Genomic DNA, 57,671 nt, shown 5'->3' on the forward strand with positions numbered 1-57,671 from the left:
TGCTTATATGAGCAGCTTTTTCTATGTAATTAAATACTTTAGCGGTTGTATTTTTATGTTTTGAGATGGGGTATCGTCATTATACATGTTTGTCTTTTTTCGTGTACTATAATACAATTATAGTAGCAAACTAACGTTCGTTATGTAAGTGAAAGGTGGGGTTACATGTCACTTCGATTTGTGATTGGTAGAGCGGGAAGTGGAAAAAGTACACTTTGTTTACACGAAGTGCAAGAAGAGTTAAAGCAGCGTCCAAGAGGGGAAACAATATTATATCTTGTGCCAGAACAGATGACATTCCAAACGCAGCAGGCGTTAATTGGTAGTGGGGATGTAAGAGGTTCTATTCGGGCACAAGTTTTTAGTTTTTCACGATTAGCGTGGAAGGTACTGCAAGAAGTTGGTGGAGCGAGTCGCCTTCACATTGATGAAGCGGGCGTACATATGTTACTTCGTAAAATTGTAGAGTCTCGTAAAGATGGATTATCGGTGTTCCAAAAAGCAGCGGAGCAAAACGGTTTCTTTGAACATCTTGGTAGTATGATTGCGGAGTTTAAACGTTACAATGTGACGCCATCTAACGTATATGAAATGTGGCAACAATTAGACGCACATAGTAGCAGTGCAGAACAAAAGCTATTAGCGAATAAAGTGTATGATTTACAACTATTATATGATGATTTTGAACGTGCTTTAATCGGAAAATATTTGGATTCAGAAGACTACCTACAATTGCTAGTCGAAAAGCTTCCACATTCTGAATATGTAAATGGGGCTGAAATTTATATAGATGGATTTCATTCATTTTCACCGCAAGAACTAGAAATTGTAAGACAGCTTATGATTTGCGGTGCGAGAGTTACGATCACGTTAACGATAGATGAAAAAACGTTAGCGCAGCCAGTAAATGAACTAGATTTATTTTATGAAACGACGTTAACGTATGAAAAAATAAAGCAAGTGGCGCGTGAAGAGAAGATAGAAATTGAAAAAACGATTCCACTTATGGAACAACCGCGTTTTCATTCGCAAGCATTAGCGCATTTAGAAACGCATTACGAAGCACGTCCAAATGAAAAGTTTCACGGAGAAGCAAGTGTAACGATTAGTACAGCAGCGAATTTACGAGCTGAAGTAGAAGGTGTTGCGCGTGAAATTCGTAGACTTGTGGCGGATGAAGACTATCGTTACCGAGATATTGCAGTCCTTCTTCGTAACGGAGAAAGTTATTACGATGTGATGCGAACGCTATTTACAGATTATAATATCCCACATTTCATCGATGAAAAACGCCCGATGTCACATCATCCGCTAGTAGAATGCATTCGTTCTGCACTCGAGATTATTAGTGGAAATTGGCGTTATGATGCAGTGTTCCGCTGCGTGAAAACAGAGCTTTTATATCCATTAGACGTAAGAAAAGAAACGATGCGCGAAGAGATGGATGAGTTTGAAAACTACTGTTTAGCGTACGGTGTACAAGGGAAGAGATGGACTTCTGAGGATCCGTGGATGTATCGCCGCTATCGTTCTCTTGACGATACGGACGAGATGATTACAGACAGTGAACGTGAAATGGAAGAGAGAATAAATCGACTGCGCGACGTTGTAAGAACGCCTGTTATTCGTATGCAAAAAAGACTGAAGCGAGCGGGAACAGTGATGCAAATGTGCGAAGCTGTTTATTTATTTTTAGAAGAGCTAGACGTTCCGAAAAAACTAGAAGCATTACGTATTCGTGCAGAAGAGAGCGGAGATTTCTTATTTGCGACAGATCATGAGCAAGTATGGGAAGAAGTAATGAGTCTTCTTGATACGTTCGTTGAGATGCTTGGCGAAGAGAAAATGTCACTTTCTATGTTCACAGATGTTATGTCGACAGGTCTTGAGGCGCTTCAATTCGCAAACATTCCGCCGTCATTAGACCAAGTGTTAATTGCTAATATTGATCGTTCAAGATTATCAAATGTGAAAGCAACATTTGTCATTGGCGTGAATGAAGGAGTTATTCCGGCAGCACCGATGGATGAAGGGATGCTTTCTGATGAGGAAAGAGATGTTCTTAGCGTTGCAGGTATCGAATTAGCACCAACGACGAGACAAACCTTATTAGAAGAACAGTTCGTTATGTACCAAATGGTAACGAGAGCAACTGAGAAATTATATATTTCATGCCCGCTTGCAGATGAGGAAGGGAAGACGTTACTTGCGTCTAGCTTTATTAAGAAAATAAAAAGAATGTTCCCTGATGTGAAAGATACATTTATTACGAATGACGTGAATGATTTATCACGTTCGGAACAAATTTCATACGTAGCAACGCCAGAAGTAACGTTGTCATATGTTATGCAGCAACTTCAAACGTGGAAGCGATATGGATTTGAAGGGAATTTAGATTTTTGGTGGGATGTATATAACTTCTACGTAACTTCAGATGAATGGAAACAAAAAAGTAGCCGCGTATTATCAAGTTTATTCTACCGAAATCGTGCGCAAAAGCTAAGTACAGTTGTAAGTAGAGATTTATATGGAGATAAAATAAAAGGAAGCGTATCTCGTATGGAACTATTTAACCGTTGCGCATATGCTCATTTCGCGCAGCACGGTTTATCGTTAAGAGAGCGTGACATTTTCAAACTGGATGCACCCGATATCGGGGAACTATTCCATGCAGCGCTGAAGAGAATTGCGGACAGGCTATTACGCGAAAACCGTACTTGGGCGGATTTATCAATAAAAGAGTGTGAGCATCTTTCTGCTGTAGTAATAGAAGAGATTGCACCGTTATTACAAAGACAAATTTTATTAAGTTCAAATCGTCATTTCTATTTAAAACAAAAACTACAACAAATCATTTTCCGTACATCAATCATTCTTCGTGAACATGCGAAGTCAAGCGGTTTCGTACCAGTTGATTTAGAAGTGCCATTTGGTATGGGCGGTATAGGATCGCTTCCGCCGATGGAATTCTCATTACCAAATGGTGTAAAGATGGAAGTAGTTGGTCGTATTGACCGTGTTGATAAGGCGGAAGATGAAAATGGGACGTTCCTACGTATTATTGATTATAAATCAAGCTCAAAAGCGTTAGACTTAACGGAAGTGTATTACGGATTAGCACTTCAAATGTTAACGTATTTAGATGTTGTTACTTCGAATGCACATACGTGGATGAAAAAGGGAGGTACTGCATCACCGGCTGGTGTACTGTACTTCCATATCCATAACCCGATCGTTGAGATGAAGGGTGACGCATCTGAAGCAGAAATTGAGAAAGAGATTTTAAAGAAATTTAAAATGAAAGGACTTGTACTAGGAGATGCTGATGTTGTTCGTTTAATGGATAACAAACTTTCGACAGGAAGCTCTGATATTATTTCTGCTGGTTTGAAAAAAGACGGCAGTTTTAGTGCGCGTTCGAGTATTGCAAGTGAACAAGAGTTTAACGTACTTCAAAAATACGTACACCATACGTTTGAAAATATTGGAAAAGACATTACAGAAGGCGTTATTGATATTGCTCCTTATAAGAAGGGGAATAAAGCGGCGTGTACGTTCTGTAACTTCAAATCTGTTTGTCAGTTCGATGAATCACTCGAAGATAACCAGTTCCGTACGCTAAAAGATATGAAAGATAGCGAAGCGATGGAGAAAATTAGAGAGGAGGTTGGCGGAGAATGATTGAAAATTGGCCTAAAAAACCAGAAGGTAGTCAGTGGACGGATGACCAGTGGAAAGCGGTTGTAGCGAACGGACGTGATATATTAGTCGCGGCAGCAGCTGGATCAGGGAAAACAGCAGTATTAGTTGAACGTATTATTAAAAAGATTATAAATGAAGAAAATCCAGTCGATGTCGACCGCCTGCTCGTTGTAACATTTACGAATGCAGCGGCGCAAGAGATGAAAAACAGAATTGGGGAAGCGTTAGAAAAGGTATTAATTGATGAGCCAGGATCGCAGCACGTAAGAAAGCAGCTTAGCTTATTAAATAAAGCTTCTATTTCAACGATCCATTCATTTTGTTTACAAGTAATTAGAGGATACTACACATGCTTGATGTTGATCCTCGTTTCCGCATTGCGAATCAAACAGAAAACGAATTATTAAAAGAAGAAGTGTTAGATGACATATTAGAAGAAGAGTATGGAATTGAAGATAATAGTATTTTCTTTGAACTCGTTGACCGTTATACGAGTGACCGTAGTGATGATGACTTACAGCGTATGATTTTAGCGCTTCATACAGAATCAAGGGCGCATCCAAATCCGGAAAAATGGCTCGATAAATTAGTAGAAGCATACGACGTGGAAGGAAAGACAATTGAAGATTTAGTGTACGCTTCTTACTTATTAGAAGATGTGAAATTCCAGCTTGAAACAGCAGAGACACATATTCGTAAAGCGACTGAACTCGCGATGCTTCCTGACGGTCCGGCGCCCCGCGTTGAAACCCTGCAAGCAGATGCAGTTTTACTTGGAATGTTGTCATCAGCTGCTTGTGAGTCATGGACAAATGTGTATGAAGCGATGCAAAATGTATCGTGGCAAACGTTAAAGCGTATTAAGAAAAGTGATTACAACGAGGATGTTGTAAAACAAGTAGACTCTCTTCGTAATAAAGCGAAAGATGAAGTGAAGAAATTACAAGAAGAGTTATTTAGCCGCAGACCTGAAAGTTTCTTACGAGATTTTCAAGATATGCATCCTGTATTAGAAAAACTCGTACAGCTTGTAAAAGTATTTACAGAGCGTTTCCAAGCGATGAAGCGTGATAAAGGGATGGTTGATTTCACAGATTTAGAGCATTTCTGTCTACAAATTTTAAGTGAACAAAGTGAAAACGGTGAAATGAAGCCGTCAGCAGTAGCGCTTCAATATCGTAATAAATTTGCTGAAGTACTAGTCGATGAATATCAAGATACGAACTTTGTACAGGAATCCATTATTAAATTCGTAACGAAAGATTCTGAGAGTGAAGGGAACTTGTTCATGGTAGGTGACGTGAAGCAGTCGATCTATCGTTTCCGACTAGCAGAACCAGGCCTGTTCCTAGGAAAGTATAAACGCTTTACGCAAGAAGGATTAGACGGCGGAATGAAAATCGATTTAGCGAAAAACTTCCGTAGCCGTCATGAAGTGTTAGTAGGTACGAACTTTATTTTCAAACAAATTATGGGCGAAGAAGTCGGAGAAATCGACTATGATGCTGACGCTGAATTAAAGTTAGGTGCTAGCTATCCAGAAGGTGAAGATGTAGCAGCTGAACTACTATGTATTCAGCAAACAGAAGAAGAAGTGCTAGACGGTGAAGAAGGTGCGGAAGTAGAAAAAGCGCAACTTGAAGCTCGCCTTATGGCGCAGCGTATTAAAGCGATGGTTGATTCAGGTTATGAAGTGTATGATCGTAAAACGGATAGTATGCGCCCTGTACAATACCGCGACTTCGTTATTTTACTTCGCTCTATGCCATGGGCGCCGCAAATTATGGAAGAATTAAAGCTGCAAGGAATTCCAGTATACGCTGATCTTGCGACTGGTTACTTTGAAGCGACAGAAGTAAATATTATGATGAACGTATTCCGCGTGATCGATAATCCGATGCAAGATATTCCGCTTGCCGCCGTACTTCGTTCACCAATCGTTGGACTAAATGATGAAGAACTTGCAACATTGCGTGCTCACGGAAAGAAAGGTTCGTTTTATGAAGTAATGAGCTCATTCTTAAAAGGGGCACCGCTTGAAGAAGAACAAGAACTACATGATAAATTAGAGTGGTTCTATAACTTACTGCAAGGATGGCGTGAATTCGCGCGTCAACAGTCACTTTCTGATTTAATTTGGAAAGTGTACGGTGAGACAGGTTATTACGACTTTGTTGGCGGTTTACCAGCCGGAAAGCAAAGGCAAGCAAACCTGCGTGTACTTTATGACCGTGCAAGACAATATGAAGCAACATCGTTTAGAGGATTATTCCGCTTCTTACGCTTTATTGAGCGTATTTTAGAACGCGGTGATGATATGGGAACGGCGAGAGCTTTAGGTGAACAAGAAGATGTCGTTCGTATTATGACGATTCATAAAAGTAAAGGACTTGAGTTCCCAGTCGTATTTGTAGCGGGACTAGGTCGTCGTTTTAATACACAAGATTTAATGAAACGTTTCTTACTGCATAAAGACTTTGGTTTCGGTTCACAATTTATCGATCCTCGTAAACGCATTAAATATACGACATTATCGCAACTAGCAATTAAGCGTAAAATGAAAATGGAATTAATCGCGGAAGAAATGCGCGTGTTATACGTAGCGTTAACGCGTGCGAAAGAGAAGTTAATTTTAATTGGAACGGTTAAGGATGCAAATAAAGAAATGGAAAAATGGCTTGATGCAAGAGAGCATAGTGAATGGTTATTACCAGACCATATACGTGCCGGAGCGTCTTGTTATTTAGACTGGATTGCACCTTCATTATATAGACATCGTGATAGTGAAATGCTTCTTGAATTAGGACAAGGAAGCATTCCGGGTGAAATCTATGGATATGACACGAGCTGGAAAGTAGAAGTTGTTGACGGCAAAACGTTACTTGCACCGGAACCGGTTCAAGAAGAGAAACAAGAATTGTTAGAAGCACTTCGTGAGAAAAAAGCTGTTCCGCTACAAAGTGAACGGAAAGAAGAAGTGTACGACAGATTAATGTGGAAGTACGGATATGAGGAAGCGACATCTCATCGTGCGAAACAGTCTGTTACAGAAATAAAGAGAAATTATCAATCTGAAGAAGGTAGCGATAATGCCTTTATTAAAAAACTACGTGCACCAATTAAAACACGCCCTCGTTTTATGGAGAAAAAAGGATTAACGTACGCTGAAAGAGGTACGGCAGTTCACGCTGTCATGCAGCATGTTGATTTGAAGAAGCCGATTACAGAAGAAGTGATTCGAGAGCAAATTAGTGGCATGGTTAATAAAGAATTATTAACATTCGAGCAAGCAGAGGAAATAGCGATTGAAAAAGTCATTTCATTCTTTGACAGTGACTTAGGTAAAAGGGTATTAGCGGCGAAAAGCGTTGAGCGTGAAGTGCCATTTACGATGATGCTTGCAGCAGAAGAAGCATATCAAGATTGGCAAGGGAAGAGCGGGGAATCAATTCTTGTCCAAGGGGTTATTGACTGCATGATTGAAGAGGAAGATGGTATCACGCTAATCGACTTTAAAACGGATACGATTGAAGGGAAGTTCCCAGGCGGATTCGATCAAGCGAAACCAATTTTAGAAGATCGATATAAAGTGCAGCTTTCTTTATATGCAAAGGCACTTGAAAAAAGCTTGCAACATCCTGTGAAAGAGAAATGCTTATACTTCTTTGATGGCAACCATGTTGTAAAAATTGAAGAATAGAGAGGCTTGAAAATGACAACGGAAAAAACGTTAAGAACATGTGAAAAAGGACATGAATATTATAAAAGTAGCGATTGTCCAACTTGCCCAACCTGTGAGAAAGAAAAGAAACCAAAAACAGGATTTCTTTCACTTCTTTCATCACCAGCACGAAATGCGCTGCAACACCATGGAATTCACACGATAGAAGAACTCTCAAAGTATAGTGAAAAAGAAATTTTAAAACTACATGGTATGGGACCTGCGTCTATGCCGAAGCTTAGAAATGCTTTGAAGGAGAAGGGGTTATCATTTAAATAAAATGAAACAGTAAACAGTGGAGTTTTTGATAATATTGAATGAGGTAAAAGAAAAAAGTAGGAGATATTCTCCTACTTTTTTTACGCTGTTCCAATTTGATCTTGATCAGCCACATCAGAATCAAACGTATTTGTTGCACTAACACCGTTAAACGTATTCACGACAAATCCAACATTGGAAGCTCCGGAACCATTATAAGCTTTCGTATTTTCTTTCGGAGACACGTTATAAAAATCCCCTAAATTAAAAGAACCATTACTGTTTTGAACGACGAGATTTCCAACAACAGAAGGCATACCATCCACCTACTTTACTAAGCTTTTTAATTACTATATGAATTATTGTGCGGAAGGTTCATCCGTAATATATTGGCGGATTTGCATAATACGAGAGTTATTAAAAACATAATCAACATTTCCAATTTGAAAGCAACCAGAATTTAAAAGTGTTCGCAATTCAACATTGTTTACTTCAATAAAAGGGCATTCATTTACAATGTTTAATTTTACATCTGTCGTTCGTTTTGGGATTGTGATGTGTTCATCTGTAAAGATTTCAAATGCGTCTAAGCGGCCTTCGTCTTTTATATAACAAGGAATTTCCCTATGGACGGCAAGAGCTCTACTTTTTAATTCCATTTGATTGGCATCTCCAACTTGAAATACGGCACTAATCCCTAAAGAAATAATAGAAACATTTTGGACAACAGACACATGATGTAACATAGTTTCTCAGTCTCCTTAACCTGGAGTAGGAGGGACATCTGTGACTAATGGTACAAATGGACCCTCTGTAACAGTTTCAAATGGTGTATCAAGAATAGAAGATAGTATGAGGAAATTTGCATCCCCAATTAAAAAGAGTGCGGACGACGATACACCGTTCATTTTAATTTGGCCGACTTTTAATTCGCGATTTACAACGTTAAGATTCATACATACTTACTCCTTTCGGAAATTGCCCGGTATGTGTTGAATAAAAGAGAGGAAAGCTTTGTCGATATCATGTTTCATTGCTTGAATAATGATATCTCGTAAATAATCTGGATCTGTTGAAATCCCTTCATAGGATTGCGTTTGTGATAAATAATAAGGAAGTCTATGCTCCATCTGTTTTTTTATGTCATCAACCATCATTTGTCGATACATTTCATCGAGCGGCGTTCTCTCTTCTTGTTCAAAATGGAGAATTCGATTATATGCTTCTTCATCTAAGTAACGATGCATTTCTTGAAGGATGCCTTGGTAAAAATCTGGGTTTGTATCTGTTTCAGGATTTACTTTTAATGTTTCTGTATCCACTTGGAAATCTTCAATTTGCTGTCCTTTTGCTGAAAACGGATTTAAACCGATATTTAAAGTACCATTTAAATTTTCTACTTTTAATTGATCGAATTTGTATTCCACTTTTCCTACAGAAGAGGAGGGGCGATTTTTTAATTCGTTAAGCTCTTCTTGGAGTTGGCGAACTTGATCTTCTAGGTTAAGGATGGCTGCTTGTTGTGCTTGAAGAGCTTGTTGAAGTTGGTGTAAGTAAGTATATATATCTTGATTCATTTTGTGAAACCTCCTTTTCAGTAGGGAGGGTAAAAATATTCCTGCTATATATTTATGACAAGGATGTCTTAAGAAGAACTAGTTGATGGTTTGATAGAAATAATTTGTCCTTTCGCCTGCAATGGGCGAAGGGGCTCTGTAAATCCACCGCTATTTGAGAATTTAGATAGAGCTTTAATACTTCCTGCAGTACCAATTTGGAATACAGAAGAGGTTGTAATGCTATCAATTCTAATGCTATTAATGATGATGCTTTGGTTTACATAAAAATTCAATGCAATCGCCTCCTCTAAGTTGAACCAATTATCGCTTGATCAATTACATCTGAATCATTGACAGTCGTTGCGCTTTGATAATTGTAGACAGAAACGTTATCTCCAACATTAAAAGAGCCGGCCCCAGCAAAAGCGCGTGAATAACTAATAGGCCTAATCGCAAATACATCTCCAATATGAAAAATACCACTTGATCCAATATTGACGATACGAATATGTCCGACCATAGCTGGCATACAAAACACCTTTCGTTTTTTAAATTTTCTTTTCTACTATTGTATGGGCGTTTTCAATAAAATGTGTTTTTTTTTATAAAAGAAACACACACGTTATTGCGTGTGTGTATTGAGTGTTTGATTAGGGTAAAAATCCGTATGTACATGCCAAATTACATTTAAGAGCCTGTCCAGTTCTTGGCTACAATCCACTGTTTTTTGAGAAGTCATTCCGTAGCGTTCAGCAAAATAAATCATTTTTTCACGTTTTTTTTCAATCGCTTGCTCAAACATTGAAATCGGCTCCATCTCTAAATGAAATTTTTAGTATATATGTAGTACATATTATACAAAAAACCAATAAAAAAGAAACACCTTCGCTAAAAAAAGTAAAATTTCTACATTTTATGCCAAATATAAAGGAGTAACGAATAGAATATGAGAAGAATATTGTAAAAATTAGCGTGCATGAGAAGGTTTTTTTCTGACGGATGCGAATACAATTAAAGGTCATGAGTTTTAGGATGGAGAGTGGAAATATTGCGTTTGGTAACGGCGAAAAAAGATGAAAAGGTATTTGTAGGTATTGTGGATGAAGAGGAAGAGAAGGTATTGCATGTAAGAGAAGCGCAAAGACAAAAAGGGGAAAAGGTTACGATTCCGATTACAATGTTAGAGTGTATTGAAAGAGGAACCGAATGCTTTGAAAAAATATGTGATATTGTAAATTGGGCGAAGGAAAATGAAGGGGCGGCGTATTATCCGTTAACTGAGGTGAAAATATTAGCACCAATTCCAAGGCCAAGGAAGAATATTCTTTGCGTTGGAAAGAACTATCGTGAGCATGCGATAGAAATGGGCGGAGTAGAGTCAATTCCGGAAAATATAATGATCTTTACGAAAGCGCCAACGACAGTTATTGGAATGAATGAAAAAATTAATAGTCATCCCCACGCAACGAATGAACTAGACTATGAAGGAGAACTAGCTATCATCATTGGTAAGCGAGGGAAACAAATAAAAAAAGAAAAAGCGCTTGAGCATGTTTTTGGTTATACCATTATAAATGATATAACTGCTCGCGACATTCAAAGGAAGCATAAACAATTTTTTCTTGGAAAAAGTTTCGATACATTTTGTCCGATGGGACCGTATCTAATTCATAAATCAATGGTTGAAACGCCAAATGCGTTACACATTGAAACAATAGTAAATGGGGAAGTAAGACAAACTTCAAATACAAATAAAATGATTTTTTCAATAGAAGAAATCATTTCAACGATAAGTAAAGGAATGACGTTAGAGCCAGGCGATATTATCGCAACAGGAACGCCGGCTGGTGTCGGAAAAGGTTTCACACCACCGAAGTTTTTGCATGCGGGTGATGAAGTGGTCATTACAGTAGAAGGAATTGGTACTTTGCGAAATGTAGTGAAATGAAGAAAAGGGCTATCTTATTAATAGATAGCTCTTTTTTATGGCCATGGGTTATTGAAAAAATCTAAAATAGCAAAAATATATAATCCGATGAGTATTAACGTACAAATCCCGATTAGCATAACGGCAAGAGAACTTCTTTCGCGGCCAAAACCGATAGCTGTAAGGAAAACAGCAGCCCAAAATGAGATTTTAAGTAGCATGAATGTATGAGGTGTTGAGTAGTACCTGAGTAACGTTATAGATAATAGGAATCCGATGAATGTAATGGAAATGAGAATAGTAGCTAAATAGTTAATATGTTTGCCGTATTTCAAAAGCATACAATTACCCCCTGTAAAATAAACTGAATATTCAATCTAACTTTACAGTAAACTACTAAAAAAATAAAGAGGTTGTCCCAACATGTAGGATAACCTCTTTATTATTATGATAATACCGCTTTAATTTTTTGGAACGCCCACTCTAAATCTTCTTCAGAGATTACTAGCGGTGGTGCGATACGAATTACATTTTCGTGTGTTTCTTTACATAATAGACCAGCTGCTTTTAATTGTTCGCAGTAAGGACGAGCTGGCTCGTTTAATTCGATACCGATGAATAAGCCTTTACCACGAATGTCAGTAATCATTGGGTTATCAATTTCTTTTAATTGCCCAACTAATTTTTCGCCTAATTGAAGAGAACGCTCTGTTAATTTTTCTTCTTCTAACACTTCAAGAGCCGCGATAGAAACAGCACATGCAAGTGGGTTACCACCGAATGTAGAACCGTGAGAACCTGGCTCGAATACGCCTAAAATGTCGCGGTTTGCTGCTACGCAAGAGATTGGGAATACGCCGCCGCCAAGTGCTTTACCAAGTATGTACATGTCAGGAGTTACACCGTCCCAGTCACAAGCAAATACTTTACCAGTACGGCCTAAGCCAGTTTGGATTTCATCTGCTACGAATAAAACGTTTTCTTTTTTACATACTTCAAGAGCTTCTTTTAAGAAACCAGCTGGTGGGATGTTAATTCCTGCCTCACCTTGGATAGGCTCTAAAATGAATGCAGCTGTGTTTGGTGTAATAGCAGCTTTTAACGCTTCTAAATCACCGTAAGGAATTACGATAATGCCAGGAAGCATTGGACCGAATCCACGCTTGTACTCTTCGTTCGAAGACATAGAAACAGCACCCATTGTACGGCCGTGGAAGTTATCTTCACAAACGATAATTTCAGCACGGTTTGCTTCTACTTTCTTCACATCATAAGCCCAGCGGCGAGCTGTTTTAATTGCAGTTTCAACAGCTTCTGCACCTGTATTCATTGGAAGTACCATTTCTTTATTAGTTAGTTTCGCAACTTTTTCGTACCAAGGACCTAATTGATCGCTATGGAAAGCACGAGAAGTTAACGTAACACGATTAGCTTGGTCAATTAAAGCGTTAATAATTTTTGGGTGACGATGACCTTGGTTTACTGCAGAATATGCACTTAATAAGTCCATATAGCGATTTCCTTCAGGATCTTCTACCCAAACGCCTTCTGCTTTAGAGATAACGATCGGAAGTGGGTGATAGTTATTTGCTCCGTATGTGTCTGTAAGTTCGATAATATCCTTAGTTTGAATCATGATTGTTCCCCCTTTTGTTATTACAAGAAGTTTGTAAATACTCTAAATATTATATCATTTAAATGTAAAAAAGCGAAACATTTCCTGAAAATAAATGAACATGTTATCATATAGAGTGAAAAAGTGTGAAAAGAGGAGGTAGGGGATACGATGGTACATATGCATATTACAGCATGGGCGTTAGGTTTAATTTTATTCTTCGTTGCGTATTCACTTTATTCAGCAGGAAGAAAAGGTAAAGGTGTACATATGGGGCTTCGTCTTATGTACATTATCATTATTGTGACAGGTTTCATGTTGTACATGGGTATTATGAAGACTGCAACAAGTAACGTGCACATGTGGTATGGTTTAAAAATGGTAGCTGGTATTTTAGTTATCGCTGGAATGGAAATGGTTCTTGTGAAAATGAGCAAGAACAAGGCAACAGGGGCATTTTGGGGATTATTTGTTATCGCGCTTGTAGCGGTATTTTACCTTGGACTGAAATTACCGATTGGCTGGCAAGTATTCTAATAAAAAATAAAACCACCTAATAATCTCAAAGACTTGGGAGATAAGGTGGTTTTTTTACTTTATGTTGCATCGATATGCAACTCTTCTCCGTTTACTTTCGTAAAACGAAACATGTTTTTATTTGACGTAGCGTGACGAACAAAATGGTGCTGCAATGTACAAATCATCTCTTCGTTATCAAACAAAAGAATATTTACTCCTTCGCATGCTTCCTCTTTCGGTAAGAAAGATAAATAATTATGACAATACATGCAATCATATAAAGAGTAATGAAGGGATTGCAATGATTCGGTTAATAATGTAAAGACAGAGTCAGGTAATTCCTCGAGCCATTCCGTATAGCTAAGAAGTAATTTTTTTCGAATTCGTATCATTTCTCCGTTTTGTAAATGGTGCTGTTCGTTGGCGATTTGTAATACATCTTGTTCATAGAAACGAGCTGGTAGCCAGTTGTTGTTATATAAAATCTCAAAGCCATCTTCGGCAATATCTTCTAATAAAAATGCTTCATCATTTTCATCATCAAAGAATACCCATTCATTGTTTATATATTCTACATTACCGACTGTATGAGCGCGAGGCTGGTTATATAAAATATGGTTACGTTGTATCATACACGATTTCTCCTTTATAAAAAGTAGTTATTTCTGTTATAGACAGTTCGTGCATTCTTTATAACTAGACACATCTAGACATAGGTGGGCATACAATAAAACACGTTTTACTGAGTGAAAAAGCTATTCCGTATGTGGATAGTAGATTATCGTCAAGTTTGTCATTTTTTTGATCCGCACCTCTAAGGTGTGGATTACTGCTTGTTTAGGAAAAGAAATAAGATGGAAGGATGATTCGTATGTGCGGGATTACAGGATGGGTGGATTATAAACGCTCATTAGAAGGAGAACGGGACGTCGTTACGAAGATGGCTGAGACGTTAGCAAAGCGTGGCCCGGATGATAATAAAGTTTGGATTAAAGGCAATGTCGCATTTGGGCATAAACGGTTAATCGTTGTTGATCCTGAGGGTGGTAAACAACCGATGACTTGTTTAAAAGATGAAACGAATTATGCAATTTGCTATAACGGTGAATTGTATAATACAGAAGATATTCGAAAGGAATTATTAAGAAGAGGATATACGTTCAAAGGTCATTCTGATACGGAGGTGCTATTAGCGTCGTATATTGAATGGAAAGAAGAATGTGTCGATCATTTAAACGGTATATATGCGTTTGCTGTATGGGATGAACAGAAAGAACAAGTATTTATTGCGCGAGATCGACTAGGTGTAAAACCGCTATTTTATAAATATGATAGTGGGCGATTACTATTTGGTTCAGAGTTAAAAGCGATATTAGCGCATCCAGATGTGAAAGCGGAAGTAACGTTAGAAGGGTTATCCGAAATATTCGGTCTTGGACCATCTAGAACACCTGGTCATGGCATTTATGCTGGTATAAAAGAATTACGTCCAGGGCATGCGATGACATTTTCAAAGAACGGTTTATGTATATGGAGATATTGGAATGTGGAAAGCAAAAAACATGAAGACTCCTTTGAAGAAACAGTAGAGAAAACACGCTTTTTATTACAAGATGCGATTACAAGGCAGCTCGTTTCTGATGTACCACTATGTACTTTTCTATCAGGTGGTGTAGATTCGAGCGCCATTACAGCGATTGCTGCGAAAGAATACGCAAGGTCAGGAAAAGGGCAATTACACACATACTCTGTTGATTATGAAGATAATGAAAAATACTTTAAAGCGAATGCGTTTCAGCCGAATTCAGATGCGCCATTTATTCATTTGATGACTGAGACGTTTCAAACAATCCATCATCGCTGCGTCATTTCAAATGAACAATTAGCACAGTATTTAACAGAAGCGGTACTCGTTCGTGATTTGCCTGGTATGGCAGATATCGATTCGTCATTATTATGGTTTTGCCGTGAAATTAAACAAGATTTTGTCGTCGGTTTATCTGGGGAATGTGCAGACGAAATATTTGGTGGTTATCCGTGGTTTTATAGAGAAGATGATTTGCAATCGAGTGCATTTCCGTGGATGCGCTCTACAGAAGCACGTGAACAACTGCTAAAGAAAGAATGGAGAAATAAATTAAACTTACAACAATATGTACAGCAGCGTTATGAAGAATCCATTCAAGAAGTTCCTGTTTTAGAGGGAGAAAGCCCAATTGAAGCAAAGAGACGACAATTATTTTACTTGAACATGGTATGGTTTATGACAACATTATTAGACAGAAAAGACCGTATGAGTATGGGGGCAAGCTTAGAAGTACGTGTTCCATTTGCGGATCACCGACTTGTCGAATATGCGTGGAATATTCCTTGGGAAATGAAAATGTATAAAAACCGCGAAAAAGGTCTATTGCGTAAGGCGTTAGAAGGATTACTTCCAAATGATATCTTATATAGAAAGAAGAGCCCGTATCCGAAAACCCATAATCCGCATTATACAAAAGCGGTAACAGTATGGCTACAAGATTTATTAACAGATAAAGGCTCAATTTTGCATGAACTATTTGATAAAGAACAGCTGAGTGGATTAATTGAGTCAGGTGGCAGTGCATTTCAATCCCCTTGGTTCGGTCAATTAATGACTGGTCCGCAGCTTTTAGCTCATTTAGCGCAAATTCATGTTTGGTTTAAAGAGTATGGGATAAATATTAAAGAATAGAAGAAAAGCGACTTGCATAAAAGTAAGTCGCTTTTCTATTAAATAAATTGTCATATAAAATTCAAAATCATATTAGAAATAATACTTATTTAGAATAATTATTTTGACGTACTTATTATTAGTTGTTATAATTGGAAACAAATGTTCTTGAAAAAGATTCTCATTTATAAAATTGAGGTGTTATATAGATGACAAAGAAAAAAATAGGTTTACTCGTAATGGCGTATGGAACGCCAGAATCATTAGATGATGTAGAAGCGTACTATACACATATTCGCCACGGGCATAAACCTTCAGAAGAAGCACTCCAAGACTTAATCAGACGCTATAAAGCGATTGGCGGAATTTCACCACTTGCAAAAATTACGAAAGAGCAAGCGCATAAATTAACAGATTCAATGAATAAAATATTTAAAGAGTATGAATTTACTTGTTACTTAGGATTAAAACATATAGCTCCATTTATAGAGGATGCAGTAGAAGAGATGAAGAAAGATGGAATTGAGCAGGCGATTAGTATCGTATTAGCACCGCATTATTCTACATTTAGCATTAAAGCATATAATGACCGTGCTATTCGTCTTTCGGAAGAAATTGGTGGTCCTGTTATTGAACCGATTGAACAATGGTACGATGAACCGAAATTTATTTCGTATTGGACAGAGCAACTAAAAGAAACATTTACAAAGATTGAAGATAAAGAGAAAGCTGTCGTGATTTTTTCAGCACATAGTTTACCAGAGAAAATTATTGCAGCAGGAGACCCTTATGTGGAGCAATTGCAACATACAGCGGATTTAATTGCGGAGGCTGCCGATATTCCAAACTATACAACGGGTTGGCAAAGTGCTGGAAATACGCCTGACCCATGGATTGGTCCGGATGTGCAAGATTTAACGAGAGATTTATTTGAAAAGCATGGCTATGAATCTTTCGTATACTGTCCGGTTGGGTTTGTGGCAGAGCATTTAGAAGTTTTATATGACAATGATTACGAATGTAAAGTTGTAACTGATGAATTAAACGTGGCATATTTTAGACCGAATATGCCAAATTCACAATCTGTATTTATTGATTGCTTAGCTGAAATTGTTTCCAAAAAAATGAAGGAAATAGTTGACAAGAATCTAGTTTTAAATAATAATTAGTTTATAATAATTTTAAATAAACAATGATTACTAAAAGAGAAAGAGGAGGATCCCCTAGATGAATCCAAATAATCGCTTAACAACAAACCAAGGTGCTCCGGTTGGAGATAACCAAAATTCTCGTACAGCTGGTCGCCGTGGACCGGTATTATTAGAAGACTATCATTTAGTAGAAAAACTAGCTCACTTTGATCGTGAACGTATTCCAGAGCGTGTTGTGCATGCACGTGGTGCAGGTGCTCATGGTGTATTCGTAACGAAAAACAGCATGAAGCAATATACGAAGGCAGCATTTTTACAAAATGAAGGAACTGAAACGCCTGTATTTGTTCGTTTCTCAACGGTTATTCATGGTCAAGGTTCTCCGGAAACAGCTCGTGACCCACGTGGGTTCGCTGTTAAATTTTATACAGAAGAAGGAAATTACGATATCGTAGGTAACCATTTACCGGTCTTCTTCATTCGTGATGCAATTAAATTTCCTGATATGGTGCATTCTTTAAAACCAGCACCTGATACAAACATTCAAACGCCAGATCGTTACTGGGATTTCATGACGTTAAGCCCGGAATCTACACATATGATGACGTGGGTATTTTCTGATTACGGTACACCAGCAAGCTATCGTGAAATGGAAGGTTTCGGTGTTCACTCATTTAAATGGATTAATGCAGAAGGTAAAATCGTCTACATTAAATATCACTGGAAACCACAGCAAAGTGTACGTAACTTAAGTGCAAAAGAGGTGCAAGAAGTACAAGGAAAAGACTTCAACCATGCAACTCGTGACTTGTTCGATGCAATCGAAAAAGGAAATTATCCGAAGTGGGATTTACACGTACAAGTGATGCAACTAGATGAAACGGATTCTTTAGATTTCGATCCATTAGATCCGACGAAAGTATGGCCAGAAGATCGCTTCCCATTAATTGAAGTGGGGACGATGACGTTAAATCGTAATCCGAAAAATTTCTTTGCGGAAGTAGAGCAAGTGGCGTTCTCTCCAAGTGCAACTGTAAATGGTATTGAACCATCTGAAGATAAATTATTACAAGGTCGTTTATTCTCTTATCCAGATACACAGCGTTACCGTCTTGGTGCAAACTACTTACAAATTCCTGTAAACTGCCCATACGCAGCTGTTCACAACCAACAACGTGATGGTGCGATGCAAATCAATCAAAACCCATCTACAATTAACTACGAACCGAGCCGTCATGCTGAAAATCCAGTTGAAGACCCAACTTACCGCGATTCAACTATGAAAGTAGAAGGCTACGTATCTCGTGAAAAAATTGACAAACCAAATGATTTCAAACAAGCAGGTGAGCGTTACCGTTCATTCTCTAAAGAAGAGCAAGACAACTTAATTGCAAACTTAACAAATGACTTAAAAGACGTAAATGAGCGCACGAAATTACTAGCTGTTTGTAACTTCTTCCGTGCAGATCAAGAGTACGGTATGCGTTTAGCACAAGCGCTAAATGTTGATATTACGCAATATGTGGGGAATTCTCCGAAATAAGTAGGAAAAGACGACTGTTAAACGGTCGTCTTTTTTGTATGTATGTAAAGTTACGCCGGGGTATTTTTCAGTTTCGTCATGTCGGAATTTGTTGGTAAATGGATATATCGTGTCGAAACGTCGATATATTGAAATAATCGCTGATATATTTAAAAAATCGTCGATATATCCGAAGAATCGCTGATGTATTCACCGGAATACTAGGTGGGGTATACTGCGCCGACAAGTACAATAAAAAGAGATGCAATCTACTACCAATAGATTGCATCTCTTTTTTTAGTTCACTCGCTCTGTGTACTCATAAGCTTTCTCTCCGTGCATCGAAATATCAAGTCCCATATGTTCTTCGTGTTCATCTACCCGAACAGGGAGAAAGAAGTTAATTGCTTTAATAATGGCGTACGTCATTATGATTGTGAATGCATATGTTGCGCCGATTGCTATCAGTTGTTTAAACAGTAAAGCAGCGTTTCCGTAAAATAATCCGTTAGCGCCATCAGCATTTACAGTAGTAGTTGCAAATAGTCCTGTTGCAATACCGCCCCAAGTTCCGCCGATACCGTGGCATCCGAATGCATCGAGTGTATCGTCGTATCCGAATTTTGTTTTTAAGAAAAAGACTGCTCCGAAGCATAATACGCCGCCGATTGCTCCGATAAGAAGAGCGGAGAAAGGAGTAACGAACCCGCAAGCTGGTGTAATAGCGACTAGACCGGAAACTACACCACAAGCAGCTCCCATCGCAGTCGGTTTTGATTGGAAGAACCATTCTGAAAGCATCCAAGTTAATGCAGAGGCAGCAGCGGCTATATTTGTATTAATAAATGCAGTTAAAGCTACGTCGTTTAAAGATAATGCACTTCCGACGTTAAAACCGAACCAGCCGAACCATAGTAAGCCTGCGCCTAACATTGTGAATGGTAAATGGTGAGGAGAAGTACCGTTTATGTTTTTTCGTTTTCCAAGGAAAATAGCTAATACAAGGCCGGCGACCCCAGATGTAATATGAACGACGTTACCGCCAGCGAAGTCTAACGCGCCGAGTTCTCTTAGCCATCCGCCAACGCCCCATACCCAATGAGCGACAGGGTTGTAAACGATTGTTGTCCATAGAAGGATGAAAATAAGGAAAGCAGAAAATCGCATTCTTTCGGCGAATGCACCTGAAATTAAAGCGGGAGTTAAAATGGCGAACATGAGTTGGAACATCATAAATAAATTGTGAGGAATAGTAGATGAGTAGTCTGGATTTGGTGCGTAGGTAACTCCGTTTAAACCGAACCAATCGAATGTACCGATAAGTCCGTGCCAATCTGGTCCGAATGATAAAGAATAGCCGATCGCAATCCACTGAATCGAAACGATAGCCATTGCACTATAACTATGCATTGTCGTACTGAGTACGTTTTTACTGCGAACCATACCCCCATAAAAAAGTGCCAATCCTGGTGTCATTAACATGACCATTACTGTCGTTACAAACATAAAAACCGTATCTCCTGTATTCATTCTCTCTCCTCCTATGATGTTAGAAAAAATAACATCGATTCGTTATGTTTCATATCATATTCGAAATGAAATGAAAAATCAACTAAAAATTCAGAAAACTTTATACTTCATGTTAGGTAATCTAACATGAAGTATTTTTGGGGGAATGAAATCAACGTATGTGATTCGTCCTGAAAATTGGTATAATATTCTTACAATTAAAAAACATGGGGGATGCGTGTGAGGAAAATACGGACTAGGAAATTATTTATTTGTTTTTGTTTAGCTGTCGTTTTGTTTGTGCCAATACATACGTTTGCAGATGAAAAAAGAGAGTGGCGAGACGAAGTCGTATATTCCATTATGATTGATCGCTTCAATAATGGAGAACCGAAAAATGACAAACAGTTAGAAGTTGGAAATTTAGAAGGATATCAGGGTGGAGATATAAGAGGGATTACAAAAAGACTGGATTACATAAAAGAAATGGGTTTTACCACTGTTATGCTTTCACCGTTTTTTGAAAGTGGAAAGTACGATGGGTTAGATGTGCAAAATTTTCAAAAGGTAAATGAACATTTCGGAACAGAAAATGATGTGAAAGAACTTGTACAAGAAGCGCATGCAAAAGGGATGAAAGTTATATTCCAATTTCCGCTTGGAGAAAACGAACAACAAGTTATCGACGCGATGAAATGGTGGATCAAAGAAGTCGATTTAGATGGAAGTTATGTGATACATAGTGAAAAAAAGTCGCGTTCTTTCTGGGATGACGTGCAAAAAGATATGCAAGTGATAAAGAAAGATTTTCGTATTATGACAAAGGAAGATAGTGGATATAACGAAAAAATAGTAGAATCGTTTTCTAAAGCGGATGTATCGGTGAAACCTTTATATGATGTGAGTAAAAAAGAAGGGGAATCCGTTACATTTTTAGATAATCAAGATACAAAAAGGTTTGCCCGTATTGCAAAAGAGAATATGAATTATCCACCATCTCGTTTGAAACTAGCCCTTACCTATTTATTAACATCACCAGGTATTCCGAATTTTTATTACGGGACTGAAATTGCATTAGATGGAGGGGATACCCCGGATAATAGACGATTAATGGATTTCAAATCAGATGAAAAATTTGTGCAGCACATAACGAAACTCGGTGAGCTTAGACAAGCGAGACCATCTTTACGCCATGGAACGTTGGAGCTTTTATACGATAAAGATGGAATGAGTGTACTGAAACGAAAGTATAAAGATGAAGTAACATTAGTAGCGATTAATAATACGAAAGAAACACAAAAAGTTGCTTTACCTGTAAGTGCAATTGGCGAAAAACAAGAGTTAAGAGGATTGTTAGAAGATGAAATTATAAGAGAAGAAAACGGAAAGTTTTATCTTGTTTTAAAGCGTGAAGAATCAAATGTATATAAAGTTAACGGGGAAACAGGTGTGAATTGGCTATTTATCTCTTTAATCGTCGGTGTGAACGTATTGTTTATTGCTTTTTTAATTGCGGTTAAAAAGAGACGGAAATGAGTAGCGTTTTTTAGTAGTTCTTCAGTTTAAGGTGGTGAGGTATTTGCGGAAAAAGAAGTGGTTCGCTCTATGCTTATGTGTTTTTATCGTATTCGTAAGTTTTTATTTTTGGGAAAAGCGTGATGAAGGGGAATTTGTTCGGTGGGGCGATAGTGTTCATTCTGTTGATACGGCAGTTCTGAAGAGAAACGATATAAAATACAAAATCGAAAATGATAAAGTATACATACCTAAAAAATCATTTGATAAAGCAATATGGTGTTGCTCTTAATAAATGCGAAATCTCGGTGGGACAGGCTAAGGAGAAAACTTTCTCCCTAGTCTGTTTTTCTGTGAAGTAAGACTCTCGCTTCGAAATGCAGCTGAGAAAAGAAATGAAAAGACCTTTAGAAAAACAATAATTGCAACTATATTGATTTTACATTACATTAAAGGGTGAAAAATATTCTGTTACTCATTGAGGGCTATATTTGAGGAGGAAAAATGGAATTTTACGATTTGGGTATTACCATTAAAGAACTTAGAATGAAAAAGAATATATCACAATCTGAATTGTGTCATGGAATATGTTCGCAAAGTCAAATTAGCAAAATAGAAAAAGGTATGATTTATCCATCTAGCATATTGTTATATCAGTTATCTGAAAGACTTGGTATTGATCCAAATAATATTTTCGCACTAACGCAAAATAAAAAACTAAAATATGTAGAAAATGTAAAATATGTAATGAGAGATTGTACAAAACAAAAACAATATAATGAACTTTACGAAATAGTGAAACAAGAGAAAAACGAAAATAATTTCCAGTTAAAAGAAGATAAACAATTTCTAATATGGCATGAAGCCATTGCTATATTTCATGTAAATAAATCAATAAAAACTGCTTTAAATCTTTTAAATAGTGCACTAAAACTAACTGTAACGAATGTTGATTTTTTATCAGAAAGAGAAATAGATATTATGCAGTCGATGGCTATATTTCATTGGGCAAATAAAGAGTATGAAAAGAGTATTACTATATTAAGAAGGTGTTTAACTAATTTTAATAAGTTAGATTTTCCTAGAGATAAAGAGATTAAATTAAAAATCATTTTTAATTTGGCGAAAATTTTAGGTCTTGCAAATCAACATGAAGAGGCAATAAAATACAATGATATGGGGATTAAATTAGCTATTAATCTAAATACTTTATATTTATTAGGTGAATTATATTATGGAAAAGCTTGGAACTTGCTAAAGCTAGAACAATATAATGAAGAAGATGTGGCTGACAACATGAAAAAAGCATTATTTATCTTTGAACTAACAGAAAAAGAAAATCTAATAAAAATGGTTAAAGAAAAATATTTTGAAAAACAAAATAAAAAATGATTCATAATTTCTGATGAATATCTTATTAATTTCTATAAAAAAAGGCACCTTACGGTGTCTTTTTTATAACTTATATCATCAATTATTACATTTTATAGGTTTCTTATACCAAGCTTTGTTGATGTGTTTACACTTCGCAGGTGTTGAAGTTTTATATGTATCCTCGGGTGTAGTTATATTATTAGAACACCCTGCAATATATATACAGAATGTAGTTAATAAAAAACATAGTATTAATTTCTTCAAATAACCACTTCTAACTCTTGTTTAATTAACATTTTTTCATAAAATAAATTCTTTACTAATTTTACATTACATGAAAGGATGGAAAATATTCTTATACTCATAATTTGTTACATTTGAGTAGGGAGGGAGGTTTTGCGCCGAGTATTAAAAGGACCTTCTTCATTTATGCATAATAATTAAATACTTATTCTAACTATCCGATTGCTCGTAATCTTAGACTTTGTAATATTTTCTCTACACGCTAAAAAGAAAAACACCCTCTACACAGAGGGTGTTTTTCTTTTTAGCGGTAGTTAATAAATTGTACGTCAATCGGTAAGTCAGCACTGCGAACTGCTGCGATAACTGCTTGTAAGTCATCACGGCTTTTCGCTGTAACACGTACTTGGTCATCTTGTACTTGTGTTTTTACTTTTAATTTCATTTCTTTAATGATGTTGTTAATTTTTTTCGCGTTATCTTTATCGATACCTTGTTGAAGTGTTGCGCGTTGGCGAACAGTGTTACCAGTCGCAGCTTCAACTTTTCCGTAATCCAAGTTTTTAATTGGAACGTTACGTTTTACAAGTTTAGAAATTAGAACGTCTTTTACTTGGTCTAATTTGAACTCATCATCAGAAGTTAAAACAAGTACTTCTTTTTCTAATTTAATATCACTTTTACTTCCTTTAAAGTCATATCGGTTTTGGATTTCTTTTAATGCGATGTTAATTGCGTTTGTTACTTCAGGTAATTCTACTTTCGAAACGATGTCAAAAGAACTATCTTTTGCCATAGTTAGCACCTCCAAATAAATTTCTAATCTTTTTATGTACTGTACATACTAAAGTATAGCTGAAAACGAGCCTAGACTTAAGTGTTTTCATACTTATATTTATGTAACCTCATTTTATTATAGTGAATTTTGGGCAGTTGGACAAATAAAGGAAAAATCGTGTTATAATTAACTTTTGTTTGGAATGATAAAAAATATAAAAAAGTTAATTTTATATATATAGAAGGGAATTAAAAAATATGTATTTACAATTAGGATCGATTGAACAGGTAACTGTTTTACGCGAAACGGAAATCGGCTATATGGTTGGGAATGAAGAAGAAGAAATCTTCTTACATAAAAACGAATTAGTTGGAGAAATTGCAGAAGGCGATACGATTGATGTATTCTTATACCTTGATCACCAAAATCGTATTTCAGCAACAATGAAGGAGCCGCTTATTACAACTTTTGATTGGAACTGGGTAAAGGTTGTAGAAGTTATTCCTAGTTTAGGTGTGTTTGTTAATATTGGTGTATCAAAAGATATACTAATCCCAGCTGATGAGTTCCCGATTTATATGCCAGTATGGCCAGAGGTTGGAGACGAATTATATTGTACGTTAAAATTAACGAATCGTGATCGCCTTATCGCTCTTCCCGCAAGAGACAGTGATATGCAAGAAATTATCGTAGATGCGACGCCATCTATGCGTAATAAAAACGTAAATGGACGTGTGTATCGTTCACTTCAAGTTGGTTCATTCATACTAACTGATGAGCATTTCCGTGCTTTCTTACACCATACTGAAAGAAAAGAACAAGTCCGCATTGGTGAACGTGTAACGGGCCGTATTATTGACGTGAAAGATGACGGTACAATTAACATTTCACTTCTTCCTCGTAAAGAAGAAGGAATGGAAGATGATGCTACTGTAATTTATGCATATATGGAAGAACGAGGTGGAGCAATGCCGTTTTGGGATAAGAGCCACCCAGAAGATATTAAAGAACGTTTCAACATGAGTAAAGCTGCGTTTAAGCGTGCGCTTGGTAAGTTGATGAAAGAAGAAAAGATTTACCAAGAAGAAGGTTGGACGTATTTTAAGAAGTAAATTAAATAAAAAGCACTGCCTTATTTTGCTGTAAAAATAAGGCGGTGCTTTTTTAATTCCCTTGCTCATGCGCAAGAGTGAACGTATCTTCCAAGTCACTATCATTTATTTTAATATTTGCCTTTTTTAATTCCTTTTGTATTAACTTATGACTGAATGTAGGGTCGGCAATACGTTCTGCTTCTAAGTTTTTACGGATGGAGTCTTTCACTTCATCGTAAGGTTGTAAATCTTTTTTATCAGTTAATTTAATAATATGATAACCGTTTGGTGATTTAACGGGATTGCTAATTTGTCCGACTTTTAGTTTATAGGCAGCTGTTTCAAATTCAGGCGCCATTCTGCCTGAATTGAAGTATCCAAGGTCTCCACCTTTATCTTTTGATAGTAGATCTTGCGATTCTTGTTTTGCTAATTCTTCAAATGAAGCGCCAGCATCTAATTTTTTCTTTATTTCTTTCGCTTCATTTTCGTCACTTACTAAAATATGACTCGCTTTAATTTCTGGTTTATAGTGGTCTTTCACGTCTTTTTCTGTAACACTTTTCTTAATTGCTTCATTCATAGCAAGTTTGAACTTAATTTGATTTTTGAAATCAGCTTCATCTTTTAAACGATTGTTTTCGAGTACTGCTGTGAATTGATCTCCATATTGATTTTTCGCTTTTTGTACTTCTTTATCTACATCATCGTCAGATACTTTATATTTTTTCGTGATAACGTCTTGTGCCATCATTTCGTATAGCATGTCTTTTCCGTAACGATCTTTCAACTGTTTTTCGAAGTCGCTCTTCTTAATGGTTGAATCTGTTGCTGTAGCGACTGTAGCTGAGCTGTTTTTTTGTCCACAAGCAGCTAGCATTAATATACTTATTAGTGCAGTAATAATGAAAATGTGTTTCCCTCTCATGCCAACACCTCATCCGAATATGTTATCGCTATTGTAGAATATAGAAGTGAACATGAAGTGAATTTTTAATGTTTTTTCCCTGTAAAATGTAAAAAAAGTACATCAACAATATTGTTGATGTACGATGGGATCAAAGGTGATCAGTCTTTTTAGAATAGGCACGCTTACCTTGCTGAATATTTTTTTGTTCTTGCTCATTTTTTTGTGTACGCTTTGCATTATTATCGCGTGCTTTTTTGTCGTTATCACTCGTATGTGGCATATGTATCAACTCCATTTCTAACCGTTGTACGTTTATCATTTCCTTTTTCGTAAAGACTATGTATAGCAGTGCATTCATGAATAATAAAGGTGGATTAGAAATGGATTTGAAGTTGAATTATACCGAACTTATAAAGAAGTTAATCGTTGTAATTGTCGCAGGTTTGTTAAACGCGATTGGAATGAATTTATTTTTAACGCCAGCGAAAGTGTACGCGAGTGGCTTTGCTGGATTGTCTCAATTGTTATCACAAATATTAGGGGACTTTTTATCTATTCACATATCAACGGGGGTATTGTTTAGTTTGTTTAATATTCCCGTCGTTATTTTAGCATGGAAAAAGGTTGGAAAGGCCTTTACTTTCTTTAGTTTTCTTTGCGTGATATTTATGACTTTGTTTCTAGAAATTATCCCGGTTAGAGCGGTTTCGAACGATATTATATTAAATGCGATTTTTGGTGGGATTATTTCAGCGATTGGGGTAGGGATTGCGTTGAAGTGGGGGGCTTCTACAGGTGGTTTAGATATTATCGCCATGATTTTATCAAAGATTAAAGATAAGCCTGTCGGTACGTATTTTTTCTTCTTTAATGCACTTATCATTATTGCGGCTGGCTATGTGTATGGATGGGAAAAAGCATTATATACTTTGGTGACTTTGTATGTGTCAACGCGAATTATTGATGCGATTCATACGCGTCATGTGAAAATTACAGCACTAATCGTTACGAAGAATGGGACAGATGTACGAAAGGCGATTCATTCACGCTTAGTGAGGGGGATTACAACTATACCAGCAACAGGCGCTTATACAAATGAAAATAAGGAAATGTTAATGATTGTTATTACGCGTTATGAGTTATATGAATTAGAAAGGGTTATTAGGCAAGTGGACCCAGGTGCATTTACAAACGTATTACAGACGGTCGGAGTGTTTGGTTTGTTTCGAAAAGATTAAAGAGGACCAAAGCTGGTCCTCTTTTTTAATGTAAATTCGTAATATTTTGCAACTGCTCCTGCATTTCACGTAGCTGAACTTTTTCAGCTGTTGAAGAGTTTGCATAAGCAGAGTGCAAAGCGTTTTTTGCTCTATATACGAGATCTTGTTGCTCAGTACCGCTTGAACAAGTGACGGCATTTGCAACGGCATCTCTAGCTTGTTGGAATAGTAAGTTCCCCATTTAAACCCCTCCAAAAGAAGAGTTACTTCTCGCTTTTTCTGCCTCAGCTAATGTACCACGGTACGGGAATCTTGCATCATGCTTCATAACAGCATCGGCTCCTTGTTGGATAAAACGTTTTGATTTGTTCTTTTTACCCATTCGAAAAACCCCCTTTATTTAGCTGAAAACAATCGACGCGCTGACTTTTGCGTCTAATAATAGTATGAGCGTTTGGCGAGAAACTATAAGCAGGGAATTTTTAGATTATAATCCAAGAACCTCTTCTAAATATAGCGCAATACCATCTTCTTCATTCGTTAATGTCGTATGATTTGCGAGTGATTTTAATTCAGGAATTGCATTACCCATTGCGATGCCGTGACCAGCAAATTCAATCATTTCAAAGTCGTTATCTTCATCACCGAAAGCGATAATTCGCTCTTGTGGAATGTTGTAATGACTAGAAATTTTTTGTAATCCGACAGCTTTATTTAACCCACTTTTCACGATTTCAATAATCGGCCAAGGTGCGCCCCATTTTCTATGGTCGATTACTTCAGCATGCATATCAGTTAAATGTTGACGAATTGCACTGGAATGCTCGTCGTGTGCGTCAATTAATAAGCAGGTTGGATGATCGTTTAAAATATTTAATAAGTCTCCTGTAAAAATCTTTGGAGAACCGAATTCGAAAATATGTTTTTTATCTTCATCAATTTCACGAACATACACATCGTCCATTACTTCAGCATATATATTTTTTACACCAAAATCAAAGCAAGCTCGGACAATTTCTTGGGCTGTTGCTAGCTCAAGAGGAGAGTGGTGTGTTCCCCACTTTGAATCAAGAGGATGATGTACGTAAGCACCATTAAAGTTTACGATTGGTGTATTAAGACCGAGTTCTTTGTAGTAATCAAAACTAGCACGGAAGGGACGTCCCGTTGAAATAACGACAATATGTCCTTGCTCCTTTGCTTTTGCAATTGTATGTTTTGTTCGAGTGGAAATTATTTTGTTGTCTGTTAATAAAGTGCCGTCTAAGTCTAATGCGATTAAATGCTGTTTATTCATAATTTCACCTCTTATAATATTTTTTTATTTCTATCTGTATTTCCGTTTTTAATATGCAGAAATAAGAGGTTAAACTGGGTGAGAACACCAAAGATGGAAAGTTCACTATATATCCATCTTACGTCGCAAAGTGCTGCGGTGTCTACTATTTCTCGCTGGAAATTAAGAAAAGTCAACGTCTTTTTAGAAAGTTCAAACAATGTTTCTTTCATTATGTACAAATTGTGAAAAGGGTTACATTGCTCGTATGATGAGGCTTATAATGAACATGTAATCTTCTCGTATATGTTTGACTCTCCTTTGAAGCTAGCCTATAGTAGGTTGGTTTCTTTTTTTTCTACAAATAGGAAAGAAATCCCTTCCTAAGCTTGTGTCATTCATGTATATGTACAAGAACGAAATGTAGTACTTGTTTCCTAAACATGACAGAAAAGCTTTCTTTTAAAATGGATATACTAATGAGGCAAAGACGTCATGGAAGGAGAATGGAAATGGGACAAAATCGCAGGTTTCGTTCTGGACAAAAAGCGCCAAACGATGGTATTTACGTAGAAATTGGTGAAACAGGAAGTATGGTAAAAGATCCGCAAATGGTGAAATTAACTGCGGGTGAAAAGTTTCCAGATAACGCGAATCATAACCGTCAATGGACATATAAAAGAAAACCGTAACAGGAGCCGCAATCATTATTGCGGCTTTTTTGTCGTTACGCATTGCGTATATTTTTTCAGTTGTATAATGAATGTTCCCTTTTTCTTTTTCCAATAATAAGTTTGAAAATACATAGGCAAAATTATTGTATAAAAAAGTCAGTTGGCGTATAATCAAATCAAAGGTCAAAGAAAGTCAAACATTTGGAGGACTGTAAAGATGGACTTAAATCAAATGACAACAAAAACACAAGAGGCGATTATGAGTGCCCAATCTTTAGCGGTATCTCATCATCATCAAGAAGTAGATACTGTTCATCTCTTGTTTACATTATTAGAAGAGCAAGATGGATTAGCAGTGCGTATTTTTCAAAAAATGAATGTCGATATAGAAGCGTTAAAGCAAGGCGCCGAAAGTTTAATTAAGAAAAAACCTTCTGTAACGGGAAGCGGTGCAGAAGTAGGAAAATTATATATAACGGGTGCTCTGCAACAACTACTTGTAAGAGCAGGAAAAGAAGCAGAGAAATTGCAAGATGACTACATTTCAGTTGAACATGTATTGCTTGCTTTTTCAGAAGAAAAAGGCGATATAAATCAATTACTTACAAGATTTCACATTACAAAAGATAACTTATTACAGTCTTTAATGACAGTTCGGGGGAATCAAAGAGTGACTAGTCAAAATCCAGAAGCAACTTATGAAGCGTTAGAAAAATATGGTCGTGATTTAGTGGCGGAAGTGAGAGCAGGGAAAATTGATCCTGTTATCGGTCGCGATAGTGAAATTCGACGTGTAATCCGCATTCTTTCACGTAAAACGAAAAACAACCCGGTTTTAATTGGTGAACCCGGTGTTGGTAAAACAGCAATCGTTGAAGGATTAGCACAGCGTATTGTGAAGAAGGATGTACCAGAAGGATTAAAAGATAGAACAATCTTCGCATTAGATATGAGTGCGCTTGTAGCTGGAGCGAAATTCCGTGGTGAGTTTGAAGAGCGTCTGCAAGCTGTATTAAACGAAATTAAAAAGAGTGAAGGTCGCATTTTATTATTCATTGATGAACTTCACACAATCGTCGGCGCTGGTAAAACAGAAGGTGCGATGGACGCAGGAAATATGTTAAAACCGATGCTTGCGCGTGGTGAACTGCATTGTATCGGGGCGACAACGTTAGATGAGTATCGTAAATATATTGAGAAAGATCCAGCGCTAGAAAGACGTTTCCAACAAGTATTAGCAGAAGAACCAACTGTTGAAGATACAATTTCCATTTTACGTGGTTTAAAAGAGCGTTTTGAAATTTATCATGGTGTAAATATTCATGACCGCGCGATTGTAGCAGCATCCGTTTTATCAGATCGATATATTTCGGATCGTTTCTTACCAGATAAAGCGATCGATCTTGTTGACGAAGCGTGTGCAACAATTCGAACAGAGATTGATTCTATGCCAACAGAATTAGATGAAGTAACGCGCCGTATTATGCAGCTGGAAATTGAAGAAGCGGCTCTTGGAAAAGAGAAGGACTTTGGTAGCCAAGAACGCCTGAAAACGTTGCAACGTGAATTATCGGATTTAAAAGAAGTTGCAAGTGGTATGAGAGCGAAATGGGAAAAAGAAAAAGAAGATATTCACAAAGTGCGTAACTTACGTGAACATTTAGAGCGTCTGCGCCGTGAATTAGAAGAAGCAGAAGGTAATTACGATTTAAATAAAGCAGCGGAACTTCGTCACGGGAAAATTCCTGCAATTGAAAAAGAGTTAAAAGAAGCAGAAGAAATGGGTGCACATAATAAACAAGAGAATCGCTTATTACGTGAGGAAGTAAGTGAAGAAGAGATTGCTGATATTGTTTCACGCTGGACTGGTATTCCTGTCGCAAAACTCGTTGAAGGTGAACGCGAGAAATTACTACGCTTAGAGCAAATTTTATCAGAGCGTGTCATCGGACAAGAGGAAGCGGTAAGCTTAGTATCAGACGCAGTTCTTCGTGCACGCGCTGGTATTAAAGACCCGAACCGTCCAATTGGTTCCTTCATCTTCTTAGGACCGACAGGTGTTGGTAAAACAGAACTTGCAAAAACGTTAGCGCAGTCTTTATTCGATAGTGAAGAGCAAATGATTCGTATCGACATGTCTGAGTATATGGAGAAACATGCTGTGTCACGCTTAATTGGTGCGCCTCCTGGATATGTTGGATATGAAGAGGGCGGTCAATTAACAGAAGCGGTAAGACGTAAACCGTATTCAGTTATTTTGTTAGACGAAATCGAAAAAGCACATCCAGAAGTATTCAACATTTTATTACAAATGTTAGATGATGGACGCATTACAGATTCTCAAGGACGTACAGTAGACTTTAAAAACACGGTTATTATTATGACTTCAAATATTGGATCTGCTCATTTGTTAGATGGATTAGAAGCAGATGGCTCAATTAAAGAGGAATCAAGAGAACTTGTAATGGGGCAATTAAGAGGACATTTCCGACCAGAGTTTTTAAACCGTGTCGATGAAATTATTTTATTCAAACCTCTTACAACGAATGAAATTAAAGGTATTGTTGATAAAATTGTAAAAGAATTACAAGGTCGTTTAGCTGACCGTCATATTACAGTAGAATTAACAGACGCAGCGAGAGAATTTGTTGTAGAAGCTGGCTTTGATCCGATGTACGGAGCTCGTCCATTAAAACGATATGTACAGCGTCAAGTTGAGACGAAATTAGCGAGAGAATTAATTGCAGGAACAATTACTGATAACAGTCACGTAGTTGTTGATGTAGAAAATAACGAATTAGTCGTTCATGTAAAGTAAAATAAAAAAGAGTTCGGATAAAATCCGGACTCTTTTTTTAGTGTTGTTCTACTGGCTCGTTTGGAATTGTAGCTGAAATTGCTAGTACTAACACCGCAAGAACAACCGAGAAAATAGACGCTTGGTTAAAATCGTATGTACCGCCAGTCATAGAGCCGATTACGTAGCTCATCATATGTACAAGCGCGAACGACCAAATTAATGCCCAAATGAAACGCATATTTTACACCTCTATTCGTTCAATCTGTCCTTATTGTAACACAATTGAAAAAAGAATATAGAAAAATATTTGTAGATTTTTCAACGCAAATTTGCATTCCGCTCATACATTATAGAAGAGTACTTTTATACGTTTAGAAAATAAGGCGGGGGAAAAATGAGTATTACGGAACGTTTTTTTTATTTAGAAAAAGAACCATGTGTCATTTATTTACCGGAGAAGCCAAATGGATTTTCTGTTATGCTTCTCGGTGATTATAACTACTTTATTGAGAATGGTACAAGTTTATGGACACAGCATGCAGGTAGATCTTATTTTTTACATGGCCTTATTGAGGAAGGCTACACGGTCTTTTCTTCTAATTTATACGGAAGACATTGGGGAAACGACCAATCTGTTCGTCTAGCAAAACGTTTATATGACGTTGTTTTGAGAAAAGAGACATTAAATGCGAAAATGCACATTATGGCAGATGGTATGGGTGCACTTGTAGCACTTGAAATGATGAACAAATACCCTGAATGTATACGCTCTGTCATTATGTTAAATCCGTGTTTAGATTTACCAGAATATGTGGAGTTTGAAAAAGAGCATAAGTTTTTTTACAAAAGATTAGTGAAGGAATTAAGTTTGGCGTATGATTCCAAAGAAGAAGAATTAGAATCCAAAATAAATAAGAAATCATTTACGCTTCTTCCGTCTTGTGTACCTGTTAAAGTTTTCGTATCAACACAAGAAAAAAGAGGAAGAAAACAGTTGTTACGTAAATATGAGAAAATGAGGCAATTCAATCAATGCGATACTTCTGTCTTATTCCATCTGCAAGATGTGAAATATAAAATGGTTAGGCAAACGACTGATTTCTTTAAAAAATATGAAGAAGAATTGTGAAGCTCCCATATACATAAATGAGGAGCTATTTGTTTCAAGGAGAAAGGATTGGTGGTATGGAGCGCGTGCTAATTATAGGTGCACTTACGTTTGTAGGTTATCACCTTGTGAATAAAATGATTGCAGAAGAAGTAGAAGTGCACGGTCTTGATTTTGATGAATTCGAGAATATGAAAAAAATTAATGAAGAGAAGTTATTGTTGATTGGACGAAATGCGTTATTTACGTATTATTCGATAAGAGATGAAGATGGATGGAGATCAGTAGAAGGAGAGAAGTTCGATACTGTTTACTTTTGCTTGTATGAGCCAAATCAACAAAGTGGTTTTCGGAATGAAAGAGTTATATTACAGTATTTAAAGCGGATTATAAGACTGTGTGCAGAGCAGAAAGTGAAGTTAAATCTAATTTCTTCTATTGAAGTAGGAAACGCAGATGAATCTGAAAATAAACGTTTATTTTTGAAAGTGGAAGAAGGATTGAAAAAAGGAGAGGCACCATATAGTGTATTTCGAGTTCCTACATTATATGGGCCATGGCAACCATCTTTTATGATGTATCATCAGCTCATTTTATCAGAACTGGATGAGAAAGAGTGCCATTATGCGAGCGAGGAAAATGGAAGTGATCTATTGTACGTGGAAGATGTATGTGAATACTTATGGGACAATGGAATGAACGCGGAGCATCTCGGCATATACAATTTACTTAGTGGTAAAAAGTCATTATGGAAAAAAGGTATGAACCTTTTACGTGCAGCGGATAAAGTGAATAAAAAGAATGAGGAAGAACGAAATGATGCTGTCGAGGTTATTTCGATAAAAAGAAATACCCCGTTAGAATACGGTTTAAATAAACAATTGGCACATATGAAAAAATATAAAGAGTTATACGAAGGATAGCGAGCGTGTTACACTATGTATGTGAAAGTTTTAATGGAAAGGAAGAACATAATATGAATGAGAAAAGCATGCAATTTTTACAAATCGCAATGAAGCATTTACCAGAAGCAAAGGCCATCTTAGATTCGAATGGAATTGCGCTTGATATGGAGAAAGCACAACCAGTATTAGAGTTATTGATGAAAGTTATGAACGAAGCATATGAGCTTGGGAAAGCAGATAAAGAATAAAACCTTCTTTTTTGGAAGGGAAGAGAGGCTCGAACCGTGGATAGAAGCGGTTCGGGCCTTTTTATATTTCAAAAGAAACAGGAAAGGTATGTTTCTGTTTCTTTTAATAAACAATAAAGTGAATAATGCTGGATTTATGTTTTAACTGAAATATATTCTAGACAAAAATACATTTATGTTTTAAAATTAGTACCAAGTCATAATAATTGATATAAAACGGAGGGCTGCGATGTGAACGTGGGCATTTTAGGGATCGGAAGATATGTGCCAGAAAAAGTAGTCACAAATCACGATTTAGAGAAAATCGTAGATACATCTGATGAATGGATTCGTACGAGAACGGGAATTGCAGAAAGACGCATTGCCGATGATACAATAGATACTTCATATATGGGGTAGAGGCTTCTAAAAAAGCACTTGAAGATGCCGGGATTAGCGGAGAGGATATCGACCTGATTTTAGTGGCAACAGTAACACCAGATCGTGCATTCCCAGCAGTAGCTTGTGTCATTCAAGAAGCCATTGGCGCAAAACACGCAGCCGCAATGGATTTAAGTGCAGCGTGTGCTGGTTTTATGTACGGAATGATTACAGCGCAGCAATTTATTCAAACGGGAACTTATAAAAATGTATTAGTAGTTGGTAGTGATAAACTATCTAAAATTGTAGACTGGAATGATAGAAATACAGCAGTACTATTTGGAGACGGAGCCGGTGCTATCGTAATGGGGGCTGTTTCAGAAGGAAGAGGCGTTCTATCTTTCGAATTAGGAGCAGACGGAAGCGGCGGTAAGCATCTTTATCAAGACGAGTATGTTATGATGAACGGCAGAGAAGTCTTTAAATTTGCTGTTCGCCAACTTGGTGATTCCTGTCTTCGCGTGTTAGAAAAAGCGGGACTTACGAAAGAGGATGTGGATTTTTTAGTACCACATCAAGCGAATATTCGTATTATGGAATCTGCAAGAGAGAGATTAAATTTACCACAAGAAAAAATGAGTATGACAATTGAAAAGTTTGGTAATACATCAGCTTCTTCAATTCCAATTGCAATGGTAGAGGAATTGCAAAATGGACGTATTCAAGACGGTGATTTAATTATACTTGTTGGTTTCGGCGGCGGATTAACATGGGGAGCAGTTGCTCTTCGTTGGGGTAAATAAGGACTGAGAGAAAAAAAGGAGTGTATTTTGTATGGAGAAAAAGAGGGTCGTAATTACAGGACTAGGAGCTGTTACACCGATCGGAACAGATGTTGAAACAGCGTGGGAAAACATTAAAAAGGGTGTATCTGGAATCGGACGACTTACAAGAATTGATCCGGAACTGTTTCCAGCAAAAGTAGCAGCAGAAATTAACGACTTTGAAGTCGAGAAATATATTGATAAAAAAGAAGCGCGCCGTATGGATCGCTTTACACAATATGCAGTAGCAGCAGCGAAAATGGCAGTTGCAGATGCAAAGCTTGAAATTACAGAAGAAAACGGACCTCGAATTGGTGTATGGATTGGTTCTGGTATTGGCGGTATGGAAACATACGAAGAACAATTTAAGATTTTTACTGAGAAAGGTCCGCGCCGCGTGAGCCCATTCTTCGTACCAATGATGATCCCAGATATGGCAGCAGGTCAAGTATCGATCGCAACAGGAGCAAAAGGAATTAACACTTGTTCTGTAACGGCTTGTGCATCTGGTGCAAACTCAATTGGTGATGCATTTAAAGCAATTCAACGCGGTGATGCTGATGCAATGATAACAGGCGGAGCAGAAGCGCCGTTAACAAGTATGGCATTTGCAGGATTTAGTTCAGCGAAAGCATTAACATTTAATGAAGATCCAGCAACAGCTTGCCGTCCATTTGATAAAAACCGTAGCGGTTTCGTAATGGGTGAAGGTTCAGGTATTTTAATTCTTGAAGAATTAGAGCACGCATTAGCTCGTGGTGCTCACATTTATGCGGAAATCGCTGGTTACGGTGCAACTGGTGATGCATTCCATATTACAATGCCGGCTCCTGGCGGTGAAGGCGGCGTGCGTGCAATGCGTCAAGCTTTAGCAGATGCAGGTCTACAGCCAGAAGATATTGATTACATTAATGCGCATGGTACAAGTACGGATGCGAATGAAAAGTATGAAACGATGGCAATTAAAGAAACGTTCGGTGAGCATGCGTACAAAGTAGCAATTAGCTCAACGAAATCAATGACAGGTCACTTATTAGGAGCAGCTGGTGCTGTTGAAGCGATCTTCTCAATTAAATCAATTACAGATGGAGTAATTCCTCCAACAATTAACTATGAAACACCAGATCCAGAATGTGACTTAGATTACGTACCAAATAATGCGAGACATCAAGAAGTAAACGCGGTGTTAAGTAATTCATTAGGATTCGGTGGTCATAACGCAGTATTAGTATTTAAATCGTATAAATAATAGATGAGATAAGGAGTTTTTTCGCACTATATTGCGAAAAAACTCCTTATTTATTTTTACGCCTTTTTCTCCTTTTGCATATACATAAGAAAAAGGAGGGATAAAGATGGGGATTGTTGAAACTGCTGAGTGGTTACATCTATATTATGGACGGCCAGAAAAGCTGTGTGAAAAGTTTACGAAGTATATCCCGCTGCCAAAAGAAAGATTGTATCGCTTTTTAATTTCTAAAGGTATGTACCGCCCAGTTATACGGGGAGAACAAGAAGTTAAAGAGTTAGAGAAAAAGGAAGTTTGGAAAGAGTTACGTACGGAGTATGAGAAACTAAAAAATTGGTTAAAAGGTCCGGATGTCCCTGTCTTTATTTTATTATCAGATTCCTATAATCGAACTGTACAAGAAGAGTATAACGGTAGGGCTGGATTATCTATGCGTCATGTTATTTTCTTATTCGTATGTGGACGGAATTCGGTGGAAGAATTAAAGGTGTTATTGGCGCATGAATATCATCACATATGCAGGTTACATCAAATTGAGACGAAAGAAACAGAATATACATTACTTGATACGATGATTATGGAAGGGCTAGCTGAGCAAGCGGTAACGGAAAGATATTCAGAAAAAAACAATGCACCGTGGACGACGTATCTTTCAAAAGAAGAGGCTATTTATTATTGGAAAAATGTTGTACATGAAAGAATAAGTATAAAACGAGGAACAAGGGAGCACGACATCTTATTAAATGGATTTCACTCTTATCCAAAGATGCTGGGCTATGCGCTTGGATTTCATATTGTCAAAGATTGCGTAACATTGGAAGGAGAAGATACACTTTCTTTATTATCTATAGATGCAAAAGAAATATTGAATAAAGCAAATACATTTCATATATAAAAAACAGGAGCTCTATTTCCTGTTTTTTTTAGTATTAATAGAAGAAAAAATAATAATTAGAATATATTTCCTTAGGTGGAATAAAGTTAAGAAAAATTGAACATAATGATTGATACAAACAGTAGTGAAGTGAGGGGTAGTGAATGTTATATCTACATGATGTATGGGTAAATTGGTTTGAAGGTGAAGAGAATGGGTATAACGTTTGTCATTTTTACGAATGGCGGAAAGATGATACGATTGAGCTATTAGATCAAGTGCCATTATTAAAAGTAGATGCCACATTATATCATTACATCGAGGACGAATTGTTAGAGCTTCCGCAAAAATTGTTGGAAGACGTACATCATAAGGCATATATTCGTAAAAATCATGAACGTTTGCAGCAAGAGTATTGCTTTGTTGTTACAGATGGAAAAGGAATTATTGCGATTGACACAATTGGTTACAATGTACCAATTCGAAAAAGCAGACTTATACCGCGCCAAGAGCAGATGGTATATGAGATGGTAGAAAACGTACAAGCAGAAAAGTATGAGTTCCAAGTAGAAGAAATGGAAAAAGAACATCATATTTTATCACCATCACCTTTCATTATGAATGGCTTAACTCGTAAAGAAAGACAGCTTAAACAATTATTATTTATGGCGTTAGATCAATTACATACAACGAAAAACACAGCAGAAATTCGCTATTGGTTCACAGAGTGGGATCCATCAGCATACGGAATGGTTCAACATATGGAATTTGAAGATATTTGGGCTAAACTGTATGATGAAGCGAAAACAGGCTGGTCTGAGAAGCACGAACAATTATGCGAGCGTCTCGTAAAAGGACAGCCATTTTTTGAAAAGTTATGGGAAATGGAAAACGAGCAAAAGGTAAATTAAAAAAAACCGCCAATTGGCGGTTTTTTTATTTGTTGTAACTTAGCTCCAGCGGCAAGAATGTTCGGTGGCTTCGCGCCTTCCTGCGAGGCAAAAAGCGCCTCTACGTCAGGAGCTCCATCCCTCTCACATTCTAAGCGGGCCGCTTCCGCTTTATAAGAAATCCAGCTCCGGCTTCTAGCCCTTCGCGTCTAAGAACCTTCCCCACGAGAAGGTAAAAAGCACCTTCTGTGGGAAAAAACCTTAGCCGTCAGGGCTAAACAGTCGCCTCCGCTTTATATAGAAATCCATCCCCCTCACATTCTAAGCGAGCTGCCTCCGCTTTATAAGTTACCTACGTTTTCTGCTTAGTCCCATTGCGTTTTCTACTTTGCGTAGTTGTTTGAATGCAACGCGGTTTGCTTTTTCGGCACCTTTGTCTAGAATTTCGTCTAGTTCTGGTGAGTTGATTAGTTCGTTATATTTGTCTTGGATTGGACGAATTGCTTCTACGACTACTGCTGCTAGGTCGCCTTTGAAGTCTCCGTATCCTTTTCCTTCGTACATTGCTTCTATTTCTTCAACTGTTTTTCCAGAGAATGAAGAGTAGATTGTTAATAAGTTAGAGATTCCAGGTTTGTTTTCTTTATCAAATTTCACGATACCTTCAGAATCAGTTACAGCACTTTTAATTTTCTTTTCAATTGTTTTTGGTTCATCAAGCATACTGATCATTGCTTTTGGATTCGGATCAGATTTACTCATTTTTTTCGTAGGTTCTGTTAATGACATAACGCGAGCTCCTACTTTTGGAATACGAATTTCAGGAACAGTGAACACTTCACGGAAGCGTTTGTTGAAACGCTCTGCTAGGTCGCGTGTTAATTCCATATGTTGTTTTTGATCATCACCAACAGGTACGATTTCAGTGTTGTAAAGTAAAATATCAGCCGCCATTAATGGTGGATACGTTAGTAATCCAGCTGGAACTGAATCTCTACCAGAAGATTTATCTTTATATTGAGTCATACGCTCTAATTCTCCAACGTAAGCAACTGATTGCATAATCCATCCTAGTTGAGCGTGTGCTGGTACTTCTGATTGTACAAATAAAGTAGCTTTTTCAGGATCGATGCCGCATGCTACATAAAGTGCAGCAAGACTGCGAATGTTTTTACGAAGTTGTACGGGATCTTGAGGTACTGTAATCGCATGTTGGTTTACAATACAGAAATAACAGTCGTGTTCATTTTGAAGCTCTGTAAATTGCTTCATAGCTCCTAAATAGTTTCCAAGTGTAATCGTTCCACTCGGCTGAATACCAGAAAAGATAACTGACATAAGTAATTCCTCCTAAATTTGAATGCGTGATGGGGAAGAGAAGGCAAACAAAAAAGCCCATTCATCCCAAAAACTATAGGGACGAATGGACCGCGGTACCACCCTAATTATTTCACTACTGTGAAATCTCTCTAATCCATAATAACGTTTGGATATAACGCCAAAGCCTACTACTTTCGGTTCGGTTTGGTGCTCAAAAGCCCATTCCATACTGCGCAATTACTTGTTCACACCAGCCACAAGCTCTCTGAAATTGCCTCAATATGTACTCTTCTTTATCATCGCATACATATAAATTTATTTATTGTTACCTAAGCTCTTTTAATATGAAAGAACTAAAGTTTTATAACAAAATGTTTTGCTGATTATTATATCATATGGGATAGTGTTTGCAAACTACATCAAAATAGTAAAGCTAATGAGGGTCGAGAACAACCCAAGAACGATACCTGTAATGCAAATTGGATACGTCCATTTGAATGAATATGTTTTATAAATACGTTCTTTCTTATCGGCAGGTTCCTCTACTTCTTCAATTAAAGACTCAATTTTTTTGTTCGTACCAAATACTCTTTGGAAGGCGTAAATTGTTACGTTAAAAAATCCATTTTGAAATATGAATAAAAAACCGCCTATAAGAATAAAAAATAGTGCAACATAAAACGATATATTGACAAAATTCAACAAAAATTGCGATGAAACGAGGAATGCGCCAATACTAGAAGCGATTATCGCTATGAAAATTAGTATACAAGTATGAAAAAAAACTTTATTCAAAATGTTCCCCTCCGTCAAAATATTACTAGAATTATTATACTATAAAAGCTATAATATGTACTAGAATTAATTTTTTGAAAATTATACGCAATTAAAGGTCTGATTTTAAGATGATGGTAGCAATGTTAACGTATCCCTTTACAAAAAAATAAAAAAATAAACATTTTATTAAAAATTTTAACAAAAAAACAAAAAACTATATTCACAATTGTTATATTATATGTATAATGAAAATTGTAGAAACTTGGAGATTATTCTTTCAATTCTACTTTTTTACAAGTGAGGGTACAGGAAGTGCAATTAGGGGAGGCAACACAACATGAAGAAAAAGATACCGTTATTACTTGCATCGACGTTGACTGTCAGTATGTTAGGAGCTTGTAGTTACCAAAAAGAGGATAATAAAGCAGGCGCAAAAGAAAAATCCTCAAACAAGCAAGTGTTAAATCTAACCGAGACAGCTGAAATCCCAACTATGGATACGACGTTATCAACAGATGCAGCATCTTCTAACATCATGAATAACACAATGGAAGGATTATATCGTCTGGGGAAAGACGATAAGCTTGTTCCAGGTGTCGCTAAATCTTATGAGAAATCAGAAGATGGCAAAAAGTATGTATTTAAGTTACGTGAAGATGCGAAATGGTCTAATGGTGAACCTGTAACAGCGAAAGACTTCGTTTATTCTTGGCGAAGAGCTGTAGATTCAAACACGGGTGCCAAGTTTGCTTACATACTATTTGATGTTAAAAATGCGGAGAAAGTTAACAAAAAAGAATTACCAGTTGAAGAACTTGGTGTAAAGGCAATTGATGATCATACACTTGAAGTGGAATTAGATAACCCTGTTCCTTATTTTGTAAGTTTAACAGTCTATCCAACATTGTATCCTTTGAATGAGAAGTTTGTAACAGAACAAGGAGCAAAATTTGGATTAGAATCCAATACGACACTTTATAATGGTCCATTCGTATTAAATGAATGGAAGCATGAACAAAGCTTCAAACTTACGAAGAATCCAACGTATTGGGAAAATAAAGAAGTAAAACTTGAGGAAATAAACTTCAATATTGTTAAGGATCGTTCAACTGCTATAAATTTATATGAAACGAAAGCAATTGATCGTGTAGTCTTAACATCAGAGTTTGTAGACAAATACAAATCAGATGCTGACTTTAAAACGATTAAGAGACCATCTACACAATTTATTCGCTTAAATGAAAAGAATAAATTTTTAGCAAATAAAAATATCCGAAAAGCAATTGCAATGTCCTTTGAGCGTGAAAATATCGGGAAAGTTATCTTAAACGATGGTTCAGAGGGGATATATGGTTTTGTTCCGAAAGGCTTAGCAAAAGGTCCGAATGGAAAAGACTTCCGTGAAGAAAACGGAAAGCTTATAAAAGAGGATATTAAAGAAGCTCAAAAATACTGGGAAGCTGGTAAAAAAGAACTTGGTGTAGACAAAGTAGAGTTAGAGCTATTAAACTTTGATACTGATGATGCTAAAAAAATCGGAGAGTATTTAAAAGGCCAATTTGAAAAGAACTTACCAGGTTTAACAGTTTCAACAAAAATGCAGCCATTTGCACAAAAATTAAAACTTGAAGCAAGTGGAGATTACGCAATGTCATACGCGGGATGGAGTCCAGATTATATGGATCCAATGTCATTCCTTGAAATGTATACGACAGGTAATGCGCAAAACAAAGTAAATTACGCAAATGCAGCGTATGATGATTTAATTAAAAAAGCGAAAACAGAAGTTGATGTACAAGCTCGCTGGGATGCATTATTACAAGCAGAAAAACAACTGCTTGAAGATGCAGCGATTGCTCCAGTATATCAACCAGGAAAAGCTTATTTACAACGTGGCTCAATTACTGGCCTATTAGAACATAAATATGGCGGAGAATTTAGCTATAAGTGGGTTGAACTAAAAAACTAAAAATGGTTTCCATCATGAATAAGGGTATATGCCTATGATGGGCGTATGCTCTTATTTTAAAAAAATAAAAGTAAGAATATTTTAAACTATCTTATTGCTTTTGAGAAAAACGGGGAGGTGCTTGACTATGGGACGTTATGTATTAAAACGTTTCGTGTACATGGCTTTGACATTATTTTTAATTACTACACTGACTTTCTTTTTGATGAAATTACTTCCGGGTTCTCCGCTTAAAAACCAGGAGAAACTATCACCGGCACAAAAAGAAATCATTCTTGAAAAATATGGCTTAAATGATCCAGTACCAGTTCAATATGCACGTTACTTAGGTAACTTAGCAAAAGGTGATTTAGGGGTATCATTCCAATATGATAACCGTCCAGTAACAGATATGATTGTGGATCGCATTGGACCATCAGCACAACTTGGTTTACAAGCGATTATATTAGGAACATTTATCGGTTTAATTTTAGGAATCGTTGCGGCACTTCGTAACAATACGTGGGTCGATTATGGGGCGACAATTATTTCCGTACTCGGGATGTCGGTACCATCGTTCGTATTCGCCGCATTACTACAATATTTCGTAGGGGTAAAACTTGGGTGGTTCCCAGTAGCATTCTGGAAAGGACCAGAGTTTACCGTAATGCCTACAATCGCTTTATCGATGGCAGTTATTGCAACAATCGCACGTTTTGCTCGTGCAGAGTTAATTGAAGTTATGCAAGCTGATTACATTTTAACAGCGAAAGCGAAAGGAATTAGCCAAGGCGTTATCATTATTAAACACGCACTTCGTAACGCGTTAATTCCAGTAGTAACAATTTTAGGACCAATGGTTGCAGGTTTAATTACAGGGACATTAGTTATTGAGCAAATTTATGCTGTACCAGGACTAGGGGAACAGTTCGTTAAATCTATTACAGTGAATGACTATACAGTTATTATGGGAACTACAATTTTCTATAGTGCGATTTTCATCTTAGTTATTTTCATTGTCGATATTTTATACGGAATTATTGATCCTCGTATTCGTTTAGCGGGAGGGAAAAAATGATGAAAGATGTACAAAAATTATCTCCAGATTTATTTCAGCAAGCCAATCAAAATAATGTTGATAATGAAGTCATTGCCCGTCCAAGCTTAACGTTTTGGCAAGATGTAAGAAGACGTTTGTTCCAACATAAAGGAGCAATGTTCGGTTTCGTTTTATTAGCGCTTATTATATTACTAGCAATCTTAGGACCGATGGTAAGTAAGCATTCTTATAAAGAGCAAGACTTAGGTCGTGCGAAATTACCACCGAAAATTCCTGTTATTGAAAATGTTCATTGGCTACCATTTGACGGTACGGATCAATATGGTGTTGACCAATATGAAAAACGTGATATTAAAGAGTATTTCTGGTTTGGTACAGATGATCTTGGCCGCGATTTATGGACAAGAACATGGGAAGGTACGCGTGTATCATTATATATCGCTCTTTTAGCAGCGGCGATTGACTTAGTAATTGGGGTTGCTTATGGAGGTATTTCAGCGTTCTATGGCGGTAGAGTAGATAATATTATGCAACGTGTTATGGAGATTATTAACGGTATTCCATACTTAATCATCGTTATTTTAATGGTAATCATTATGGGATCTGGTATATGGTCAATTACACTAGCAATGGCGATTACAGGTTGGATAGGGATGTCACGTATCGTTCGTGGACAAATCCTGAAATTAAAAAATCAAGAATATGTATTAGCATCTCGTACATTAGGTGCAACAAATACACAATTAATTGTAAAACACTTAATCCCGAACGTAATGGGACCAATTATCGTAATGACAATGTTTACAATTCCAACAGCAGTGTTTGGTGAGGCGTTCTTAAGCTTCATCGGTTTAGGTATTCAGCCACCATTCGCATCACTTGGTTCTCTTGTAAATGACGGCTATAAATCAATTCAAACGTATCCACATATGATGTTCATCCCAGCGGTTGTCATCAGTATGTTAATCTTAGCATTCAACTTAATGGCAGACGGATTACGCGACGCGTTAGATCCAAAAATGCGTAAGTAAAAGAGGGGAGAAGTAAAAATGAAAACATTGCTAGAGGTAAAAGATTTGCAAGTCTCCTTTGATACACATGCAGGTGAAGTACAAGCTGTACGCGGTGTTACTTTTGATTTAAAAAAAGGAGAAACATTAGCGATTGTAGGAGAATCTGGTTCTGGTAAATCAGTTACTTCTAAAGCGTTAATGGGATTAATTCCGAATCCTCCAGGGCGTATTAAAAACGGTGAAATCGTATTTGAAGGTCGTGACTTAACGAAACTGACAGAAAAAGAAATGCAGCAAGTGCGCGGGAAAGATATCGCGATGATTTTCCAAGATCCAATGACATCATTAAATCCAACGATGACAATTGGGAATCAAATTATGGAAGGTCTTATTAAACACCAAGGGATGAGTAAAGCAGACGCACGTAAAGTTGCGTTAGAATTAATCGACCTTGTAGGTATTCCGAATCCAGAAGCGCGTTTAAAACAATATCCTCACCAATTCTCAGGTGGTATGAGACAGCGTGTAGTTATTGCGATGGCATTAGCTTGTAACCCGAAATTATTAATTGCCGATGAGCCGACAACAGCCCTAGACGTTACAATTCAGGCGCAAATTTTAGAGCTTATGAAGGACATTCAGCAAAAAACAGAAGCGGCAATCATTTTCATTACACATGACTTAGGTGTAGTGGCAAACGTTGCGGACCGCGTAGCAGTTATGTACGCAGGTAAAGTTGTTGAAATTGGAACGGTTGATGAAATTTTCTACAATCCAAAACATCCATACACTTGGGGCTTAATCGCATCTATGCCAAGTTTAGATGGTTCAGAAGAAGAGTTATACGCAATCCCTGGAACGCCTCCAGATTTATTAAAGCCGCCAAAGGGAGATGCTTTTGCACCACGTAATCCACAGGCATTGAAAATTGATTTTGAAATGGACCCACCTTTATTTAAAGTAAGTGATACACACTATGCGGCAACTTGGTTACTTCACGAGCAAGCTCCAGAAGTAAAACCACCGGCAGTCGTTGAAAAACGCATTCTTCAAATGAAAGCAGGTGAACAACATGACTAAACAACGTGAGAAATTAATTGAAGTAAAAAATGTAAAACAGCACTTCGACGTGAGTGGTGGTGTTGTCAAAGCGGTTAATGATATTTCATTTGATATTTATCGCGGAGAAACATTTGGTCTTGTAGGAGAATCAGGTTGTGGTAAATCGACAACTGGAAGAACGATTATTCGTTTATATGATGCAACTGCTGGTGAAGTGTTGTTCGATGGTGAAAATGTACATGGTAAAAAATCACGTGCAGAGCTGAAGAAATTCAACCGTAAAATGCAAATGATTTTCCAAGATCCATATGCATCATTAAACCCTCGTATGACAGTAGGGGATATTATTGCAGAAGGTATTGATATTCACGGACTAGCAAAAGGCAAAAAAGAGCGTATGGACCGTGTTCATGAATTATTAATCACAGTTGGTTTAAATAAAGAGCACGCAAACCGTTTCCCGCATGAATTCTCAGGTGGACAACGTCAACGTATCGGTATCGCTCGCGCACTTGCTGTAGAGCCTGAATTTATCATTGCCGATGAGCCAATCTCAGCACTTGACGTATCAATCCAGGCGCAAGTTGTAAACTTACTGAAAAAGTTACAAAAGGAAAAAGGTTTAACATACTTATTCATTGCCCATGATTTATCAATGGTAAAATACATTAGTGATCGCATCGGCGTAATGTACCGTGGTCAAATCGTTGAGCTAACAACAAGTGAAGAGTTATATGCGAATCCAATTCATCCATATACGAAATCACTATTATCAGCAATTCCGCTTCCAGATCCAGATTATGAGCGCAATCGTAAACGTATCGTATACGATCCATCTCAGCATGATTATGCTAGTGAAGCACCAACAATGCGTGAAATTCGCCCAGGACATTTCGTATTATGTTCTGAAGCAGAGTATAAGAAATATAAAGAGATTTATCAATAATAAAAAAGCCAATCTTCCGTTAAGAAGATTGGCTTTTTTCTACTATATAATAGATTTGTCAACATTTCTCGGTAAGTCGATATATTTAAAGAATCGCAGATATAAGTTTCCTTTACGAATGACTACACCTTAATTAAACGAGTGTTACTGTGCTTGAACAGAAACAATTTCCTCTTGTTCTTCAGGTTTAACGAGTGCATAACGTTCCCACGCCCTACTTTTCCAGCGGAAGAACATAATAATGGCACGTGTCCATTCATCAATAGCAATCGCTAACCAAATACCAACGAGCCCCATATCTAAATGGAAGGCGAAAAAGTAACCGAGTGGTAAACTCATTAACACCATAGAGAATGCTCCGATTAAAACTGGGTACTTTGCATCACCAGCTGCGCGAAGTGAATTGATAATGACGATATTCATCGTACGTCCCGTTTCAAGTAGCACACTTAGTAAAAGAACTGACGCACCTAACGTAATAATGTGCGGATTATCTGTAAATAGCCCCATTAATTGTGTACGGAATGTAACGACGAGAGCGACCATACATAAAGTGACGCCAATTGCCCATTTTACACTTTTCCATACGCGTTCATACGCTTCATCTTTTTCACCACCGCCAACGAGGCGTCCGATAATAATGGCTGTTCCCATACCGATCGCAATCGCGAATAAATAAGTGAACATAGAAATGTTCGTAGCGTATTGTCTAGCCGCTAATGATTCCGTTCCTAAGTATGTTGCATAGTATAAGAAGACAATTTGGCAAGCTTGATACATAACCTGCTCAAATGCAGATGGAATCCCGATTTTTAAAATTTTTCCGATGTATTCCTTTGATAAGGTGAAGTAATATTGTAATTTCACACGGTATTCCATAACGCGGTACAGTAACCAGAAGAAAACGATAAGTGCGATAAGTCGGCTGACAGCAGAAGAAATGGCAGCCCCTTGTACACCGAGTTCTGGGAAACCAAATTTCCCGAAAATGAGTACGTAGTTTCCAGCGATATGAATAATATTCATTCCAAGTGAAATAAACATCGCTTGCTTTGTGAAGCCGTGTACGCGGATAATTGCGGCTAATGAATTAATAATAGCTTGAAGGAAAATAGCGCCTCCGACGATGGATAAATAGTTTTGCGCATACATGAGTACATCGCCTTGTAAGTTCATTGCCATCATCATATGTTTTGAAAATAAAAGAAAACCAGCGCTTATAATGAGTCCGACCACTAAATTTAATGTGACGGCTAAAGCTGATATTTTAGATGCTTCCATAAAACGTTTGGAACCGAGGTATTGAGATACGACGATAGCTGCGCCGTTCCCGATGACTTCTAGTACCAAAATAGCGATATGGAGATATTGATTCGCTGCACCAACCCCAGATACAGCATCGTCTGATAATGCACTTAACATGAAAGTATCAGCGATCCCCATTAACATAAATAGAAAAACTTCTAGAAAAATAGGCCATGTTAATAAGAATAAACTTAATTTCTCTGTCGGCCCGTTTTTTGCCTGAATTGCTGCCATGTCCGTCCCCTCTTTACCGATATCTATTTTTAGCAAGGTGTATCGTAACATACTTTCTTATCCTTTGCACTCATTTTAACCTACATATCTTTATTATGAAGGGAGCGCTATTTTATGATAAAAAGAGAAGGATAATTATGCACAAAGTATTATAGGATATAAAAATTATTTTTCTCTGATAATTTAGAAAAATATAAAAACATTCATTTTCAACACTTTAGTAAGGATAATCAGCAATATGAAACGTTTACAAAGGTTTATTTTTTAACAGAAAATTTTAATAAAATAGAAATATAAATATACAAAAAATATATTTGTGTGTATAATATGAATTGTTAGAACATATATATATTTCTTTTTGTTTGAAAATGAAAGGGCTAACATTTTTGTGGAGGGTGGAAGTATGAAAAAAAAGATGCCAGTTTTTGTAGTATCAACAGTAGCGATGAGCATGATGTTAGGGGCATGTAGCTACCAAAAAGATGAACCGCAAGCGAACGCAAAAGGGGATAGCGGGAAAAGCGGTGCGAAGCAAGTTATTAATCTAATTGAAACGCAAGAAATTCCAACGATGGATCCAGCGTTATCAGCTGATGCGGTTTCTTCAAGAGTAATGACTAATACGATGGAAGGCTTATACAGTTTAGGAAAAGATGATAAGCTAGTTCCTGGTGTAGCGAAGGAATTCCAAAAGTCAGAAGACGGTAAAAAATATACATTTAAATTACGTGAAGACGCAAAATGGTCAAATGGTGAGCCTGTGACGGCGAAAGATTTCGTATACGCATGGCAAAGAGCAATTAACCCAGATACAGCTGCGAAATCAGCGTACATTATGTATGATATAAAAAATGCAGAGAAAATTAATAAAAAAGAGATGAGTCCGGATCAATTAGGTGTAAAAGCGATTGATGATCATACATTAGAAGTGGAATTAGACAATTCAATTCCATACCTTGTAGATTTAATGGTATATCCAATCTTCTATCCTGTGAATGAAAAGTTTGTAAAAGAACAAGGTACGAAGTTTGGTTTGGAAGCGAATACAACACTTTATAACGGACCATTTACATTAAGTGATTGGCAACATGAACGTAGCTTTAAAATGACAAAGAGCGCGTCATATTGGGACAATAAAGAAGTGAAGATTGAGGAAGTAAACTTTAATATTGTTAAAGATACGTCTACACCAATTAATTTATATGAAACAAACGCAGTCGATCGAGCGACGTTATTAGCGGAGTTCATCGATAAATATAAAGGAAAACCAGATTTCCAAACAGTAGAAGATACATCTGTATTCTTCCTTCGTTTAAATCAAAAAGATCCAGCGTTAGCAAATAAAAATATTCGTAAAGCAATTTCACTTGCTTTTGAACGTAAACCGTTCGTTGATACATTATTAAATAACGGTTCTAAGCCAGCGACAGGATTAATTCCTGATAATTTCATTAAAGGGCCGGATAAAAAAGACTTCCGTGCTGTAAATGGAGATATTGTAAAACCAAACGTGAAAGAAGCGAAGAAATATTGGGAAGCTGGTAAAAAAGAGCTTGGTAAAAATGAAATTGAATTAGAGCTATTAAATGAAGATGTTGAATTATCGAAGAAAACAGGTGAATATTTAAAAGGTGAGTTAGAAAAGAATTTACCAGGTTTAACAGTGAAAATTAAACAACAACCATTTGCGCAAAAACTAAAACTAGAAGATGCAGGCGATTTTGTCATGTCATTCTCTGGATGGAGTGCAGACTTCCCAGATCCAGTTACATACCTTGATATGTTTGTGACGGACGGATCGCAAAATAAAATGAAATACTCTAATCCGAAATATGATGAAATTATCATGAAAGCGAAGAAAGATGGAAGTGATGTAAATGCCCGTTGGAAAAACTTACTAGAAGCAGAGAAAATGTTACTTGATGACGCTGCGATTGTTCCAGTATATCAACGTGGTAGAGCATATATACAAAGAGAATCAATTAAAAATATGTACAACCATAAATATGGCGGTGATTTAAGCTTTAAATGGGCGTCAGTAGAGAAATAAGAAAAAAGCAGGTGATTGCCTGCTTTTTTTTTAATACGTACGTTTCTTATAAATACCTTTCCCGCCAACTTGGTTCCAGCCGGATTGTACATCCAAACTTTTATTAACAAACTTCATCTTTTCTTTACCGCCAAAGAGTTTTTCACCAATGCTATTTGTAATGACACCAATCAATGCTGTGATTCCGATGATGAGGGCAGCAACAGTGACAAAATCAATAAAAAAAGCAATCATTTGCAAATTCCCCCTTTGCCTGTCTGTATGTTTATTGTATGAGATAAAAGATAAAAAAGAAAGAAATGTCAGAAAAATAATTGATTTATTTTAGAAATCGTATAGACATGGATGAGGATGTTTGTTAAAATGAGAACAAACGTTCCTTTTTATTCTCACTTGTATAGTCTTACATTTCTTAATTGATTTATGAAGAAAAGGTAAGAAAACGTTCTCTTTTTCATAGAGAAGATTATGGGGAAATAACTGTATATTACATGAAAAATCTATGACAAGCCAGTATTAAGAGGGTTGAAGGTTATTGTTAAATTACAGCTGAAGTGAGTGTGATCATGTTACATAGCAGTGGAATACACGGAAGAGTTTTCTCAATTAGAAGGAAATTTACTGTATATTTCTTGCAAAATCTATTGTATAATGATTATAGAAGTTACTTATTAAAAGTAATTGTTGTTTGCTCAAAGTTGTTGCTTACATGAAATGAGATTTTTTGCACTTTGTTATAAGACAAGGTATCGTAAAAAATTGCTGAATTTAGAAATTTAAACTGTAATTAGTACAGAATTTGTACTCTTTAAGGAGAGTGAGCTTTGTATGGTAACATTATATAGTTCTCCAAGCTGTACGTCTTGTAGAAAGGCGAAATTATGGCTAGAGGAAAATCATATTCCTTATACAGAACGTAATATTTTCTCAGATCCATTAACGATTGAGGAAATTAAAGAGATTTTACGTATGACAGAAAGCGGAACGGATGAGATTATTTCTACTCGTTCGAAAGTTTTCCAAGAATTAAATGTAAACTTAGAGTCTTTACCACTTCAAGATTTATATAAGATGATTCGTGACTATCCAGGGATTTTACGTCGTCCAATTATGATTGATGAGAAGCGCCTTCAAGTAGGTTACAATGAAGACGAAATCCGCCGTTTCTTACCACGTACAGTAAGAACGTTTCAATTACGTGAAGCACAGCGTCTTGTAAATTAATTATAATAATATGAAAACCTTCTACCTATTATATAGTAGAAGGTTTTTTTTAATGTTTCACATTTCGTAATCGAACTTGTTGCACGATAATACCGATGCATAGAACAGTGAAAATGAATAAGAAAGGCATGTTTGTGGTGAAATTTGGATTATTATGAAAGAACGTTGCAAGCCTGTCTTCATGTGTAACCATTTTTCCTGCTGTATAGGCGAGAATCGCTGCTCCGCAATAAATGAGGAATGGAAAGCGTTCCATAAGTATTAAAATAAGTTTGCTGCCCCAAATAATAATCGGGATAGAAATGAGTAAGCCGATTATTACGAGTAAAAATCTTCCGTGAGCTGCACCTGCAATGGCAATAACGTTGTCAAACCCCATAACGAGATCTGCGAATACAATTGTACGCACAGCTTGAAATAAAGTTGTTTTCCCCTGAATAGCAGAAAGATCGTTGCTATTATCAGTTAGTAAATTTACTGCAATTAATGTAAGTAAAACGCCCCCGATAAGTTGTAGAAATGGAATGTCGAGTAAATAGACAGCTAGTATAGTAAGGATAATTCTTAGAACGATTGCTAAAAGAGTACCAATCAAAATGGCTTTATTTCGTTTCGATTCAGGTAAATTTCGGCTAGCTAGTGCGATGACGATTGCGTTGTCACCACCTAATACAACATCGATACCGACAATCATTAGTACAGATGTTAAAAACTCTAAGTCCATTCGTCTGCCTCCATTTATAATGTTTTAATAAGCGAACTGTATGTATGTGGTGAAGAGAGAGACTAAATCACCTTCTCTAATAAAAGTTTCACTTTATTACAGTGTACGGGGGAGGGTGGAAATGTATGTCCAAATTTTTCATGAGTGAGAAATCGCTATAATGATATATTTGTGTAGATGGTCGAATAAAGATAGGCATATAACTATTTTTGTAAAATAAATCGATTTTATTTCCATTCTGGAGAATCTTATCATAAAATGAGAGTACAAGAATCTATTGATTTGTCATATGAGTGGGGAATCCCTTCATAACAATTCTAAGCAGGAAGGGAGAGTTGTATTTTGGATATTGAAAGAATTAATGACCATACGATGAAATTTTTTATTACGTACATTGATATAGAGGATAGAGGGTTTAATCGTGAAGAAATTTGGTATGACCGCGAACGAAGTGAAGAGCTTTTTTGGGAGATGATGGACGAAGCTCGTGATCATGATGATTTCTTTATTGATGGACCGTTATGGATTCAAGTGCAAGCAGTCGATAAAGGGATTGAAGTACTTGTAACGAAAGCAGAGCTTTCAAAGGATGGACAAAAGCTAGAACTACCAATAGGTGTAGATAAAATTATAGACATTCCTCTAGATGAAGGCATTGAATCATTATTCCAGCAAGAATTAGTGGAAGAGGTAGAGGAACAAGCAGGAACAAACTTTAACGAAGATGGTACGTTTGGATTTTTAATTAAATTTAATGATTTTGAAGATGTCATTTCATTAAGCCACCGTCTTATCTTTGAAGATATAAAAGATGAGCTGTATTCATTTGAGAACCGCTATTATGTATATGTGGAATTCGATGAAGTGCTACATGATGAAGAAGAAATTGATCGTATTTTAAGTATTGTTTTAGAATACGGAGAAGAATCAACTTTAACAATTCATCGTGTAAGTGAGTATGGGAAACAAATTGTGAAAGAGCATGCGCTTGAAACAATTCGCAATAATTTTCCTGCTAAAACGTAGGCCGATTTCTGTAGTATGAAATCGGCTTTTTATATGAAGAATAGGAAAGCTTTCTTAGTAAGGAGGTAAGAGATGAAAAATACGTTAAAGTTGATTTTCTTTGTTTTACTATTGTTCGCGTTATTTGTTTCGTTACGTATGTTTATTGATGTAGCATTTTATTCGGATGTAATTGGTATAAAAGATGTTTCGATTTTAGGTATTATTAGTATTTTATTTACGGTATCTGCATTTTTAATTGGCTGCGTTATTTTCTTAGAGAACCGTCATCCGTCTAAAACACTTACATGGCTCATTGTGTTAGGCATTTTTCCGGTATTTGGATTCTTCGCTTATTTATTATTTGGACAGAACTTTCGGAGGAAGAGAATGTTCCAAAAGAAGGCGTTGCTCGATGAACAAGCATTTTTACAATATAAAGGGCATGAAGATTACGAAGAACGGATTTTGCGCAATCATAAGCACCAAGAGCTGTTATTTCGTTTAGCGGACCGCTTAGGCGCTTTAAATATTTCATTTCAAACTGAAACGAGAACATTAACAAATGGAGATGAAACGTTTCAGGCTATTTTAGATGGATTAAAACGAGCGAAACACCACATTCATATGGAATATTACATTGTGCGTGATGATAAGCTTGGAACAGAAATTAAAGATATTTTAATACAGAAATCAAAAGAAGGTGTTGTCGTTCGTTTTTTATATGATGCGGTTGGAAGTTTTAGATTATCGAATTCATATATTGAAGAATTGAATGATGCAGGAGTAGAAATGATTCCGTTTTTCCCTGTGCGCTTTCCGATTTTAAACGATAAGATTAATTATCGAAACCACCGGAAAATCGTTATTATTGATGGAAATGAAGGATTTGTCGGTGGATTAAATATTGGTGATGAATATTTAGGGAAGGATAAATATTTCGGTTTTTGGCGAGACACGCATTTATATTTGCGTGGTGAAGCTGTTCAAAGCTTGCAACTTATTTTCCTTCAAGATTGGTTTTATATGACTGGTGAGGCTGTGCTGGCCCCTGAATATTTACAAGCGAAAGCAGTTGAGGGTGATCATTGGGGAGGCGTACAACTCGTTGCAGGTGGACCGGATAATAAATGGGAAACAATTAAACATTTATATTTTGCCATGATTTCTTCTGCACGGAAATCAATTTGGATTGCGACGCCGTATTTCATTCCAGATGATGATATTTTATCCGCATTAAAGGTAGCTGCACTTGCTGGTATTGATGTCCGTTTGTTAATGCCGAGTAAGCCTGATAAGCGCACCGTCTTTTACGCATCGAGATCGTACTTCCCAGAACTTTTAGATGCAGGGGTAAAGATATATGAATACGAAAAAGGCTTTCTTCATAGTAAAGTTGTCATTGTCGATTCTGATTTAGCTTCAATTGGGACTGCTAATATGGATATGAGAAGTTTTCATTTGAACTTTGAAGTAAATGCCTTTTTATATGATACAGACAGCATTCGAAAACTTGTTCAAGATTATAAAGAGGATATAGAAGAATCAAGTGAAATTCATGTCGATCGTTTTCATAAAAGGCGTCTTCATAGACGAATTGTTGAATCGACGTATCGATTATTATCACCTTTATTATAAAAAGAGATGTCCGAAATTGGGACATCTCTTTTTTAAAAGGAATTTGTAATAAATTGTAGAATATAAGGAGCTGAAAGGGTGTGATTCCGATGTTTATCGCCAAAAGAGAAAACGGAGAAAAAATCCATCTACTCTATCATCATGATGAAGAGCTTTTACATCGTATGCGTAAAAAGGAAAGCTTCTTTTGCATAGCTTGCGGGAAGGAAGTGCAAATGAAATTAGGGAAACAAAAAAGTTGGCATTTTGCTCATAAGAAAATGGACGCGTGTCTTGCCTTTTATGAAGCAGAATCTATGTATCATATGCACGGTAAAGAATTGTTATATAGGTGGTTCAAACGTCAAAACTTTCCTGTGTATATAGAGCACTATCTTCCAGAAATTCAGCAACGACCAGATATTTTCATAGAGAGAGCAGGGAGAACAATTGCGATTGAATACCAATGCGCCAATCTCTCTATAGAGCAGCTGTACAAACGAACCTATTCGTATTGGCGAGCTGGTATACAGGTCATTTGGATCATTGGTGGAAATCAATTGAAAAGGCAATCAGCATATTGGATGAAATTCTCCTCACTTATGGCTTTCTCCTTACAACCTTATCCTCAGCCATTTCTTATTTTCTTCTGTTCGAAACAAAAATCATTTATGAAATGCGCGTTTCTCACTTCATTTTCTACAAGCGTCTCTTTCACACATATTATCTATTTACCAACTGAAACGACTACTTTTGAAATGCTCTTTTCTCCCGTCTCTTTCCGAAAAGAAACATTAGGTGAGGAATGGAAAAAGCGAAAGAGCAATTTTCGGCAAAATGCTCTGCCGATTTGGAATTACAATCATAAGTCACTATTACGCCTCTTATATCAATGTAAATGTACCCCAGCAAATTTTCCTTCTGAAATCGGTGTGCCACTCCCGTCCTCATTTGCTTTTCAAACAAATCCATTTATATGGCAAGCTTTTCTATATATAAAATGTATAGGTGAGCTTACGGTAGGGGAATGTATTTCCCTTCAATATGTATGTAGTTATGTGAAACCGTATACGAAAAGGCGCATGCTCCCGTACTTTTCACGGCATATATGGAAAGTAGCAGTTGCTGAATATATGACATTTTTATGTTATGCAGGTGTATTGCAGAAAATAGGGACTTATAAGTACCGGAAAAAAAGAGAAGTAGTTATGTTAAAAACAGAGGAGGAAGTTATAAAATATGATGAAATTTGCTTAACGTATGCCTTATCTTTATTTGAGGCAAAGTACAACATGAGAGAAGGAAAAGGGGATATAATAAAGACTGATCGTGAAGGAATTACATAAGAAAAATCGAATTGTATGTAAGTAGAGATATTTAAAGGAGGGCTTAAAGGATGTCTGAACAAAACACAGCAAAAACATTACCAGATCGCAAAGAGATTGAAGAATCAAGTACGTGGCGACTAGAAGATATTTTCCAAACAGATGCAGAATGGGAAAAAGAATTCCAAGCCATTAAAGAGCTATTACCGAAGTTAACTGAATTTAAAGGGAAACTTGGTGACTCTGCGAACAATTTACTTGAAGCATTGCAATATGAAGACGAAATTTCAATGCGATTAGGTAAGCTATATACATATGCACATATGCGTTACGATCAAGATACAACAAACTCTGTGTATCAAGCATTAAATGACCGTGCAACAAATTTATATTCACAAGTATCTAGTAGCACAGCATATATTGTGCCTGAAATTTTATCGATTTCAGAAGATACACTGCAAACATTCTTGACAGAAAATAGAGACTTAAGTGTATATGAACATGCATTAGAAGAAATTACGCGTCAACGCCCGCATGTATTATCTGAAGCGGAAGAGGCTCTATTAGCAGAAGCATCTGAAGTAATGAGTGCATCAAGTAATACATTTGGTATGTTGAATAATGCAGATTTGAAATTCCCATCTATTAAAGGTGAGGATGGAGAAGAAGTGGAAATTACACATGGTCGTTACATTCAGTTTTTAGAAAGTGATGATCGTCGTGTGCGCGAAGATGCATTCAAAGCTGTATATGAAACGTACGGGAAATATAAGAACACATTTGCAAGCACGTTAAGCGGAGCTGTGAAACGTAATAATTTCAATGCGCGTGTTCGTAAATACGATTCTGCACGTCAAGCGGCATTAAGTAATAATAATATTCCTGAAGCGGTGTATGATCAACTTGTTGAATCTGTAAATGATAATTTACACTTGCTACATCGTTACATTGATATTCGTAAGCGTGCACTAGGACTTGATGAGCTTCATATGTATGATTTATATACACCACTTGTACCAGAAGTGAAAATGAACGTGAAGTATGAAGAAGCACAAGACATGTTATTAAAGTCTTTAAACGTACTTGGTGATGAGTATGTTGACATTTTAAAAGAAGCATATGAAAATCGCTGGGTAGATGTGTATGAGAATAAAGGAAAGCGAAGCGGAGCATATTCATCTGGTGCATATGGAACAAATCCGTATATTTTAATGAACTGGCATGATAATGTAAATAATTTATATACACTTGCTCATGAGTTCGGTCATTCCGTGCATAGTTACTATACAAGAAAGACGCAGCCGCACGTATACGGTGATTATTCAATCTTCGTTGCGGAAGTAGCATCAACTTGTAATGAAGCACTTCTAAACGATTATTTATTAAAAACGACAGAAGATAAGAAAGAGCGTCTATACTTATTAAATCATTATTTAGAAGGATTCCGTGGTACTGTATTCCGTCAAACGATGTTCGCAGAGTTTGAGCATATTATTCATAAGAAAGTACAAGAAGGACATGCGGTTACACCAGACATG

Annotated in this window: 54 protein-coding genes, 2 pseudogenes and 1 other annotated feature (1 of these 57 running past the window's edge); of the genes and pseudogenes, 33 read left to right on the forward strand and 23 right to left on the reverse strand. The window is 36.8% G+C overall.

Going from position 1 to position 57,671, the window contains the following annotated elements; translation table 11 throughout:
- Positions 1–165 precede the first annotated feature (165 nt).
- The 3 genes and pseudogenes from addB to GFJ36_RS05175 all read left to right on the forward strand — a co-directional run bounded on the left by addB (position 166) and on the right by GFJ36_RS05175 (position 7,702).
- Positions 166–3,681 carry a helicase-exonuclease AddAB subunit AddB gene (gene addB, locus GFJ36_RS05165; RefSeq protein ID WP_157349512.1) on the forward strand — a complete coding sequence of 1,172 codons (3,516 nt, stop codon included), beginning with the start codon at positions 166–168 and terminating at the stop codon, positions 3,679–3,681.
- A pseudogene (gene addA / locus GFJ36_RS05170) lies at positions 3,678–7,402 on the forward strand (helicase-exonuclease AddAB subunit AddA). Before addB ends, addA begins: the two are co-directional and overlap by 4 nt.
- A 12-nt stretch (positions 7,403–7,414) precedes the next feature.
- Positions 7,415–7,702, forward strand: coding sequence for an RNA polymerase alpha subunit C-terminal domain-containing protein (locus GFJ36_RS05175; RefSeq protein WP_097890475.1), 288 nt, complete (start codon positions 7,415–7,417; stop codon positions 7,700–7,702).
- Positions 7,703–7,782: 80 nt separating this feature from the next.
- Here GFJ36_RS05175 and gerPF read toward each other — a convergent pair whose 3' ends face one another.
- The 7 genes from gerPF to GFJ36_RS05210 all read right to left on the reverse strand — a co-directional run bounded on the left by gerPF (position 7,783) and on the right by GFJ36_RS05210 (position 10,042).
- On the reverse strand, positions 7,783–7,998 hold the full coding sequence (gene gerPF, locus GFJ36_RS05180; protein ID WP_001141566.1) for a spore germination protein GerPF: 216 nt from the start codon (positions 7,996–7,998) through the stop codon (positions 7,783–7,785).
- A gap of 42 nt (positions 7,999–8,040) precedes the next feature.
- Positions 8,041–8,427: a spore germination protein GerPE gene (locus tag GFJ36_RS05185; protein ID WP_000902337.1), complete on the reverse strand. Its 387-nt coding sequence runs from the start codon at positions 8,425–8,427 to the stop codon at positions 8,041–8,043.
- 15 nt (positions 8,428–8,442) lie between these two features.
- Entirely contained in the window at positions 8,443–8,637 is a 195-nt protein-coding gene (gene gerPD, locus GFJ36_RS05190) for a spore germination protein GerPD (protein ID WP_001052804.1), read from the reverse strand.
- Between the two features lie 6 nt (positions 8,638–8,643).
- Positions 8,644–9,258: a spore germination protein GerPC gene (gerPC, locus tag GFJ36_RS05195; RefSeq protein WP_088608382.1), complete on the reverse strand. Its 615-nt coding sequence runs from the start codon at positions 9,256–9,258 to the stop codon at positions 8,644–8,646.
- A gap of 68 nt (positions 9,259–9,326) precedes the next feature.
- Complete coding sequence (gene gerPB, locus GFJ36_RS05200; protein WP_001012513.1) at positions 9,327–9,533, reverse strand: spore germination protein GerPB; 207 nt, start codon at positions 9,531–9,533, stop codon at positions 9,327–9,329.
- A 14-nt stretch (positions 9,534–9,547) separates the two neighbouring features.
- Positions 9,548–9,769 (reverse strand): spore germination protein GerPA, encoded by a 222-nt coding sequence (gene gerPA, locus GFJ36_RS05205; RefSeq protein WP_001111187.1) that lies wholly within the window; start codon positions 9,767–9,769, stop codon positions 9,548–9,550.
- Positions 9,770–9,862: 93 nt separating this feature from the next.
- Positions 9,863–10,042, reverse strand: coding sequence for an aspartyl-phosphate phosphatase Spo0E family protein (locus GFJ36_RS05210; RefSeq protein ID WP_046958324.1), 180 nt, complete (start codon positions 10,040–10,042; stop codon positions 9,863–9,865).
- A 246-nt stretch (positions 10,043–10,288) separates the two neighbouring features.
- On the opposite strand from GFJ36_RS05210, the gene GFJ36_RS05215 reads away from it, so the two are divergent.
- Positions 10,289–11,188, forward strand: a complete 900-nt coding sequence (locus GFJ36_RS05215) for a fumarylacetoacetate hydrolase family protein (RefSeq protein WP_001241717.1) — start codon at positions 10,289–10,291, stop codon at positions 11,186–11,188.
- Positions 11,189–11,223: 35 nt separating this feature from the next.
- Here GFJ36_RS05215 and GFJ36_RS05220 read toward each other — a convergent pair whose 3' ends face one another.
- Positions 11,224–11,508: a hypothetical protein gene (locus GFJ36_RS05220; protein ID WP_046958323.1), complete on the reverse strand. Its 285-nt coding sequence runs from the start codon at positions 11,506–11,508 to the stop codon at positions 11,224–11,226.
- A 104-nt stretch (positions 11,509–11,612) separates the two neighbouring features.
- Positions 11,613–12,803, reverse strand: a complete 1,191-nt coding sequence (rocD, locus tag GFJ36_RS05225) for an ornithine aminotransferase (protein WP_087984724.1) — start codon at positions 12,801–12,803, stop codon at positions 11,613–11,615.
- 150 nt (positions 12,804–12,953) lie between these two features.
- Here rocD and GFJ36_RS05230 point away from each other — a divergent pair, with 150 nt between their 5' ends.
- On the forward strand, positions 12,954–13,319 hold the full coding sequence (locus tag GFJ36_RS05230) for a YisL family protein (RefSeq protein WP_087984725.1): 366 nt from the start codon (positions 12,954–12,956) through the stop codon (positions 13,317–13,319).
- 59 nt (positions 13,320–13,378) lie between these two features.
- On the opposite strand, the gene GFJ36_RS05235 is transcribed toward GFJ36_RS05230, so the two are convergent.
- On the reverse strand, positions 13,379–13,933 hold the full coding sequence (locus GFJ36_RS05235; RefSeq protein ID WP_048559584.1) for a DUF2777 domain-containing protein: 555 nt from the start codon (positions 13,931–13,933) through the stop codon (positions 13,379–13,381).
- Positions 13,934–14,172: 239 nt separating this feature from the next.
- Here GFJ36_RS05235 and asnB point away from each other — a divergent pair, with 239 nt between their 5' ends.
- The 3 genes from asnB (at position 14,173) to katB (ending at position 18,693) form a co-directional block, all read left to right on the forward strand.
- Positions 14,173–16,020, forward strand: coding sequence for an asparagine synthase (glutamine-hydrolyzing) (gene asnB, locus GFJ36_RS05240; RefSeq protein ID WP_097890473.1), 1,848 nt, complete (start codon positions 14,173–14,175; stop codon positions 16,018–16,020).
- Between the two features lie 188 nt (positions 16,021–16,208).
- Positions 16,209–17,168 (forward strand): ferrochelatase, encoded by a 960-nt coding sequence (gene hemH / locus GFJ36_RS05245; RefSeq protein ID WP_097890471.1) that lies wholly within the window; start codon positions 16,209–16,211, stop codon positions 17,166–17,168.
- 58 nt (positions 17,169–17,226) lie between these two features.
- The gene (gene katB, locus GFJ36_RS05250; RefSeq protein WP_088062447.1) at positions 17,227–18,693 is read left to right on the forward strand and encodes a catalase KatB; all 1,467 of its coding nucleotides are present in this window, start codon (positions 17,227–17,229) and stop codon (positions 18,691–18,693) included.
- A 276-nt stretch (positions 18,694–18,969) separates the two neighbouring features.
- On the opposite strand, the gene GFJ36_RS05255 is transcribed toward katB, so the two are convergent.
- Complete coding sequence (locus GFJ36_RS05255) at positions 18,970–20,202, reverse strand: ammonium transporter (protein WP_087984728.1); 1,233 nt, start codon at positions 20,200–20,202, stop codon at positions 18,970–18,972.
- 213 nt (positions 20,203–20,415) lie between these two features.
- Between GFJ36_RS05255 and GFJ36_RS05260 the strand changes: the two genes are divergently transcribed.
- The 3 genes from GFJ36_RS05260 to GFJ36_RS05270 all read left to right on the forward strand — a co-directional run bounded on the left by GFJ36_RS05260 (position 20,416) and on the right by GFJ36_RS05270 (position 23,088).
- Positions 20,416–21,717 (forward strand): alpha-amylase family glycosyl hydrolase, encoded by a 1,302-nt coding sequence (locus tag GFJ36_RS05260; RefSeq protein WP_087984730.1) that lies wholly within the window; start codon positions 20,416–20,418, stop codon positions 21,715–21,717.
- Between the two features lie 43 nt (positions 21,718–21,760).
- Positions 21,761–21,988, forward strand: a complete 228-nt coding sequence (locus GFJ36_RS05265) for a hypothetical protein (protein ID WP_060490094.1) — start codon at positions 21,761–21,763, stop codon at positions 21,986–21,988.
- 212 nt (positions 21,989–22,200) lie between these two features.
- A complete protein-coding gene (locus tag GFJ36_RS05270) occupies positions 22,201–23,088 on the forward strand; it encodes a helix-turn-helix domain-containing protein (protein WP_060489311.1) in 888 nt (295 codons plus the stop codon).
- Between the two features lie 529 nt (positions 23,089–23,617).
- On the opposite strand, the gene GFJ36_RS05275 is transcribed toward GFJ36_RS05270, so the two are convergent.
- On the reverse strand, positions 23,618–24,109 hold the full coding sequence (locus GFJ36_RS05275) for a YajQ family cyclic di-GMP-binding protein (protein ID WP_001040146.1): 492 nt from the start codon (positions 24,107–24,109) through the stop codon (positions 23,618–23,620).
- 239 nt (positions 24,110–24,348) lie between these two features.
- Here GFJ36_RS05275 and GFJ36_RS05280 point away from each other — a divergent pair, with 239 nt between their 5' ends.
- Positions 24,349–25,203, forward strand: a complete 855-nt coding sequence (locus GFJ36_RS05280; RefSeq protein WP_064056836.1) for a CvfB family protein — start codon at positions 24,349–24,351, stop codon at positions 25,201–25,203.
- Positions 25,204–25,255: 52 nt separating this feature from the next.
- Here the strand turns inward: GFJ36_RS05280 and prsA are convergent, their stop codons facing one another.
- Positions 25,256–26,113 carry a peptidylprolyl isomerase PrsA gene (prsA, locus tag GFJ36_RS05285; RefSeq protein WP_060489315.1) on the reverse strand — a complete coding sequence of 286 codons (858 nt, stop codon included), beginning with the start codon at positions 26,111–26,113 and terminating at the stop codon, positions 25,256–25,258.
- A 130-nt stretch (positions 26,114–26,243) separates the two neighbouring features.
- Positions 26,244–26,375, reverse strand: coding sequence for a DUF3941 domain-containing protein (locus GFJ36_RS05290; protein ID WP_001120851.1), 132 nt, complete (start codon positions 26,373–26,375; stop codon positions 26,244–26,246).
- Positions 26,376–26,475: 100 nt separating this feature from the next.
- Between GFJ36_RS05290 and GFJ36_RS05295 the strand changes: the two genes are divergently transcribed.
- Positions 26,476–27,333, forward strand: coding sequence for a YitT family protein (locus GFJ36_RS05295; protein WP_060489317.1), 858 nt, complete (start codon positions 26,476–26,478; stop codon positions 27,331–27,333).
- A 25-nt stretch (positions 27,334–27,358) separates the two neighbouring features.
- On the opposite strand, the gene GFJ36_RS05300 is transcribed toward GFJ36_RS05295, so the two are convergent.
- The 3 genes from GFJ36_RS05300 to GFJ36_RS05310 all read right to left on the reverse strand — a co-directional run bounded on the left by GFJ36_RS05300 (position 27,359) and on the right by GFJ36_RS05310 (position 28,612).
- Entirely contained in the window at positions 27,359–27,556 is a 198-nt protein-coding gene (locus tag GFJ36_RS05300) for a DUF3813 domain-containing protein (RefSeq protein WP_046957006.1), read from the reverse strand.
- Positions 27,557–27,697: a hypothetical protein gene (locus GFJ36_RS05305; RefSeq protein ID WP_000516816.1), complete on the reverse strand. Its 141-nt coding sequence runs from the start codon at positions 27,695–27,697 to the stop codon at positions 27,557–27,559.
- 105 nt (positions 27,698–27,802) lie between these two features.
- On the reverse strand, positions 27,803–28,612 hold the full coding sequence (locus tag GFJ36_RS05310) for a Cof-type HAD-IIB family hydrolase (protein ID WP_048545178.1): 810 nt from the start codon (positions 28,610–28,612) through the stop codon (positions 27,803–27,805).
- Positions 28,613–29,103: 491 nt separating this feature from the next.
- Here GFJ36_RS05310 and GFJ36_RS05315 point away from each other — a divergent pair, with 491 nt between their 5' ends.
- Both GFJ36_RS05315 and clpB read left to right on the forward strand, forming a co-directional pair.
- Positions 29,104–29,283, forward strand: a complete 180-nt coding sequence (locus tag GFJ36_RS05315; protein ID WP_000531420.1) for a YjzC family protein — start codon at positions 29,104–29,106, stop codon at positions 29,281–29,283.
- 199 nt (positions 29,284–29,482) lie between these two features.
- Positions 29,483–32,083 (forward strand): ATP-dependent chaperone ClpB, encoded by a 2,601-nt coding sequence (clpB, locus tag GFJ36_RS05320; protein ID WP_087984731.1) that lies wholly within the window; start codon positions 29,483–29,485, stop codon positions 32,081–32,083.
- A 37-nt stretch (positions 32,084–32,120) separates the two neighbouring features.
- Here the strand turns inward: clpB and GFJ36_RS05325 are convergent, their stop codons facing one another.
- Positions 32,121–32,303 (reverse strand): YjzD family protein, encoded by a 183-nt coding sequence (locus GFJ36_RS05325; protein ID WP_001211113.1) that lies wholly within the window; start codon positions 32,301–32,303, stop codon positions 32,121–32,123.
- A gap of 156 nt (positions 32,304–32,459) precedes the next feature.
- Here GFJ36_RS05325 and GFJ36_RS05330 point away from each other — a divergent pair, with 156 nt between their 5' ends.
- The 7 genes and pseudogenes from GFJ36_RS05330 (at position 32,460) to GFJ36_RS05360 (ending at position 38,544) form a co-directional block, all read left to right on the forward strand.
- On the forward strand, positions 32,460–33,194 hold the full coding sequence (locus GFJ36_RS05330; RefSeq protein WP_048545174.1) for a lipase family protein: 735 nt from the start codon (positions 32,460–32,462) through the stop codon (positions 33,192–33,194).
- A gap of 29 nt (positions 33,195–33,223) precedes the next feature.
- The gene (locus GFJ36_RS05335) at positions 33,224–34,096 is read left to right on the forward strand and encodes an NAD-dependent epimerase/dehydratase family protein (RefSeq protein WP_141522905.1); all 873 of its coding nucleotides are present in this window, start codon (positions 33,224–33,226) and stop codon (positions 34,094–34,096) included.
- Between the two features lie 53 nt (positions 34,097–34,149).
- Complete coding sequence (locus GFJ36_RS05340) at positions 34,150–34,326, forward strand: ComZ family protein (protein WP_001003337.1); 177 nt, start codon at positions 34,150–34,152, stop codon at positions 34,324–34,326.
- A gap of 231 nt (positions 34,327–34,557) precedes the next feature.
- Positions 34,558–35,489: pseudogene (gene fabH / locus GFJ36_RS05345) on the forward strand (beta-ketoacyl-ACP synthase III).
- A gap of 31 nt (positions 35,490–35,520) precedes the next feature.
- Positions 35,521–36,759, forward strand: coding sequence for a beta-ketoacyl-ACP synthase II (gene fabF, locus GFJ36_RS05350; protein ID WP_000412644.1), 1,239 nt, complete (start codon positions 35,521–35,523; stop codon positions 36,757–36,759).
- Between the two features lie 106 nt (positions 36,760–36,865).
- The gene (locus GFJ36_RS05355; RefSeq protein ID WP_048545170.1) at positions 36,866–37,654 is read left to right on the forward strand and encodes a DUF2268 domain-containing putative Zn-dependent protease; all 789 of its coding nucleotides are present in this window, start codon (positions 36,866–36,868) and stop codon (positions 37,652–37,654) included.
- A 143-nt stretch (positions 37,655–37,797) separates the two neighbouring features.
- Positions 37,798–38,544 (forward strand): YjbA family protein, encoded by a 747-nt coding sequence (locus GFJ36_RS05360; protein ID WP_000966116.1) that lies wholly within the window; start codon positions 37,798–37,800, stop codon positions 38,542–38,544.
- A 327-nt stretch (positions 38,545–38,871) separates the two neighbouring features.
- Here the strand turns inward: GFJ36_RS05360 and trpS are convergent, their stop codons facing one another.
- Positions 38,872–39,861, reverse strand: coding sequence for a tryptophan--tRNA ligase (trpS, locus tag GFJ36_RS05365; RefSeq protein WP_000110998.1), 990 nt, complete (start codon positions 39,859–39,861; stop codon positions 38,872–38,874).
- A gap of 74 nt (positions 39,862–39,935) precedes the next feature.
- Positions 39,936–40,152 (reverse strand) — a binding site (T-box leader).
- 105 nt (positions 40,153–40,257) lie between these two features.
- Positions 40,258–40,638: a DUF3899 domain-containing protein gene (locus tag GFJ36_RS05370; RefSeq protein ID WP_087979785.1), complete on the reverse strand. Its 381-nt coding sequence runs from the start codon at positions 40,636–40,638 to the stop codon at positions 40,258–40,260.
- A gap of 319 nt (positions 40,639–40,957) precedes the next feature.
- Here GFJ36_RS05370 and GFJ36_RS05375 point away from each other — a divergent pair, with 319 nt between their 5' ends.
- From GFJ36_RS05375 to GFJ36_RS05395, 5 genes are all read left to right on the forward strand, one after another.
- The gene (locus tag GFJ36_RS05375) at positions 40,958–42,589 is read left to right on the forward strand and encodes a peptide ABC transporter substrate-binding protein (protein ID WP_060489323.1); all 1,632 of its coding nucleotides are present in this window, start codon (positions 40,958–40,960) and stop codon (positions 42,587–42,589) included.
- Positions 42,590–42,716: 127 nt separating this feature from the next.
- Entirely contained in the window at positions 42,717–43,646 is a 930-nt protein-coding gene (gene opp3b / locus GFJ36_RS05380) for an oligopeptide ABC transporter permease (protein ID WP_000534165.1), read from the forward strand.
- The gene (opp3C, locus tag GFJ36_RS05385) at positions 43,643–44,659 is read left to right on the forward strand and encodes an oligopeptide ABC transporter permease (RefSeq protein ID WP_000974096.1); all 1,017 of its coding nucleotides are present in this window, start codon (positions 43,643–43,645) and stop codon (positions 44,657–44,659) included. Before opp3b ends, opp3C begins: the two co-directional genes overlap by 4 nt.
- An 18-nt stretch (positions 44,660–44,677) precedes the next feature.
- The gene (locus tag GFJ36_RS05390) at positions 44,678–45,721 is read left to right on the forward strand and encodes an ABC transporter ATP-binding protein (protein ID WP_000854346.1); all 1,044 of its coding nucleotides are present in this window, start codon (positions 44,678–44,680) and stop codon (positions 45,719–45,721) included.
- Complete coding sequence (locus GFJ36_RS05395) at positions 45,714–46,649, forward strand: ABC transporter ATP-binding protein (protein WP_000166340.1); 936 nt, start codon at positions 45,714–45,716, stop codon at positions 46,647–46,649. Before GFJ36_RS05390 ends, GFJ36_RS05395 begins: the two co-directional genes overlap by 8 nt.
- A gap of 144 nt (positions 46,650–46,793) precedes the next feature.
- Here GFJ36_RS05395 and GFJ36_RS05400 read toward each other — a convergent pair whose 3' ends face one another.
- Entirely contained in the window at positions 46,794–48,239 is a 1,446-nt protein-coding gene (locus GFJ36_RS05400) for an MATE family efflux transporter (RefSeq protein ID WP_046957012.1), read from the reverse strand.
- A 352-nt stretch (positions 48,240–48,591) separates the two neighbouring features.
- Between GFJ36_RS05400 and GFJ36_RS05405 the strand changes: the two genes are divergently transcribed.
- Entirely contained in the window at positions 48,592–50,238 is a 1,647-nt protein-coding gene (locus tag GFJ36_RS05405) for a peptide ABC transporter substrate-binding protein (RefSeq protein ID WP_088062468.1), read from the forward strand.
- A 30-nt stretch (positions 50,239–50,268) separates the two neighbouring features.
- Here the strand turns inward: GFJ36_RS05405 and GFJ36_RS05410 are convergent, their stop codons facing one another.
- Positions 50,269–50,472, reverse strand: coding sequence for a hypothetical protein (locus tag GFJ36_RS05410; protein WP_000559978.1), 204 nt, complete (start codon positions 50,470–50,472; stop codon positions 50,269–50,271).
- 594 nt (positions 50,473–51,066) lie between these two features.
- On the opposite strand from GFJ36_RS05410, the gene spx reads away from it, so the two are divergent.
- A complete protein-coding gene (gene spx, locus GFJ36_RS05415) occupies positions 51,067–51,462 on the forward strand; it encodes a transcriptional regulator Spx (RefSeq protein ID WP_000258267.1) in 396 nt (131 codons plus the stop codon).
- Between the two features lie 49 nt (positions 51,463–51,511).
- On the opposite strand, the gene GFJ36_RS05420 is transcribed toward spx, so the two are convergent.
- A complete protein-coding gene (locus GFJ36_RS05420; protein ID WP_060489329.1) occupies positions 51,512–52,186 on the reverse strand; it encodes a TerC family protein in 675 nt (224 codons plus the stop codon).
- A gap of 342 nt (positions 52,187–52,528) precedes the next feature.
- Between GFJ36_RS05420 and mecA the strand changes: the two genes are divergently transcribed.
- The 4 genes from mecA to pepF all read left to right on the forward strand — a co-directional run.
- Positions 52,529–53,212 carry an adaptor protein MecA gene (mecA, locus tag GFJ36_RS05425; RefSeq protein WP_000350711.1) on the forward strand — a complete coding sequence of 228 codons (684 nt, stop codon included), beginning with the start codon at positions 52,529–52,531 and terminating at the stop codon, positions 53,210–53,212.
- A 72-nt stretch (positions 53,213–53,284) separates the two neighbouring features.
- Positions 53,285–54,829: a cardiolipin synthase gene (locus GFJ36_RS05430; protein WP_000799209.1), complete on the forward strand. Its 1,545-nt coding sequence runs from the start codon at positions 53,285–53,287 to the stop codon at positions 54,827–54,829.
- A gap of 80 nt (positions 54,830–54,909) precedes the next feature.
- The gene (locus GFJ36_RS05435; RefSeq protein WP_098230402.1) at positions 54,910–56,154 is read left to right on the forward strand and encodes a competence protein CoiA; all 1,245 of its coding nucleotides are present in this window, start codon (positions 54,910–54,912) and stop codon (positions 56,152–56,154) included.
- 50 nt (positions 56,155–56,204) lie between these two features.
- Positions 56,205–57,671: the 5' portion of an oligoendopeptidase F gene (gene pepF, locus GFJ36_RS05440; protein WP_087984733.1), read on the forward strand. It continues 360 nt past the right edge of the window; 1,467 of the gene's 1,827 nt are visible here — the first part of the coding sequence; the start codon lies at positions 56,205–56,207; its stop codon lies off the right edge, out of view.

The organism is Bacillus sp. EE-W1 (assembly GCF_009760835.1).
Classification (GTDB): domain Bacteria; phylum Bacillota; class Bacilli; order Bacillales; family Bacillaceae_G; genus Bacillus_A; species Bacillus_A wiedmannii.

Excerpts from the sequence above, each read along its gene's own strand:
- clpB (WP_087984731.1), top strand. The coding sequence starts at position 29,483 with ATGGACTTAAATCAAATGACAACAAAAACACAAGAGGCGATTATGAGT.
- hemH (WP_097890471.1), top strand. The coding sequence starts at position 16,209 with ATGACAAAGAAAAAAATAGGTTTACTCGTAATGGCGTATGGAACGCCA.
- GFJ36_RS05230 (WP_087984725.1), top strand. The coding sequence starts at position 12,954 with ATGGTACATATGCATATTACAGCATGGGCGTTAGGTTTAATTTTATTC.
- trpS (WP_000110998.1), bottom strand. The coding sequence starts at position 39,861 with ATGTCAGTTATCTTTTCTGGTATTCAGCCGAGTGGAACGATTACACTT.
- rocD (WP_087984724.1), bottom strand. The coding sequence starts at position 12,803 with ATGATTCAAACTAAGGATATTATCGAACTTACAGACACATACGGAGCA.
- GFJ36_RS05355 (WP_048545170.1), top strand. The coding sequence starts at position 36,866 with ATGGGGATTGTTGAAACTGCTGAGTGGTTACATCTATATTATGGACGG.
- addB (WP_157349512.1), top strand. The coding sequence starts at position 166 with ATGTCACTTCGATTTGTGATTGGTAGAGCGGGAAGTGGAAAAAGTACA.
- opp3b (WP_000534165.1), top strand. The coding sequence starts at position 42,717 with ATGGGACGTTATGTATTAAAACGTTTCGTGTACATGGCTTTGACATTA.
- prsA (WP_060489315.1), bottom strand. The coding sequence starts at position 26,113 with ATGAGAGGGAAACACATTTTCATTATTACTGCACTAATAAGTATATTA.
- opp3C (WP_000974096.1), top strand. The coding sequence starts at position 43,643 with ATGATGAAAGATGTACAAAAATTATCTCCAGATTTATTTCAGCAAGCC.
- GFJ36_RS05395 (WP_000166340.1), top strand. The coding sequence starts at position 45,714 with ATGACTAAACAACGTGAGAAATTAATTGAAGTAAAAAATGTAAAACAG.
- GFJ36_RS05400 (WP_046957012.1), bottom strand. The coding sequence starts at position 48,239 with ATGTTACGATACACCTTGCTAAAAATAGATATCGGTAAAGAGGGGACG.
- GFJ36_RS05300 (WP_046957006.1), bottom strand. The coding sequence starts at position 27,556 with ATGGGGAACTTACTATTCCAACAAGCTAGAGATGCCGTTGCAAATGCC.
- fabF (WP_000412644.1), top strand. The coding sequence starts at position 35,521 with ATGGAGAAAAAGAGGGTCGTAATTACAGGACTAGGAGCTGTTACACCG.
- spx (WP_000258267.1), top strand. The coding sequence starts at position 51,067 with ATGGTAACATTATATAGTTCTCCAAGCTGTACGTCTTGTAGAAAGGCG.
- GFJ36_RS05280 (WP_064056836.1), top strand. The coding sequence starts at position 24,349 with ATGTATTTACAATTAGGATCGATTGAACAGGTAACTGTTTTACGCGAA.
- gerPA (WP_001111187.1), bottom strand. The coding sequence starts at position 9,769 with ATGCCAGCTATGGTCGGACATATTCGTATCGTCAATATTGGATCAAGT.
- GFJ36_RS05405 (WP_088062468.1), top strand. The coding sequence starts at position 48,592 with ATGAAAAAAAAGATGCCAGTTTTTGTAGTATCAACAGTAGCGATGAGC.
- GFJ36_RS05295 (WP_060489317.1), top strand. The coding sequence starts at position 26,476 with ATGGATTTGAAGTTGAATTATACCGAACTTATAAAGAAGTTAATCGTT.
- GFJ36_RS05275 (WP_001040146.1), bottom strand. The coding sequence starts at position 24,109 with ATGGCAAAAGATAGTTCTTTTGACATCGTTTCGAAAGTAGAATTACCT.
- GFJ36_RS05255 (WP_087984728.1), bottom strand. The coding sequence starts at position 20,202 with ATGAATACAGGAGATACGGTTTTTATGTTTGTAACGACAGTAATGGTC.
- GFJ36_RS05315 (WP_000531420.1), top strand. The coding sequence starts at position 29,104 with ATGGGACAAAATCGCAGGTTTCGTTCTGGACAAAAAGCGCCAAACGAT.
- GFJ36_RS05375 (WP_060489323.1), top strand. The coding sequence starts at position 40,958 with ATGAAGAAAAAGATACCGTTATTACTTGCATCGACGTTGACTGTCAGT.
- gerPD (WP_001052804.1), bottom strand. The coding sequence starts at position 8,637 with ATGAATCTTAACGTTGTAAATCGCGAATTAAAAGTCGGCCAAATTAAA.
- katB (WP_088062447.1), top strand. The coding sequence starts at position 17,227 with ATGAATCCAAATAATCGCTTAACAACAAACCAAGGTGCTCCGGTTGGA.
- GFJ36_RS05175 (WP_097890475.1), top strand. The coding sequence starts at position 7,415 with ATGACAACGGAAAAAACGTTAAGAACATGTGAAAAAGGACATGAATAT.
- asnB (WP_097890473.1), top strand. The coding sequence starts at position 14,173 with ATGTGCGGGATTACAGGATGGGTGGATTATAAACGCTCATTAGAAGGA.
- gerPF (WP_001141566.1), bottom strand. The coding sequence starts at position 7,998 with ATGCCTTCTGTTGTTGGAAATCTCGTCGTTCAAAACAGTAATGGTTCT.
- GFJ36_RS05210 (WP_046958324.1), bottom strand. The coding sequence starts at position 10,042 with ATGTTTGAGCAAGCGATTGAAAAAAAACGTGAAAAAATGATTTATTTT.
- GFJ36_RS05390 (WP_000854346.1), top strand. The coding sequence starts at position 44,678 with ATGAAAACATTGCTAGAGGTAAAAGATTTGCAAGTCTCCTTTGATACA.
- GFJ36_RS05340 (WP_001003337.1), top strand. The coding sequence starts at position 34,150 with ATGAATGAGAAAAGCATGCAATTTTTACAAATCGCAATGAAGCATTTA.
- GFJ36_RS05270 (WP_060489311.1), top strand. The coding sequence starts at position 22,201 with ATGGAATTTTACGATTTGGGTATTACCATTAAAGAACTTAGAATGAAA.
- GFJ36_RS05290 (WP_001120851.1), bottom strand. The coding sequence starts at position 26,375 with ATGCCACATACGAGTGATAACGACAAAAAAGCACGCGATAATAATGCA.
- GFJ36_RS05325 (WP_001211113.1), bottom strand. The coding sequence starts at position 32,303 with ATGCGTTTCATTTGGGCATTAATTTGGTCGTTCGCGCTTGTACATATG.
- GFJ36_RS05420 (WP_060489329.1), bottom strand. The coding sequence starts at position 52,186 with ATGGACTTAGAGTTTTTAACATCTGTACTAATGATTGTCGGTATCGAT.
- GFJ36_RS05305 (WP_000516816.1), bottom strand. The coding sequence starts at position 27,697 with ATGGGTAAAAAGAACAAATCAAAACGTTTTATCCAACAAGGAGCCGAT.
- GFJ36_RS05410 (WP_000559978.1), bottom strand. The coding sequence starts at position 50,472 with ATGATTGCTTTTTTTATTGATTTTGTCACTGTTGCTGCCCTCATCATC.
- GFJ36_RS05185 (WP_000902337.1), bottom strand. The coding sequence starts at position 8,427 with ATGTTACATCATGTGTCTGTTGTCCAAAATGTTTCTATTATTTCTTTA.
- GFJ36_RS05260 (WP_087984730.1), top strand. The coding sequence starts at position 20,416 with ATGCGTGTGAGGAAAATACGGACTAGGAAATTATTTATTTGTTTTTGT.
- GFJ36_RS05310 (WP_048545178.1), bottom strand. The coding sequence starts at position 28,612 with ATGAATAAACAGCATTTAATCGCATTAGACTTAGACGGCACTTTATTA.
- GFJ36_RS05235 (WP_048559584.1), bottom strand. The coding sequence starts at position 13,933 with ATGATACAACGTAACCATATTTTATATAACCAGCCTCGCGCTCATACA.
- GFJ36_RS05220 (WP_046958323.1), bottom strand. The coding sequence starts at position 11,508 with ATGCTTTTGAAATACGGCAAACATATTAACTATTTAGCTACTATTCTC.
- gerPC (WP_088608382.1), bottom strand. The coding sequence starts at position 9,258 with ATGAATCAAGATATATATACTTACTTACACCAACTTCAACAAGCTCTT.
- GFJ36_RS05330 (WP_048545174.1), top strand. The coding sequence starts at position 32,460 with ATGAGTATTACGGAACGTTTTTTTTATTTAGAAAAAGAACCATGTGTC.
- GFJ36_RS05430 (WP_000799209.1), top strand. The coding sequence starts at position 53,285 with ATGAAAAATACGTTAAAGTTGATTTTCTTTGTTTTACTATTGTTCGCG.
- GFJ36_RS05360 (WP_000966116.1), top strand. The coding sequence starts at position 37,798 with ATGTTATATCTACATGATGTATGGGTAAATTGGTTTGAAGGTGAAGAG.